Origin of the sequence: Aquamicrobium sp. (assembly GCF_023954335.1) — a bacterium.
Lineage (GTDB): Bacteria > Pseudomonadota > Alphaproteobacteria > Rhizobiales > Rhizobiaceae > Aerobium.
Genome location: NZ_JAMLIE010000002.1, coordinates 160,334 through 217,551, shown reverse-complemented (window position 1 = coordinate 217,551; position 57,218 = coordinate 160,334). Strand labels below are relative to the sequence as shown.

Below are 57,218 nucleotides of genomic sequence, written 5' to 3'. Positions count from 1 at the left end.
CTCCTCCAGCAGCGCCATCAGCGCGCCGGCCCCGGCCGGCTCCAGATTGTCGATGACGATCTGGTATTTCGACGAGCCGGGATAGGTGGTCAGCTTGCCGGAGGCGATCACCTCCATGCCTTCCTCCGGCCGGAACTTCAGCCGCGAGAACGTGCCCTTCCAGATCACCGCTTCGAGGCGCGCGCGCTCGTCCTTCAGCGCGAAATAGGCGTGGCCCGAGGAATGCGGCCCGCGATAGCCGGAGATCTCGCCGCGCACCCTGACATTGCCGAACGCGTCCTCGACCGTGCGCTTCAGCGCCCCGGACAGCTCGGAGACGGTGAATTCTGCCGCGTTGGTCACGGAAGGGGTGACGGCGCGCGAATCGGCATCGAAGAACGGATCGCTCATGGCGCGATTGATGCCCCCTCGCCCGACAAGGTCAAGTCATCAAGGTCAAGTCACCAGACGGCGGCGGGCTGCTTCTGCTTCTGCCGCTTGAGCCGCGCGAAGGGCAGCGCGTCGAAATCGAACTGGCCGATCTCCTCGCCCGACGGCACCGAGATGTTGTCGAGGCTCTCGGCGATGTGGCGCGCCAGCGCGTCGACGATCTCCGGCTGGCTGGAATGGCCGCGCATGATGCCGATGCGCACCTCGGGCAGCGCGCCGAAGCCGTCGGCCTCGCCGAGGATGCGCATGCCCGGGCGCAGCGCGCATTCGGGCAGCACGGAGACGGCCTGGCCGGACAGGACCGTGGCGATCAGCACCGTCGCCGACCAGCTCGAGAACAGGATGCGATAGTCGCGGCCCATCTGGTCGAGCACGTCGCAGGCGGCCCGGCGCCACAGGCAGGTGGTGCGCCCGACCGCGAGCGGAAGCACCTCCTCCTCGTGGATGGAATGGTTGGCGGACGTGACCCACAGCAGCGGCTCGCGCCGCACCACGTCGGAGAGGCTGCGCTCGTTCGAGTGGGTGACGATGGCGATGTCGAGCTGGCCGCGCTTCAGCTGGTCGACCAGATTGACCGTCGGCTCGCAGACGACGGAAAGCTCGACGCGCGGGTTGGAGCGGGCGAAGCGGGCCATGATCTCCGGCAGGAAGCGGTCGGCGTAGTCGTCCGGCGTGCCGATGCGGATCGAGCCTTCGAGCGTGGCGTCGTCGAAGGCGGCGAGCGTCTCGCGGTTCAGCCGCAGGAGCCGCCGCGCATAGGTCAGAAGCCGCTCGCCCTCCTCCGTCAGCCGGTTGGAGCGCCCGTCCTTCTCGAACAGCGGCTTGCCGATCCGCTCCTCGAGCCGCCGCATCTGCATGGAGACGGCCGACTGGGTGCGGTGCACCTCCTCGGCCGCGCGGGTGAAGCTGCCCATGTCGGCGATGGTGACGAAGGTGTGGAGCTGATCGAGATCGAGGGGAGCCGCCATGACAAACCCATAACATCAATTGATCCCAAACATTAAAAACATTCGTTGGATTAATCAATGCCGGCATGAGAAAGCTATGCTCGCACAGTTCAAGCGCATCCCGTCCGCCTGCCGGCCGCATCCTCCCATGCGGCGGCGCGAGGGTGTGCGCCCGAGCGCCAAGGAGATGAAGACATGAGCGCCCTCGACCGTCACTCGTCCGCAATTGTAGCCGAAAGGCCGGCCGCGATCAGCGAGGCGCTGCGCGGGCTGGCGCGCGCCTTCGCCAACCGCCGCCAGCTCGACCACCTGCGCGACCTCTCCGACCGCGGGCTGGCGGATATCGGGCTGATGCGGCTCGATCTCGATTTCGCCCGGCGCGCGCCCCTCGGCGTCGACCCGACCCGGCGTCTCGCCTCGGTGGCGCGCGAACGCGCCCATTCCTGACAAGGCTTCCCTACCCGCAGGCTCCCCATCGCCGGCCCACCGGCGGCCTGCCTCCTGCCCGGCTCTTGCGAAAGGGCCGGGCTTTTTTCATTTCACCTTCGGGATCAGCGGCCGCGGCCGCGCTTCTCCATGCCCTGGAGGAACTGGTCGAACACCGATTCCATGTTCTTCTGGTAGTCGTCGCGCGTCTTGGCGCCGGCCTCGAACATGTCGCCGAACAGATCGTCATAGGGCGTGCGCGGACGCCCGCTCGGATTCGTCTTCTGGCTGGCCTTGGGCTTCGCCCGAGGCTGCGATTGCGGCGCTGGCTCCGCCTGCCGCTGGCCGCCGCCCAGCATCTCCTCGAAGATGCGGCCGAGCGGGTTGTCGCCATAGGGGCTCTGCGGCGCCTGCCGCTGCCGGGGCTGCGATTGCGCCGCGCCGCCGCCGAACATGCCTTCGAGGATCTTGCCCAAGGGATTGTCGAACGGGTTGGGCTGCTGCGGCGCCTGGCGCTGCTGCGGGGCCGGCTGCGGCATGCCGAAGCCGCCGCCCTGCTTCATCATCTGCTCGATGATCTCCTGAAGCGGGTTGCCCTGTCCGCCGAAGCCGGCGGCGCTCATCTGCCCCGTCGACTGCTTGAACAGGCCGCCCATGATCATCGAGGCGAGTGCGGGCAGCATCTGCTGCAGGGTCTGCTGGGCGATGCCCGTCGCCTGCGCCGCCTGCGCCGCGACGGCGCGCGACAGCTCCTTGGAGCCGAACAGGTGGCCGAGGATGCCGTTGCCCTCCTGCATGCCCTGCGGCGTGAAGGCGGCGGCCGCGTCCTCGAAATATTTCGCGTGCTGGCCCGAGGCGAGCGCCGACAGGAAGCTGCCGAGATCGTAGGGGTTGGCGGTATTGCGCTTCAGCCCCTGGCTGAAGGCCGGCATCAGCGCCGCCATCGCCTCCTGCGCCTGTTGCTGGGAGAGGCCAAACTGCCGCGCCATCTGATCGATGGCGTTGCCGTTCTGGGCATTGGCGAGCATGTCGAACAGGGGCAGCATGAACGGTTTCCTTCCTTGATCCGTGCCGCCAGACTAACCCAGCCGCGGCGAAAGTGAAATTCGCCCCCTACAGCACTAGCCTTCCTGCTGCGCCGCCTGCTCGTCGCGCTGGCGCTGCACGTCGCGGCGCTTGTTGACGACGGCGGCGACGAGGACGCCGATGGTGACGACCGCGATGAGCAGGGTGCAGACGGCGTTGATCTCCGGCGTGACGCCGAGGCGCACCTGGCTGTAGATCTTCATCGGCAGCGTCGTCGCGCCGGGGCCGGAGGTGAAGGAGGCGATCACCAGATCGTCGAGCGATAGCGTGAAGGCCAGCATCCAGCCCGCCACCACCGCCGGCATGATCACCGGCAGCGTCACCTGGAAGAAGGTGCGCGTCGGCGTCGCGCCGAGATCCATCGCCGCCTCCTCCAGCGAGCGGTCGAACGAGATCAGCCGCGACTGCACGACGACGGCAACGAAGCACATGGTGAAGGTGATGTGGGCGAGCGTCACCGTCATGAAGCCACGGTCGAAGCCGACGGCGACGAACAGCAGCAGCAGCGACAGGCCGGTAATGACCTCGGGCATGACCAGCGGCGCGAACACCATGCCCGAGAACAGGAAGCGGCCGCGGAAGCGCGTGTAGCGTGTGAGCGCCAGCGCCGCCAACGTGCCGAGCACGGTCGCGACGGTCGCCGAGACGAAAGCGACGCGCGCCGTCACCCAGGCGGCATCGAGCAGGCCCTGATTGGAGAACAGCGCCACGTACCAGCGCGTCGAGAACCCGCCCCACACCGTCACCAGCCGCGAGGCGTTGAACGAATAGATGATGAGCAGCACGATCGGCAGATAGAGAAAGGCGAAGCCGAGGACGAGCGTGACGACGTTGAAGCGGGAAAGCCTGCCTTCCATCGCCCTACCTCCCCTTTTCCTGCGCCAGCGCCTGCGAGCGCTGGAAGAACATGATCGGCAGGACGAGGATCAGGAGCAGGATGATCGCAACCGCCGAGGCCACCGGCCAGTCGCGGTTGGCGAAGAACTCGTTCCACAGCGTCTTGCCGATCATCAGCGTCTGCGAGCCGCCGAGAAGGTCGGGAATGACGAACTCGCCGACCGCCGGGATGAACACCAGCAGGCACCCAGCGACGACGCCCGGCAGCGACAGCGGGAAGGTGATCTTCCAGAACGCCGCGGTCGGCGGGCAGCCGAGGTCCTGCGCCGCCTCGATCAGCGAGAAGTCCATCTTCTCCAGCGTCGCGTAAAGCGGCAGCACCATGAACGGCAGGTAGGAATAGACGATGCCGATGAAGATTGCCGTATGGGTGTTCATGATCAGCAGCGGCGTGTCGATGACACCGACCCACATCAGGAACTGGTTGAGCAGCCCCTCCGGCTTCAGGATGCCGATCCAGGCGTAGACGCGGATCAGGAACGAGGTCCAGAACGGCAGGATCACCAGCATCAGGAGGACCGGGCGCATCGAGCCCGGCGCGCGCGCCATGGCGTAGGCCAGCGGATAGCCGACCAGCAGCGTCAGGAAGGTCGAGACCGCGGCGATGACGACGCTCGACACATAGGCGTTGAAATAGAGCGCGTCGTCGAGCAGCCACAGATAGTTGTCGAAGGAAAGCTCGCGCAGCCCCTCGATCAGCGCCGAAAACCCCGCGCCGATGTCGAGCGTCGGCATGTAGGGCGGCATGGCGATCGCCGTCTGCGACAGCGATATCTTGAAGACGATGAGGAACGGGACGAGGAAGAAGAACAGCAGCCACAGATAGGGAACGAGGATGACGAAACGGCTTGTGATGGCGGCAAGCAGCCGCCCGCCGCCCCCTTCGCCGCGTGATGCCGTTGCCGCCTTGCCGTCCGCCGCCGAGGTCGCTCCGCTCATCGCCGCTTCCCCTTACCTAACGCGTCAGCACGACGCCGGCGTCCGGCGCGAAGGAAATCCAGGCCGTGTCGTCCCAGCTCAGCGGGTCCTCGACGGTGCGCGAGCTGTTGAGGGCGCTCGCCGTCACCACCTGCCCGTCGGCCAGCTTGACGTGGTAGACGGTCATGTCGCCGAGATAGGCGAGGTCCCAGATCGCGCCCTCCATGACGTTGGCCGCGCCCTCGGGGCGCTTGGAGGAGACCTTGATCTTCTCCGGGCGGATGGCGAAGGCGACGGTGCTGCCGGCTTGCGCCTCCCCCGCGTTCTCGACCCTGATCTGCGCGCCGCTGGCGCCGGTGATCGTGGCGATGGCGCCGCTGCGCTCGGAGACCGTGCCCTCGAGGATGTTCACATTGCCGACGAAGTCGGCGACGAAGCGCGAGGCCGGCGCCTCGTAGACCTCGGCCGGCGTCGCCACCTGCATCACCTTGCCCTTGTCCATGATGGCGATGCGGTCGGCCATGGTCATCGCCTCCTCCTGGTCGTGGGTGACGACGACGAAGGTCAGGCCGAGCTCCTGCTGCAAGTCCATCAGCTCGAACTGCGTCGCCTCGCGCAGCTTCTTGTCGAGCGCGCCGAGCGGCTCGTCGAGCAGCAGCACCTTCGGCCGCTTGGCGACCGAGCGGGCGAGCGCCACGCGCTGGCGCTGGCCGCCGGAAAGCTGGTGCGGCTTGCGTTTCGCGAATTGCTCCAGCCGCACGAGCTTCAGCATCTCCTTCACCCGCGCCTCGATCTGCGGCTTCGGCATGCCGTCCTGCTTCAAGCCGAAGGCGATGTTGGCCTCCACCGTCATGTGCGGGAACAGCGCGTAGGACTGGAACATCATGTTGACCGGCCGCCGGTAGGGCGGGATGCCGGCGAGGTCCTGCCCGTCGAGCAGGATCTGGCCGGAGGTCGGATGCTCGAAGCCCGCCAGCATGCGCAGGAGGGTCGACTTGCCGCAGCCCGACGCGCCGAGCAGGGCGAAGAACTCGCGCTCGTAGATGTCGAGCGACAGGTCGTTGACGGCGGTGAAATCGCCGAACTGCTTGGTGACGTTGCGGAAAGCGATGAAGGGCCGCGCCCCGGGATCGTTCCACGGCGCGAAGCTCCTGCGGATGCTGCCGAGCGATTTCATGCGAGGTTCCCCGGTTTCGAAGCCGCCGCCGTCTTCTCATGGACGGCATGAAGGCCTGTCGCTTTTATCCCTGAAGCCGGTTGCGCGCTGGCCTGCCTCTTTACGCCCGCGAAACCGCCTCGACGCCTGGTGACTGGAAAGAAAGGCGCCGGCGAGAAACCCGCCGGCGCCGGAACCTTGGGGCCTTACTGGCCGGTGACGATCTTCGTCCAGCTCCGCGTCAAGAGGCGCTGGGTGCGCTGGTCGTAAGGCTGGACGGTGAACAGGTTCTTCAGCGTCTCCTCGTCCGGGTAGATCGCCGGGTCCTCGACGATCTCGTCGTCGACGAATTCCTGCGACGCCTTGTTGCCGTTGGCGTAGTAGACATAGTTCGTCGCCTTGGCGATGACTTCCGGCTCCATCAGGTAGTTCAGGAATTCGTGCGCCTCATCGACGTTCTTGGCGTCGGCGGGGATGGCGAGCTGGTCGAACCACATCTGCGCGCCTTCCTTCGGCACGACATAGGCCACCTCGACGCCCTGGTCGGCCTCGGCCGCGCGGTCGGCCGCCTGGAACACGTCGCCCGACCAGCCGATGGCCGCGCAGATGTCGCCATTGGCGAGCGCGTTGATGAACTCCGAGGAGTGGAACTTGCGCACGTGGGGGCGCACGGCGAGCAGCACCTCCTCGGCCTTGGCGAGGTTCTCCGGCTCCTTGCCGTTGGGATCGAGCCCGAGATATTTCAGCACGGTCGGCACGACGTCGGTCGGCGAATCGAGGAAGTAGACGCCGCAGCTCGACAGCTTGGCGATCTGCTCGGGGTCGAACACGGTCGCCCAGGAATCGATCTCGTCGACGCCGAGCGCCTCCTGCACCTTCTGGACGTTGTAGCCGATGCCGACGGTGCCCCACATGTAGTTGATGGAGTATTCGTTGCCCGGGTCGTAGAGCGCGGTGCGCTCCGCGACCATGTCCCACATGTTCTTCAGGTTCGGCAGCTTGGACTTGTCGAGCTTCTGATAGACGCCCGCCTCGATCTGGCGCACCATGAACGGGCTCGCCGTCGGCACGACGACGTCGTAGCCCGACGCGCCGGCCAGGAGCTTGGTCTCGAGGATCTCGTTGGAATCGTAGACGTCGTAGACGACGCGGATGCCGGTCTTGGCGGTGAATTCCTGGATGATCGAGTCGTCGATATAGTCCGACCAGTTGTAGACGTTGACGACACGGTCCTGCGCGCTGGCCGCGCCGGCCAGCACGATGGCTGCGGCGGATGCGGCGGAAAGCAGGAATGCCTTGCGGATCATGGTATTCTCCTCTGTCGAACTCTTGGTTCCCGGCTCTGGCCCGGCCCCGGAAAGGCATGCCGGAACGCGGTCGATCGGTGGAAGCCTATTGGCGTTTTCGCATCCCCACAAGCGGGAAAAAGCGAAGGCGCTTCACAGATAGGTGGTGCGTTCGAGCGGCGTGATCTCACCCCAGAAAGCGAGGATTTCCGCCCGCTTCAGGTCCTTGTAGACCTTGGCCAGCAGCGGCCCCAGCGCCCGGTCGATGAAACGGCTCCTTTCCATGAGCTGGAGCGCGTCGTCCATGTCGTCCGGCAGGAACAGCCCCTCGTCCTCATAGGCGTTGCCCTGCACCTGCGGCGGCGGCACCGCCTTTTTCTCGATGCCCTCGACCATGCCCTGGATCAGCGCCGCCATCACCAGATAGGGGTTGGCGTCGGCCCCGGCGATGCGATGCTCGACGCGGCGGTTCTCCTCGTTGGAGACCGGGATGCGCAGGGCGACCGAGCGGTTGTTCTCGGCCCAGACAGCGCGCGTCGGCGCGTAGGAGCCGGGGGTGATACGGCGGAAGCCGTTCCAGGTGTTGATGAACAGCAGCAGCGATTCCGGCATGGTCTTCAGCAGGCCGGCGACGGCGGATTCGAGCCGCGGCCGCCCTTCCGCCCCGGCGAAGATGTTGTCGCCGTTCGCATCCAGCACCGAGGCGTGGACGTGCATGCCGTTGCCGGCATATTCGAGGAAGGGCTTGGCCATGAAGGTTGCGGTCAGCCCGTGGGCACGGGCGCAGCCCATGACGATGCGCCGGAGCAGGATGACGTCGTCGGCCGCCTTGAGCGGGTCGGCGCGATGCTTGAGGTTGACCTCGAACTGGCCGGGCGCGGCTTCCTTGATGATGGTGTCGATCGGCAGACTCTGCGCCGCGGCCGCGTCGCGGATCATGTCGAAGAGGTCGGCATGCTCGGCAAGGTCGTCGAGCCCGTACATGCGCAGCCGGTCCGGCCCGGCCATGGCGCCGACCGGCGCCGGCATGCCGTCGTCCCAGTCGGTCTCGGGGTCGAGCAGGTAGAATTCGAGCTCGAAGGCGACGACCGGGAAGAAGCCCTTCTCGTTGACCTCGGCGACCTTCTTCTTCAGCACCTGCCGCGGGTCGGCCATGAACGGCTCGCCCTCGGGCGTGAAGGTCTGGAGCAGCACCTGCGCGGTCTTGCGCTTGGCCCACGGCACGATGGCGAGCGTGCCGCGCGTCGCCCGGCAGAACCCGTCCTGGTCGCCCGTTTCGATATGCAGCCCGGTTTCAGAGACCTCGCGGCCCCACACGTCGAGGCCGTGCAGCGACATCGGGAAGTTGACACCTTCCTGGAAGGCCTTCTTCAGCGCGTCGGCCGGCGCCCACTTGCCGCGCATGACGCCGTTTGGGTCGACGATCAGGAATTCGACGGCCTCGAGATCGGGATGTTGTTCGACGAAGGCGCGATATTCGCGCTCGTGATCGGCAGAGACGAACCTTGCGGACTCTTCGGCGTCGGCGGACGACTTTTGCGCATCCGGTCCGGATTTGCGTTTTGTTTCTGGAATAGTCTTAACGTCGGACTCTGCTAGGTCCGATGGGTGAAATGGCAAGATAAACCTGTTTCGTTGTTTCGATCAGGTCAGCCTGCCCGCGCGCCCCAAGTCTGTCAATGGGGCGTCGGCATGCCCGTGAGGCCGGGCCGCTGCGGCCGTGACATCCGGCGCAGCTCGAGCCCGATATGCGCCAGAAGCGCCGCGAAGACGATCGCCCCGCCGATGAAGGTGCGCGTCGCCGGCACCTCGCCATGGACGAGCCAGACCCAGACCGGCCCGAGCAGAGTCTCGAAGGTAGCGAGCAGCGCCGTATAGGCCGGCGCGATCAGGCGCGCGCCGGTGGCGAACAGCGCGAGCCCCAGCCCCAGATTGATCGCGCCGAACGCGAACAGGAACCCCATGTCGGCGGCCGAGACGGCGAACGTGCCCGCCTGGGTCGACGCCAGCACCCCGGCGATGACGACGCCGAGACAGGTCGCCGGCGTCATCCGCACGTGGGAGAAACGGCGCATCAGCACCGTGGCGATCGAGAAGGCGAAGACGATCGCCAGCGCCAGCGCGTCGCCGACCAGCGAGCCGCCGCCGGCAACCGAGCCCGAGACCATGACGCCGACGCCGAGGATGACAGCGGCGATGGCCGCCCATGTCGCCGCGGAGACCTTGATCCCGAGCACGACGAAAGACAGCAGCGCCGCGATCAGCGGCCCGCCGGCCTGGAACAGCAGGATGTTAGCGACGGTCGTATGCGCCAGCGCCAGCACGAAGAACGAGGTGGAGACCGCCAGGCAGCAGGCGACGGCGAGGCCGGGCAGTCCCATGCCGCGAAAGAGCTGGAGCGTGCCGCGCGCGCCGTCGCGCCACAGCATGAAGCCGAGCAGGAACAGGGCCGCCCAGACCGAGCGCCAGAACACCACCGTCCACGGATCGGGCGCCTCGATGAAGCGGGCGCTGACGCCGCCGAGGCTCCAGCAGAGGGCCGAGAGGAAAACGAGCAGGTAGCCGGTCTGCTCCTCGCGCGCAGGAGAAGATATGCCGGTGGTGGAAGGACCGCTCATCGACGTCAGGCTCCGGCACTGGTGGAGGCGCTTTGGGAATGTGATGCCTGTTTCCGCTGCTAGAAGCAATCGCCCCGCTTTGCGTGATCCAGCGCCGCAATCCCGTTAGGGCACCTCGCGGTGGCGCGGGCGGCTACTGGAAATCGAAGGCCGACAGACCAGTCGCCATCTCGTCCAGCCCGAGCGGGCGCGTCACCGGCGGCTCGATGCGCGCGAGGCACCCGGTGCGCTCGCACAGCCGGCAGGCCGGGCCGATCGCGACGGCCTTCTCGTTCGCCGGCAGCGCCGCGGCATAGACGACCTCGTCCCTGAAGCCGATGTCGCAGCCGATCAGCACCGCCGTGCGGCGCGGCCGCTCGGCGAACGCGCCCTGCGGCCCCTCCAGCGTGCGCGCCATGGTCAGGAACGCCGCGCCGTCCGGCATCTCCACCGCCTCGACCAGGATCTGCCCCGGCTGGGCGAAGGCCGCATGCACCGCGAGCTTGGGGCAGCCGCCGCCGAAGCGGGCATGCGGGAACCCTCCCGCGCCGGCGCGGCGGAAGCGGTTGCCGGCATTGTCGGCCTCCAGCATGAAGAACGGCACACCCGCCGCGCCCGGCTTCTGCATCATCGTCAGCCGGTTCGCCGCCTGCTCGAAGGAGACGCCGAAGCGCGAGCGCAGCACGTCGATGTCGTAGCGCGCGCGCTGCGCCGCGGCGAGGAAGGCGCCATAGGGCATCATCAGCGCGTGGGCGGCGTAGCGGCCGAGCTCGAAGCGGGCGAGACGCCGCGCCTCGTCCGACGACAGCTTCAGCGCCTTGACCTCGGCCGCCACCGCCACCTGGCAGCGGATGAGGCACGCCTCCATCGCCACCTCGCGCAGCTGGTCGAAGGGCGACAGCCGCTCGGAGATGAACAGGCGCTGCGAGTGCCGGTCGTAGCGGCGGCGCCAGTTGGGCATGGTCGCGACCGGCAGCACCTTGACGACGATGCCGTGCTCGCGCTTCAGCCAGCCCTTGAGTGCACCGTAGAGGTCGTCGCCGGGCTGGAGAAGCTGGGCGAAGGCCTCCGTCTCCTCCTCCAGTGCCGGGAACCAGTTCGCCCGGCGCTCGAACGTCTCGCGCACCTCGTCGATGGGGAGGCGCGCCGAGGACAGCGTCGTCGCCCGCCCCTCGCGCGCCAGCAGCTCGGACAGATCGGAGAGGCGCTCCGCCTGCTCGCGATAGGCGCGGTAGAGCTTGATGACCGCGGCCGACGCGTTGGGCGCGGCGTCGGATATCTCGACCAGCTCCTGGTCGCCCGGCAATTCGCCCGCCAGCAGCGGGTCGGAGAACACCTCGCGCAGCGCCGCGATGGAGCCCGTCCCCTCGGCTTGCAGTTCCTCGGGCTCGACATGGTAGACGGAGGCGAGCTTGAGGATGAGCTGAACGGTCAGCGGCCGCTGGTTGCGCTCGATCAGGTTCAGATAGGACGGCGAGATGCCCAGCCCCTCGGCCATCGCCGTCTGGGTCAGCCCCTTGGCGTTGCGGATGCGGCGGATGCGCGGCCCGGCGAAGATCTTCTGTTCGGCCATGCGTTTCGGCTTTCACGCAGAAAAGAGGGCGAAAAACGCGGGATTGACCGGATTTTACAAAACGTACGTCGATCCCGCTTTTACAATCTCGACAATTTTACAAGCAGCCGATGTCAAACGCAACACAGGTTTTCCCGAATTTTCTGAACCAATTTGCCATTTTCCTCGTTCTTTTCGGCAGTGCAATGTAAACGAGGTCACATCGGGATCGCAGCTCCCATGCGATCCGCCGGCCAGAACCAGTTTGCAGGAGAGTCACTATGACCGATTTTTACAATCTCGTCCCGTCCGCCCCGGAAGGCCGCTATGAAGGCATCCAGCGCCCCTATTCGCCGGAGGACGTCAAGCGTCTGCGCGGCTCGGTCCAGATCCGGCACACGCTGGCCGAGAACGGTGCCAACCGCCTGTGGAAGCTGATCGACGAGGAGCCCTTCGTCAACGCGCTCGGCGCGCTCAGTGGCAACCAGGCGATGCAGATGGTGCGCGCCGGCCTGAAGGCGATCTACCTCTCCGGCTGGCAGGTCGCCGCCGACGCCAACACCGCCTCGGCCATGTATCCCGACCAGTCGCTCTACCCGGCCAACGCCGCGCCGGAGCTGGCCAGGCGCATCAACCGCACGCTCCAGCGCGCCGACCAGATCGAGGTTTCCGAAGGCAAGGGCCTGTCGGTCGACACCTGGTTCGCGCCGATCGTCGCCGACGCCGAAGCCGGCTTCGGCGGCCCGCTCAACGCCTTCGAGATCATGAAGGCCTTCATCGAGGCCGGCGCCGCGGGCGTCCATTTCGAGGACCAGCTCGCTTCGGAGAAGAAGTGCGGCCATCTCGGCGGCAAGGTGCTGATCCCGACGCAGGCGCACATCCGCAACCTGACCGCCGCGCGCCTCGCCGCCGACGTGATGGGCGTGCCGACGCTGATCATCGCCCGCACCGACGCCGAGGCCGCCAAGCTCCTGACCTCCGACATCGACGAGCGCGACCAGCCCTTCGTCGACCATGACGCCGGCCGCACGGTCGAGGGCTTCTATCAGGTCAAGAACGGCATCGAGCCGTGTATCGCGCGCGCCATCGCCTATGCCCCCTATTGCGACCTGATCTGGATGGAGACCGGCAAGCCGGACCTCGAACAGGCGCGGAAGTTCGCCGAGGCCGTGCAGAAGGCGCATCCGGGCAAGAAGCTGGCCTACAACTGCTCGCCCTCCTTCAACTGGAAGAAGAACCTCGACGACGCGACGATCGCGAAGTTCCAGAAGGAGCTGGGCGCGATGGGCTACAAGTTCCAGTTCATCACCCTGGCCGGGTTCCACCAGCTGAACTACGGCATGTTCGAGCTGGCCCGCGGCTACAAGGATCGCCAGATGGCGGCATATTCGGAGCTTCAGGAAGCCGAGTTCGCGGCGGAGGCCGTCGGCTACACCGCGACCAAGCACCAGCGCGAGGTCGGCACCGGCTATTTCGACGCCGTGTCGCTGGCCATCACCGGCGGCCAGTCGTCGACCACCGCAATGAAGGAATCGACCGAGACCGAACAGTTCCGCCCGGCGGCGGAATAAGGTCCGGCCAGCAAGGCTCAAGGCCAGAAGGCAAAGGAGAAAACCCATGTCGCCCAAGACCCGCGTCAAGGAACGTGCGGAGGAGCAGTCCTCGGCCATGAACAGCGATCAGCAGGCCGTCATCCGCATGGTGGCGAACGACCTGCACCGGCTGAACCAGTCGGTGATGAAAGCGGTCGAGGCCGGCGTGTCGGTGGAACTGGTGCGCTCGGCGCGCCACCACGGCGGCGACGGAAACTGGGGCGACCTCCTCATTCCGGTCGTCGTCGCCAACGCGGCCGGCATGGGCGGCGGCGACGAAGCCTGAAGGCCCGATCATCCGACGAAGAAAAGGCGGCGCTCCGGCGCCGCCTTTTTCGTTCTTGCCGCCCGACGCATGTCTTCCGAAAGCGGGAAACGGCTTCGGGACAAAGACATGCGTCAGCAAGGAACGAAAGCGCAGGAAGCGAACCGGAAGTTTGCGACACGCTTTAGACTTGACAGAAGCAGTCATATCAAGAACAAGCACTCGCCCCTTCGAATTCTCGTTCCCATGGTCTTTCCAATCGGAAGAATCGATGCAGAATTCAACGAACGACAATGCAGACGGTTCGGCGCTCGATTTCGGGCTGGTGCTGGTCGTGGGGTCCTCTCCCGTCAACCGGGTCGTCGTGTCCCGCATCGGCGAGCGCGCAGGCTTCCGGGTCGTCTCGACGACGCCGGATCAGGCCGGGACCGCGCTTTCCGACCCGCTGCCGATCCTCGTCGTCCTCGACGGCGGCGCGGACAACGGCGAATGCGACCCGTTTATCGACGCGCTCGACCGCCTGCGCCGCCCGGTCTCGGGCCGCCGCGCGCCGCTGGTGATCCTCCTGTCCAACCACCGCACCCCCGATCCGGACAGGGAAAGCGCCGTCGACGCCATCATCGCCAAGCCGATCATGCCCGACACGCTGCAACCGGTCATGCAGGACATGATCCGCGATCTGCAGCAACTGCATTCCGGCTGATCCGGCCCCGGCCTCACGCGCTCAGGCGTTGCGGCTCCGCATAGTCCTGCCCCGCATCGTCCGCCGACCTCAGCCTGAATCTCGCCAGAACCTGCGTCAGCGAGGCGCTTTCCTGCGCCAGCCCCTCGCCGGCCGCGCTCAGCTGCTCGACCATCGCCGCGTTCTGCTGCGTCGCCTGATCCATGTGGTTGACGGCGGTGTTGACCTCGTAAAGCCCGGTCGACTGCTCGCGCGCGGCGGTGGCGATCTCCTCCATCTGCGCGTTCACCTCCATCACCAGATCGACGATCTGCGCAAGGCCACGCCCGGTGTCGGAAACCAGCCGCACGCCCTCGGTCACGGCGACCTCGGCGTTCTCGATCAGCGACTTGATCTCGCGCGCGGCCGTCGCCGAGCGCAGCGCGAGCTCGCGCACCTCCTGCGCCACCACGGCGAAGCCCCTGCCCGCCTCGCCGGCGCGCGCCGCCTCGACCCCGGCATTGAGCGCGAGCAGATTGGTCTGGAAGGCGATCTCGTCGATGACGCCGATGATCCGGGTGATCTGGCGCGACGCGCCCTCGATCCGCTCCATGGCCGCCACCGCGTCGCGCACGACGTCGCCGGAATGCTCGGCCTTGCCGTGCGCCGCGCGCGTCACCTCGCGCGCCTCGGCCGAGCGCTGCGACGTCGCCGTCACATTGGCGGTGATCTGTTCCAGCGCCGCGGCCGTCTGCTCCAGCGACGCGGCCTGCTGCTCGGTGCGCCGCGACAATTCGTCCGACGCCGAGGAGATCTCGCCCGCGCCGCCATTGACGGTGCCGACCGCCTGCTCGACGCCGAGCAGAGTGTCGCGCAGCTGGCCGACCGAAGCGTTGAAATCGTGCCGCAGCGCCTCGAACTGCGGCGCGAACGTCTCGCCGATCTCGCACAGCAGGTCGCCGGCCGCGAGCCGGCGCAGGCTTGCCGCCAGCGTCCCCGTCGCTTCGCTCAGCCGCGCTTCCGCCTCGGCCGCCGCCCGGCGCTGGGTTTCCAGCCGCTCCGCCTCGGCCTGCCGGCGCGCCGCCTCGGCTTCCTCCTCCAGCTCGGCGTTGCGGATCGCGGCGAGGCGGAACACCTCGACGGCGCGCGCCATGTCGCCGATCTCGTCCTTGCGGCCGCCGCCGATCTCCCGTTCTTCGAGCGCCCCGGCCGCGAGCGCGCGCATCGCCTCGACCAGCCGGTCCAGCGGCCTGACGATGGTCATCGTCATGAGGCTGGAAAGCGCGATCATCATCAGGCCGCCGACGATGCACAGCGCGGCGATGACCTTGAGATCGGAGAGCGCGTCGGCCGCATCGGCCGCCGCAAGCGTCGCGATCTGTTCGAGGGTCCGGTTCTCGATCTCCTTCATGGCGTCGATGCGCTCGCTCGTCGCCGCGAACCACCGGCCGCCGTCGAGCCCGGGCAGCGTCGCGCCGGCGCCGCCGACGATGATCTCGTTGCGCGTCGCCTCGATCTCCTCCAGCACGGGCACGGCGAGGCCGGCCTCCATGGCGGGGCGGTTCTCCGGCTCATGCAGCGAAACGAAATTGTCGAGCAGCGCCGCCTGCGCGCCGCCCATCTGGGCGAAGTCGACGAGGCGGGCGGGGTCGACCCGCTCCGAGCCGATGAAGCCGGCGCCGGTCGCCCGCTCCTGCCCGGCGATCTCCTTGGCCTGCATCAGCTGGTTGTAGGCGACGATCCGCGAGGCGATCTTCGATTCCACGCCCTTCATCGACAGGTCGCGCGCGAGCCCGACCATGCTGCCGATCGTGTCGGTGTAGGCGGTGAAGGACTGCGCCGTGGTGAAGGCTCGCCTGTCGATGGCGCTGCGCGCCTCGGCAAGCAGCGCGAGCTTCGCCTCGAGGCTGCGGACCTGCCGCGCAAGCGCGTCGTCGCCGAGAACCGCTTCCGACCGCGAAACGCCGCCGACCTTTTCCAGCGCAGCGTCCGCGTTGGCGCGCGCCCGCTCGAGGTCCGCCCGCGCGGCCGCGCCGGACGCGCCGAGATATCCCGCGCTCAGCCCCCGCTCCACCTGAAGCAGGTGGACCGCGTCGCCGACCAGCCCGACGCTCTCGCTGACCACGACGATCTGCTGCATGTGCCGGTACGAGGTCCACATGCCGCCGATCTGGGTGGCGGCGAGGTATCCCATCGCGGCAAGCGGCAGCAGCACGGCGGTCCACAGGCGCCGATTGATGGAAATGTCGGTGATACGCATGGAAACCTCCGGGAATGCCGGGCGTCATGCCTTGGGAAGCGGCGCATCATGCGTCGGGGCCATGTCCCCGTCTCGCGATGAAGGAACGATTAATGACCGCCGCCCGGCCGGGCGCTTCGCCGGAGCCGGAGGGGTATTTCCGATCCGGGTTTGCGATTTCGCAAACAGGAAGGCGGAAGGGCCGAGCCTCAGTCCCAGGTCCGCGACGCGTTTCCACCGATCTCGACCGTCATGCCGACCGTGCCCGAGGGGAACTGCCTGCGCCCGAGATCCGTCCGGAACGCGTCCGCGACCGTCTCGAAATCCCATTCGCCTTCAAGCGTCGGCAATGCGATGCCGGGATGGACGGCGAGCGAAAGGACGCGGCCCTCGATCCGCACCACCTGCCCGGTGACGCCGCTCGCGGCATCCGACAGCAGATAGCAGGCGACCGGGGCGTTGAACTCGGCCGGAACGCTGGACACGGGCGCGCCGAGATAGCGCTCGGCTTCGTCCATCATCCGCGTCGCCGCCATCGGCGACAGCGCGTTCACCCGGATGCCGGCCTCGCGCAGCTCCGTCGCCCAGGCATAGGTGGCGGAGGCCATCGCGCCCTTCGACGCGCCATAGGCGCTCATGGCCGGCAGGCCCATCTGCGCGCCCGACGAGACGTTGAGGATCGCCCCGCCCTTGCCCTGGGCGAGCATCTGCCGCGCCGCATGGACGGCGCAGGCGAAGGAGCCGAGGACGTTCACCTCGAGATGGGCGCGCACCGACGCCTCGTCGAGCTCCTCGATCCGCGCCATGCGGAACAGGCCGGCATTGTTGAACAGGCCGTCCAGCCGGCCCCACTCGGCCACCGCCCGCATCACCAGCTCGCGCGCAGCCGCCCAGTCGGTGATGTCGCCGGGATGGGAGACGGCGGTCCCGCCGGCCTCGCCTATCGCCCTTGCGACCGCTTCGGCCTCGGCGGCGTCGCGGTCGTTGACCACGACGTGCGCGCCGTACGACGCGGCGAGACGCGCGGTGGCGGCGCCGATACCACGTCCCGCCCCGGTCATGACGATCGTCTTTCCCTCAAGCCAGGTCATGCGATCCCGTTCTCCGGTTCAATATCAACGGACAGCCCTATTGCTCGCGGCCAGCGCCCAGCCGTTCCTTCAGCTCGGACGCCGCGCAGGCGAGCTTCACCTCGCCCCGGTCGAGGACCACCGCGCGGTCTGCATAGGGCAGCGCGATGTCGATGTGCTGCTCGACGATGACCACGGCGGCGCCCGATGCGGCCCAGCTGCGCAGGAATTCCATGATCGGCGGCAGGAGCGCCTGCGCCAGCCCGAGCGACGGCTCGTCGCACAGGAGCACCTTCGGCTGCGCCATGAACGCCTGGCCGAGCGCCAGCATCTGCTGCTGGCCGCCCGACAGGTCACGCGCCATGTGCCGGCGCCGCTCCCCGAGGATCGGGAACACCTCGAAGACGCGGGCGACCTGCGCATCGAACCCCGCCCGGTCGGCCCTGATCGCCGCGCCGAGGCGCAGATTGTCCCAGACGCTGATCTCGGGAAACACCCGGTGCCCGTCGAGGACGAGGCGCAGCCCCGCCGCCGCGATCCGTTCCGGCTTCATGCCGGCGATGTCGCGGCCCGAAAGCACCACCCTGCCGGCCGTCGGCCGGATGAAGCCGCCGATGGTCCGCAGCAGGGTCGACTTGCCGGCGCCGTTCTCGCCGGCGACCAGCAGGATCTCGCCCGGCGAGACGGCGAGCCCGACGTCCCGCAGGACCGGGACGCGGTTGTAGCCGGAATGCAGGCCGACGACCTCAAGCATGGGACACGCTCACGAACAGCTTGCTGACTTGCGGGTTGCGGGCGACCTCCGCCGGCGCACCGCTGGCGATGACGCGCCCGCTCTCCATCACCACCACCTCGTCGGCCACGCGCCAGACAAGGTTGAGGTCGTGCTCGACGATGACGATGGTGCGCCCCGCCTCGTCCCTGAGCCGCAGCAGCAGGGTCTGGAGCCCTTCGCGCTCCGCATGCGACAGGCCCGCCGCCGGCTCGTCCAGCAGGATGATCTCGGCCCCGGTCTGCAACACGCGCAGCACCTCGATCGACCGCCGCTGGCCGTGCGGGATGATGTCGATGTCGGCGCCGGCCAGCTGCGCGCGCAGCTGCTCCAGCGAGGCGTCGCCGCCGGTGCCGATGCCGCGGGCCTCCGCGCCGACCGAGACGTTCTCGTAGGCGGACAGCGTGTCGAAGATGCGCGGGGTCTGGAACGTCCTGCCGATCCCCATCCGGGCGATCATCGACGGACTCTTGCCGGCGATCGGCCGGCCGAAGACCGAGATCGTGCCCTTGTCCAGCCGGCTGAAGCCGGTGATGGCGTTGATGAGCGAGGTCTTGCCGGAGCCGTTGGCGCCGACCAGCCCGACGATGCGCCCGGCCGGAACCTCGACGCTGACATTCTCGATCGCCCGCACCGCGCCGAACGACTTGCTGGCGTCTCGGATGGAGATCGCGACCTCGCCGGCGCGCGGGGAGCCGGCGGGAAGCGGCAGCGTCGCCAGGCCGAAATCGAGCTCCTGCGCCCCTGCCCTGCGGCGCAGCCCGCGGTCGAAGGAGCCGACGATGCCGTCCGGCAGGACGAGCATGACCAGCAGCGCCAGGGTGCCGTAGGCGAGCAGGCGGTAGTCGATCAGGTCGACCAGCAGCACGTTGGGCAAAAGGTAGAGCAGATAGATGCCGGCCAGCGGTCCGAACACCTGCCCGCGCCCGCCGACGATGACCGAAAGGAAGATCAGGACCGACAGCTCGAGATGAAACGCCGCCGGGCTGACGAAGCCGACGATCGGCGGGTAGAGCGCCCCCGCCGCGCCCGTCGCCGCGCAGGTGCCGCAGAAGACGATGCTGCGGATCAGGCCCGGCCTCAGGCCCAGCGTCTGCGCCGATTCCGGGCTCGCGCCGGCGACGCGCACGAGGCGGCCGGCCGGGGAACGGCGCAGCAGGAGATGGCCGGCGACGGCAGCGCAGGCCGCGAGCGCGCAGGCCAGCGACAGCGGCGTCAGCCCGGCGAAGAGCGGCTGCTTCCATGCGCCGGCCGGCGTCGAGATGCCGTTGATGCCGTTGGTGTAGCTGTCGAAGGTGAACAGGAGCTCGGGAAACACCATCCCCGCGCTCAACGTGACGAAGCCGAGATAGTAGCCCTGAACCCGCAGCGCCGGCAGCGCGTAGATCAGCCCCGCCAGCGCGCCCGCGGCCGTGGCGCAGAGGAAGGCGACGATCCACGGCAGCCCGTAGAGCGACAGCGCCATGGCCGCCGCATAGGCGCCGGCGCCGAAGATCGCGCCCTGTCCGAAGGAAACCTGGTTGGCGTCCTGCAACAGGAAGTTCTGCGCGACGGCGACGGCGATGAGGATGTTGACGAACTGGAAGCTGTAGCTCCAGTAGCCGCTGCCCAGCATGTCCGGCAGCAGACCCGTGGCAAGGATGCACGCGATCGCGGCGACAAGCTGGATGGTCTCCGATTTTCGTGTCGAGCGCATCGCCGGTCCAGAACTCGGGTTGATCAGAAACGCCGCGCCATATGCGCGCCGAACAGGCCGCTCGGCCGCACGAGGAGCATCAGCGTAAGGATGATCAGGGAGACGTATCCCTGGTATTGCCCGCCGAACTGGTAGGTCGCCACCATGGAGATGATGCCGATGATCGGCCCGGCGACGATGGCGCCGGTCATGTTGCCCATGCCGCCGACGACCGCGACGACGAAGCCCGAGATGACGTAGCGCAGCCCCGCCTCCGGCGTGATCGAGATGATCGGGGCGGCGGCATAGCCCGCACTGCCGACGACGAGCCCGCTGATGGCGAAGGAGAGGATCTGCAACCGGCGCACCTTCAGGCCGGCGGCGGCCGCCGCCTCGAGGTCCTGCGACAGGGCGCTGAGGGCCAGCCCTCCGAGAAAGCGGCTGAAATAGATGCGCAGCGCCACGAACCACGCCACCGCGAGGCACGGCATGACGAGATAGGGAAGCTGCGTGTACATCCCAAGGAACTGGAACGACGGCACCGGGCCGCCATACTCGGCCGACCACGGGCCGAGCGTCAGGAGAAGCAGCGCGCCGATGATGATGGAGACGGAGAGCGTCGTGATCAGCCACGATTGCTGCTCGGTCGAATGACGCAGGGGATAGAGCGTGATCGCGCCCTGCACCGCCATGACCACGGCGAGCGCCAGCGCCGCAACCACTAGCCCGACCAGCCACCACGCCCCGAAATATCCGGCCTGCGAGAACTGTACGCCGACGAGCCCGCCCAGCACGAGCATCCCGCCCTGCGCGAAGTTGAGGACGTGCGTCGCGCGGTAGATCACGTTGAGGCTGATGGCGATCAGCGCGAATATCGCGCCGAGGCCAAGCCCCCGCATGGCGATGAAAGCAAGCTCGTCGATCACAGCTTTCCCCTGTCGGAAGGCCGGCAGGCCGGCTGCCGCGCCTTCCTGTCGTCGGCCGGGTGCTGGAGCCGCGGGCGTTCTGGCGAACGCTGTTCCGCTGCTCCAGCCTGGTTTCCCAAGCCGCATTCGTGCGACGCCGGACGATTCCGTCCGGCTACAGAATGCTCTAGCAGCCCGCGCGCTTCATCAAGCCGTCGGCGCGAATATCGTTCGGCCGATGGACGATCGCAAGCTCGTTCGGGCCGAAGAGGAAATGGCTCTCGCTGCTCGGCGAGATCGCGCCGTGGATCAGCGGCACCTTGGAGCCGTCGCTTTCCACCCACTTCGCCAGCGCCTCGCCGCCGGTCTCGCCCGTGGCCTCGACGCCGGCCATCAGCAGCTTGACGGAATCGTAGTACTCGCTGGCGAGGCTGACCGAGATCTTCTCGTAGACGTCCGGCGCGAAGGCCTTCAGCTTGTTGGAGAAATCGGCATAGGCGCTGGTGCCCTCGGCGTCCGACGAGCAATAGGTCAGCCCCTTGTAGGCCACGCTGTAGACGTTCTCGAAGGCTTCGGCGGGAACCGAGCGCGCGATGGCCGGGGCATAGACCGAGACCGCGGCCGCGCCGACGATCTTGGGCTGCCAGCCCACCTGCGCCGTCGTTCCGAGGAACTTGACGCCGTCGTCCACCGTGCTGGTGAAGAAGATCACCACCTCGGGATCGGCGCGCCGCAGCGATAGCACCTGCGGCGAGAGGTCGTCGGCGCGGAAGCGGTATTCCTGCTCGACCGCGAGCTGGATGCCTCGCGCCTCGAGGTTCTTCTTCACCTCGGCGACCGCCGAGCGCGACTGGCCGCCATCGTCGGCCAGGAGGCCGATCGATTCCACCTTCAGCTCGTCGACGATGTAGTCGACGATGACCTTGGCCGCGGTCGCGGCGCTGGTCCCGAAGGAGAAGTGGTAGGGGCCGACCTCGGGCGTCAGCGCCGTGGTGCCGGCATTGGTGATCTGCACGACCTTGCCGGCCGTCGCCACCTCGACCGCGGGCACCGCCTCCTGGCTGATCAGCGGGCCGATGAGGATCTCGATCCCCTCGCGCTCGATCAGCCGGCGCGCCTCGCTGGCGGCGGTGGTCGGGTTCGACTGCGTGTCGCCGCGCACGATCTCGATCTTGCGGCCGAGGACGCCGCCGGCATCGTTGATCTCGGAGACCGCGAGCTCGACGCCGGCGGTCAGCGCCGCGCCGATGGACGCGCCCGGCCCCGTCGCGGACGGGAGGGCGCCGAGGCGTAGCTGCTCCTGCGCGAACGCCGCAGGAACGCTGGCGCCGCCGATGATGGCAAGCGCAAGGGCGGCGCCCATCGCAAAATTGCGGGAAGCGCCGTCAAGATGGGTTTTCCTAGACATCGTGTATTCCTCCCAATGCCAGCCTTGGCGCCGTCACCCGACGCGCGGAAGCTGAACGCCACGTCAGGGGTGGCTGCCATTTTTATAACAATCGTTAGAATTATGTGTCAACCGCCCGATTGGACAAGATCGCATATAAATAAGGGAGCTTTTAATCACCGGGCGGGCGTTGCATCCTATTTTCGAACTGGTATTAGAAGAATTTCCACCGGGAGGATTTTACGATGAGCACGGGCAGGACCGCAGTCGTCGTCGGCGGCAGCCGCGGCATCGGGCGGGCGATCAGCGGCCTTCTCGCCGAAACCCATTCGACGGTCGCCATCGTCTACCGCTCCGACGAGGCCGCGGCGGCCGAGACGGCCCGCCTCGTCGAGGCGCGCGGCGCGCGGGCGCTGCCGGTCCGGGCCGACATGCGCGACGCCCCCGCCATCGCGGCAGCGCTGGAGGAGCTCGCGCAGCGAACGGGCTCGCTCGACACCTTCGTCCACACCGCGGGCGCGCTCACCGACTGGAAGTTCCTGCGCGACATGACCCCGCAGGGCTGGCGCGACCATATCGACAGCGACCTCAACGGCTTCTTCAACGCGGTGTCGCCCGCGTTGCGCATCATGCATGCTCAGGGGTCGGGAAACATCGTCGCCATCACCTCGATCTCGCCGCGCGCGGCCGCGCCGCATTCGGCCCAGAGCGCGGCCTCCAAGGCCGGCGTCGAGGCGATGATCCGCGTCATCGCCCGCGAGGAGGGGCGCCACGGCATCCGCGCCAACGCGGTGGCCCCCGGCCTCACGGAAACCGACCAGGGCCGGCAGGCGATGGAGCATTGGGGACCGGAAGGGACGAAGCGGGTCCTTGCCCAATCGGCGATCCCACGCATGGGCACGGCCGAGGAGGTCGCCCAGGTCGTTGCCTTCCTTGTGTCGCCGGCGGCAAGCTACGTCACCGGCCGCGTCGTCATCGCCGATGGCGGCCAGTTCTTGAGCGCATGACAAACGGGCAGGAGAACCATGACATCGGGATTTGACGAGTTTCGGCTGGGGCAGCAGTTCGGCCTGACCGGGGACCAGGTTCAGCTGTGCAGCCATGCCAGCGACTATTTCGAGGCGACGCTCCACCCGCTCCAGCAGCGCATGGACGACGAGGACTGGTGGCCGGCGGAGACCTTCCGCGAGGTCGCGGCGATGGGCTATCTCGGGACGACCGTCCCCGCCGAATATGGCGGGCAGGGCCTCGACTACCTTTCCGCCGGGCTGATCTGCGAGGTCATGGCCTACTGGAACCCGTCCTTCGCCTTCAGCTGGCTCAACGCCGACAACCTCGTCATCGACAACCTTTACCGCAACGGCAACGAAGAGCAGCGGCGGCGCTTCCTGCCGCGGCTCTGCACCGGCGAGATCATCGGCGCGCTCGGCATGACCGAGCCGGGCGCCGGCTCGGACGCGCTCGGATCGATGAAGACGAGCGCCCGGCGCGACGGCAACCACTACGTCGTCAACGGGTCGAAGATCTTCATCACCAACGGCCCGATCGCCGACATCGTCCTGACCTATGTGCGGACCGATGCCACGCAGGGCCGGTCGAAGGGCATCTCGGCGCTTCTCGTCGAGAAAGAGTTCGAGGGCTTCAGGGTCGCCCAGAAGCTGGACAAGATGGGCTTCCGCGGCAGCCCCCTCGGCGAGCTCGTCTTCGACGGGTGCCGGGTGCCCGAGGGCAACCGGCTGGGCGAGGAGAACCGCGGCCACGTCATCATGCATAGCGGACTCGACCTCGAGCGCGTCATGTCGGCGATGCTGTGCATCGGGCCGGCCCGCCGCGCCCTCGACCTCGCCATCGAGCACGCGAAGCTGCGCGTCCAGTTCGACCAGCCTATCGCCTCGTTCCAGATGATCCAGGCCAAGCTCGCGGAGATGTACATCGCGCTCGAAGCCGCGCGCACGCTCGTCTATCGCGTGCTCGACGCCTGCAACAGCACGCAGAAGAGCGAGCTCGGCCGCGGCCATATCCACCGCCTCGCCGCCGCCGCGCTGTACCAGGCGGCGCAGACCGGCACCTTCGTCATGAACGAGGCCGTGCAGATCCATGGCGGCTCGGGCTACATGCGCGATACAGAGGTGAACCGGCTCTACCGCACCACCAAGGTGATGGAGATCGCGGCGGGGTCGCAGGAAATCCGGCGGCTGATCATTGCCGGCAACTTGTTGCGGGACTGAAATTGGTCCATCAAGATAAAGGGTTGTGACGGACCGGCTTGCACCCGGTCCGGCCAGTCCGGCAACAGCAGGAACGGGAACAGCAGCAGACTTGACCGCAGGAACCCAAACACCCCGCCGCCGGCGCGGACGAACGGAGCCGAAGCCGTCCAAGGCCGAGATTTCCCGTGAGCGGGTGCTGGTCGCGGCCGCGAGGATCTTCAGCGAGCGCGGCTATGCCGGCACGACGATGCGGGACATCGCCAAGGCGGTGAACCTCCAGGCCGGCAGCCTCTACTACTATTATCCGTCGAAGGACCTCCTGATCGAGGCGGTGCTGGACCTCGGCCTCAACGGCGTCTCCAGCGCTGTCTATGCCACCATCGCCGAGCTGCCGCCGACGACGAGCTACACCGACCGGATCAAGGCGGCGATCAGCGCGCACCTGCGCAGCATCATCACCTTCGGCGACTATGCGCTGGCCTCGCGCCGCGTGCTCGGCCAGGTCCCGCCCGAGGTGCGGCACAAGCACGTCCTGCGGCGCGATGCCTATGGCGAACTGTGGGTCAGGCTCCTGGAAGCCGCCCACGCCGCCGGCGAGATCCGCTCCGACATCGACCTCAAGCTGGCGCGTACCTTCATCCTCAGCGCCCTCAACTCCTCGCTCGAATGGTATCGCCCCAACGGCATGTCGCTCGACCAGCTCGCGGCCCAGTTCACCGCGCTGATTAGCGACGGGCTGTTCTCCAGCGCCCCCGCCGGGACCCGCGACACCCCGCGATAAAGCACCTCGACGCTCCGCCCTCGGCATGCCGCCGCTTGCAGTCGGTCGGCAAATATTCTAACATAAGTTAGATATTTTTTCACCAGAATCGCGACGGGCGGGAAAAGGCGTTCCATGGTCGACTTTGCCGTATCTGAGGAGGTAGAGGCCATATCAGAAGCGATATGCCGCTTTATCGAGCAGGTCGTCGTTCCGCTGGAAGAGCGGAACGCGGCGCTTCTTTCGAACGAACGTACGATATTTGACCATACCGGGCGCTACGTCCCGGAGGTTCTCGCCCTCCGGCGGCAGGTCAGGGAAAGATCGGCCGGAGAGGGCTTCTACACGATGTTCGGCGCGGCCGAGCTCGGCGGCGGCGGGCTGGGCGCGGAGGCGGCCGTCGCCGTCCAGATGCTGCTCGCGCGGCGCTATGGGCCGGGCCGCCACCTGATCCACCACGTCGTCATCCCCTCCCCCTTCACCAACGGGCTGTCGCCGGTGCTGCGCTTCCTCGATCCGCGCGTCAGGGAGCGGGTGCTGCCCGCCATCGCCTCGGGCGCGCGGACTCTCTGCTTCGCCCTCAGCGAGCCCGACGCCGGCTCCGACGCCCAGGCGATCCGCACGGTGGCCGTCAGGAGCGGCGACGGCTGGGCGCTCACGGGCACGAAGCAGTGGATCACCAACAGCCCCTATGCGGACTACGCCGTGATCTTCGCGCAGGTGGAGGACGCCGGCCCGGACGAACGATCCGGCATCACCGCCTTCTTCGCCGAGACCGCGTCGCCGGGCTTCGACGTCACCGGCGTCATCCCGCTGATGGGCCATGCGGGCGGCGACACCGGGATCGTCGTCCTCGACGGGCTGAAGGTGCCCGACGCCAACCGCATGGGCGGGATCGGCGACGGCCTTTCCGTCGCCATGAGCGGCATCAATGCCGGCCGGCTCGGCATGGCGGCCACCTGCATCGGCTATGCCGAATGGGCCCTCGCCAGGGCCTGCGACTACGCCCGCACCCGCAGGTCGTTCGGCCGGCCGATCGGCGAGCATCAGGCGATCCAGACGCATCTGGCCGACACGGCCATGGACATCTATGCGGCGAAGACCATGCTCGCCAACTGCGCGTGGCAGGTGGACCGGGGCAGCGCCGCGCGCGGCGAGGTCGCCATGGTGAAGTGCTTCGCCACCGAGATGCTTTCGCGCAGCATGGACCGGTGCATCCAGGTGCACGGCGCGATGGGCCTGACCAACGAGTTGCGGCTCGAGGCCGGCTATCGCTTCGCCCGGATCATGCGGATTCCCGACGGCACCGGGGAGATGCAGCGGCGGACGGTGGCGCAGGAGCTGCTCAGGGACAATCTGGTCCTCTAGCCCTGCCTCCCGAAGCCGGGACGTGCGAAAACAGGACCTGAAGCGCAGGGAGCGGAAAATGTCCTTCTCGAAAACCGAAACCCATCGCGAGATCGAGGACGCGGTCGGCAGGATCTGCCAGCGCTTCGACGATGCCTACTGGCTGGAGCGCGACACGAGGGCCGAGTTCCCGCACGATTTCCACCGCGCGGTCGCCAAGGCGGGCTGGCTCGGCATCGCCATGCCGGCCGACTATGGCGGCGCGGCGCTCGGCATCACCGAGGCGGCGGTGATGATGCGCACCGTCTCGGAATCCGGCGCCGGCATGTCCGGCGCATCGGCGATCCACATGAACATATTCGGCCTGCAGCCCGTCGTCGTCTTCGGCACGCACGCGCAGAAGCAACGCATGCTGCCGCCGCTGATCCGGGGCGAGGACAAGGCCTGCTTCGCCGTCACCGAGCCCGATGTCGGCCTCAACACCACCCGCATCAAGACCAGCGCAGTGCGCAAGGGCGACCGCTATGTCGTGCGCGGCCAGAAGATCTGGATCTCGACGGCGCAGGTGGCGAGCAAGATGCTGCTGCTGGCCCGGACCGGCACCCCGGAAGCCGGGCATCGCGGCCTCAGCCTGTTCTACACCGACATCGACCGAAGCAAGGTCGAGATCAGGGCGATCCACAAGCACGGCCGCCACGCGGTGGATTCCAACATACTGTTCTTCGACGGGCTGGAGATACCCGAGGACGACCTGATCGGCACCGAGGGAAGCGGCTTCAAGCAGTTGATGCACGGCTTCAACCCCGAGCGCATCCTGCTGGCCTCCGAGGCGATCGGCCTCGGCCACGCGGCGTTGCGGCGCGCCTGCCAGTATGCGCGCGAGCGCGTGGTGTTCGACAGGCCCATCGGCCAGAACCAGGGCATCCAGCACCCCCTCGCCCAGAGCTGGATGAACCTCGAGGCCGCGTGGCTGATGACGCTGGAGGCCGCGCGGCTCTACGACGCCGGCGAGGAATGCGGCGCTGAGGCCAACGCCGCCAAGTACCTCGCCGCCGAGGCGGCCTATGCGAGCTGCCAGGCCGCGGTGATGACGCATGGCGGCATGGGTTATTCGGCGGAATACCATGTCGAGCGCTATCTGCGCGAATGCCTGATACCGCGCATCGCCCCGGTCAGCCCGCAGATGATCATGAACTTCATCGGCGAGAAGGTTCTCGGCCTGCCGAAATCCTATTGAGGGAACGCGCCCCGCGCCGGGCAGCGCCTACGGGCGTGGCGAGCCGGCGGCCTTGGCCATGCCGCGCCTTTCCGGCGCGCCCACCAGATGGCGGGCGACGAGCACGGCGATCTCCTGCGCCGACAGGCCGAGCGATTCGAGGATCGCCGCCGAATGCTCGCCCACCATCGGCGCCGCGCTCCTGATGCCGGTGGCGCTGTCGCCGAACCGCACCAGCAGCTCGGCGAGCGGCAGGGGAGCCGGCGCGCCCGCCACCTCGGTCGGATGCAGAACGCCGCTGGCGGCGATATCCGGCGCGGTCAACGACTCGCGCGGCGAATAGACCGGGCCGGCCGGAATGCCCGCCCGGGCCAGAAGGGCCAGCGCCTCGTCCTTGGACTTGCCCTCGCACCATACGCGCATGAACACGGACAGCTGCTCGCCGTTGAGGCCGCGCATCGAATCCGAGGCGAAGCGGGGATCGCCCGCGAGCTCCGGCCGGCCGATGAGCCGCGCCCAGCGCTGGAACATGACGTTGCCGACGACCTGAACGGCGATGAAGCCGTCCAGCGTGGCGAAGAAATCCGAAGGCCCCGAGAAGGGGCTGCGGTTGCCCCAGGGCTGGCGGTCCGCCCCCTTCGCCGCCGCCTCGATATGGGCGGCGTTGATGAAGGTCATCGCCGTCGCCAGCAGCGAGGCCTGGACGTCCTGCCCCTTCCCCGACTTCATCCGCTCGATCAGCGCCGCCAGCGTGCCCATCGCGCCGGCGAGCCCGGTTCCGTAGTCGACATAGGAGCTGGCGGCGCGCGACGGCGCATCCTCGCTGCCGCCGAGATAGGCCGCGCCGCTGATCGCCTGCGCCACGGCGTCGAAGCCGGTCTTGGCGCGCAGCGCCTCCGATTGCCCGAAGGCCGAGAGATTGGTGGTGATGATGTCCGGCCGCACCGCGACCAGCCGCTCGCGGTCGAGGCCCTGACGTTTCAGCGCGTCGACCGGCATGTTGGTGACCACGACGTCGGCGGTGGCGATCAGCCGCGAAAGGATCGGCTCGACCTCCTTCGACGCCATGTCGATGGCGAGCGAGCGCTTGTTGCGGTTCATCTGCAGGAAGAGCGCGCCCTGCCCTTCCTCGGTCACGGGAACCAGCAGCCTGTCCTCGCCGCCGGCGACCGGCTCGATCCGGATCACGTCGGCGCCGAGGTCCGCGAGGATGGACGCGCAATAGGGGCCGGCGATGTACCGGCTGAAATCGAGCACCCTGATGCCGCTGAGGACGGACATCAGGACGGGGCTCCCTCTGCCCGCGCCACGGTGGCGTGGAAATCGGCCGGCCGCTTCTCAAGCAGCGCGGCGACGCCCTCGGCGACATCCGCCGAGCCGAAGCAGAGCGACTGGTTGAGCGCCTCGGCCTCCAGCGCCGCCGCCAGCGTCGCCGGCTCGGCCCGCAGCAGGGTCCGCATCTGCAAAAGCGCCGGCGCCGGCGCGTCGGCCAGCAGGGCCGCCTTCTCCTCGGCGGCCGCGTCGAGCCCTTCGTCCTCGACGCAATGATCGACCAGCCCGATGGCGAGCGCATCCTCCGCCGTATAGGACAGCCCCTCGAGCAGGGTCCGCCGCGCGGCCGGGCCGCCGATCCGGCGCGGAAGCGAATAGGTGACGCCGAAATCGGCCACGAGCCCGAGCTTCAGGAACGGGAACCCGAGCCGGGCCGAGCGGCCGCAGACGATGGTGTCGCACAACAGGGCAAGGCCCGCCCCCGCGCCGACGCAATGGCCGCGCACCGCCGCGATCAGGGGCTTCGGGCTCTCATGCAGCAAGAGGGCGAGGTCCCCGACCGAGCGCATCATCGCCAGCGCCGCCTGCCCGGCCCGATGCTGCGTGATCTGGCCGATGTCGCCGCCGGTGGAGAAATTGCGGCAGCTCGTCCCGATGACGATGGCGCGCACCTCCGGGGCCGCGAAGGCCGCGCGCAGCGCCGCCGTAAGCGCCTGCCGGGCCTCCGCGTCGAGGGCGTTGCGGCCGGCCGGGTCGTCGAGCGTGAGGCGGCGCACGCCCGTCGCACCATCTGTCGCGGTTATTGCCAAGGCGCTGCCTCCCTTCGATCTCATGTGACATTTTTTCTAACGAATGTTCGTAAATTTTCAAGTGCCTGCCGCAAAATCGGCAGCTCGCCGTCAAATCACGCAAAAAATCCAATCTCCATATGGAGTTTTACGTTCTTCCGCATCTCCGGAAACAGCCCGTGTTGACACATTGATTCGAACGTCTGTAATAAAATGGAAACAGCGACGCGCCTGCACCGCTGTTCAGGAGGAGCCATGATGACCGACGCGCCCCGTACCGTGCCCCAGGTGCTGCTTGACGCCGCCGCGGCCCATGGCGACATGCTGGCCATCGTCTCCGAGGAATCGACGCTCACCTATGCCGAGCTGCGCGATCGCGCCGTCAGGGCCGCGGCGCTGTTGCGCGCGCGGGGCGTCGGCCGCGGCGACCGCGTGGCGATCTGGCTGCCCAACTCGGCCGCCTGGGTCGAGGCCGCGCTCGGCGCCTTCATCCTCGGCGCCACCGTCGTGCCGATAAGCACCCGGCTCCGGGCGCAGGAAGCCGCCTTCATGCTGCGCAAATCCGCCGCGCGCGCGCTCGTCGCCGCCGGCGATTTCCTCGGCGTCGACTATGGCGCGATGATCGAGGGCATCGACCTGCCCGACCTGAAAACCCGCATCCGCACCTTCCCGCGCGACGGCGAGCCGGACGAATGGGCGCAGGGGCTCGACGAGGTGATGCCCGAGGACTGCGTCGCCGCCCTGCGCGCGGCCGCCGGGGTGACGCCGGACGACGTCGCCGAGATCATGTTCACCTCCGGCACGACGGGCTTTCCCAAGGGTGCGATGCTGCGGCACGGTCAGATCGTCCGCACCTATTCCATCTATTCCGAAAGGGCGGGGATCAGGGCGGGCGACCGCTACCTGATCATCGCGCCGATGTTCCACTCCTTCGGCTTCAAGGCCGGCGTGCTCGCCGCCATCATCCGCGGCGCCACCATGTACCCGGTCAAGGTCTTCGACGCGGCCGAGACGCTGCGGCGGATCGAGGCCGAGCGCATCTCCATCATGGGCGGCCCGCCCACCATCTTCTCGACCCTGATCGAGCTGAACCGCAGCGAGGGCAAGGACCTGTCCAGCCTGCGCAGCATCGTCACCGGCGCCAGCATGGTCTCGCCGGGCCTGATCCGTGCCCTGCAGGGCGAGGTCGGCGTCGAGATCGTCGTCAACGCCTACGGGCTGACCGAGGTCTGCGCCCTCGTCACCATGACCAGGCCCGACGACGAGGTGGAGACGATCGCCACCACCGCCGGCCGCGTCATCGATGGCGTCGAGATGCGGCTGGTCGACACGGACGGCAACGAGGTGCCGGTCGGCGCGGCGGGCGAGATCGAGGTCCGCGGCTTCAACGTCATGGCCGGCTATCTCGACGACCCGGCGGAGACGGAAAAGACCATCCGCCCCGACGGATGGCTGCGCACCGGCGATGTCGGCGTGCTGAACGAGGACGGCTGCCTGCGCGTCACCGACCGCATCAAGGACATGTTCATCGTCGGCGGGTTCAACTGCTATCCGGCCGAGATCGAGAAGATGATGCTCGACTATCCCGGCATCCGCGAGGTCGCGGTCATCGGCGTGCCGGACGAGCGGATGGGCGAGGTGGCGAAGGCCCTCGTCGTCGCCGCGCCGGACCGGCCGTTCGATACCGACGCCTTCATAACCTGGTGCCGCGCCAACATGGCCAATTACAAGGTGCCCCGCCACGTCGAGCTGCTCGACGCCCTGCCGCGCAATGCGATGGGGAAGATACAGAAGTTCCTGCTTCGCGAAGCAGACGCTTGACCGCCCGAAAGGACACGGACATGACCGACCCGCAGTCGAGATTCGACACCTACCAGCACATCGCGGTCGAGCGCCGGGAGCGCATCCTGCGCCTCACGCTCAACCGCCCCGACAGGCTGAACGCGATCGGCGGCGACATGCACCGGGAGCTTTCACGCCTGTTCCACGACGTGGCGGCGGACGAAGGCTCCGACGTCGTCGTGCTGACCGGAGCCGGCCGCGCCTTCAGCGCCGGCGGCGATCTCGACTATCTCGAGGCCTGCCGCGCCGATCCGGCACGGTTCGAGCAGTCGCTGCACGAGGCACGGGGCATCGTCTACGGCCTGCTCGACTGCGACAAGCCGATCGTCTGCCGTCTGAACGGCGACGCGGTCGGCCTCGGCGCGACCATCGCCCTGTTCTGCGACATCGTCGTCGCCGCCGATCATGCGCGCATCGGCGACCCGCATGTGCGGGTCGGGCTCGCGGCCGGCGACGGCGGGGCGCTCATCTGGCCCCAGCTCATCGGCTATGCCCGCGCCAAGCAATATCTCCTGACCGGCGACCTTATCGCCGCGCCCGAGGCCGCGTCCATCGGGCTGATCAACTTCGCGGTCCCCGAGGGCGAACTGGACGCCACCGTCGACAAATGGGCCTCGCGGCTGGCCCGCGGCGCGACCCGGGCGACGCGGCTGACCAAGGCGACCATCAATGCCGGGCTGCGGCAGCTGGCGGCGTCGATCCTCGACATCGGCCTCGGCTACGAGGGCCTGTCCGCCCGCACCGAAGACCACGCGGAAGCGATCGCGGCCATGCGCGAGAAGCGCCCCGCCCGTTTCGGGCGCAACTAGCGCATCTTCGCAAATCCACGGCAACGGGCTCCGGCCCCTCCCCGATCATCGACAGGCAGGGAAAATCACAATGCAGCGCGCAGTCATCGTGTCCGTCGCCCGTACGCCGATCGCCAAGGCCGGGCGTGGCGCCTATGCGCGCCTGCATCTGGTTTCGCTGGCCGGCCACGCGATCCGCCATGCGGTCTCCCGCGCCGGGCTGGAGCCGGACGAAATCCAGGAGGTGTTCAACGGGTCCGCCGTCTCGGTCGGGCCGGCGCTGGGCAATGTCGGCCGTCATGCCGCGCTGCGGGCCGGGCTGCCGGCGTCCGTGCCCGCCGCCAACGTCACCCGCGCCTGCGCCTCGGGCCTGCAGGCGATCGTCTCCGCCGCCCACCGCATCATGCTCGGCGACATCGACGTCGCCGTCGCGTCGGGCGTCGAATCGATCTCCCTCCAGCTCGATCCCGACTTCCCGAACCTCGCCAGGGAGCCGTGGCTGGCCGCGAACCTGCCCGACATCTACATGCCGATGATCGATACGGCGGAGATCGTCGCAAGCCGCTACGGCATCGGCCGCGAGGCGCAGGACGCCTATTCGCTCGAAAGCCAGCGGCGAACCGCAGCGGCCCAGCAGGCGGGGCGTTTCGACGCCGAGATCGTGGCCTTCGCCGGCGAGGCGGCCCCGGAGGAGGCGATCCGCCTCGTGAAGGACGAGGGCAACCGCGCCGATACGACCATCGAAGGGCTCTCCACCCTCAAGCCGGTGCGCGGCGACGGCTTCACCGTCACCGCCGGCAATGCGAGCCAGCTTTCAGACGGCGCCGCGGCGGTCGTCCTGATGTCGGAGGCCGAGGCAGCCCGGCGCGGCCTCGAGCCGCTCGGTGTCTTCACCGCCTTCGCGACGGTCGGCTGCGCGCCGGACGAGATGGGCATCGGCCCAGCCCTCGCCGTGCCGAAGCTGCTGGGCCGCGCCGGCCTCACCGTCTCCGATATCGACCTGTGGGAGCTCAACGAGGCGTTCGCCAGCCAGGTCATCTATTGCGTTCGCCAACTCGACCTGCCGGCGGACCGGCTGAATGTCGACGGCGGCGCGATCTCGATCGGCCATCCCTACGGCATGTCCGGCGTGCGCCTCGCCGGCCACCTCCTCCTCGAAGGCAAAAGACGGCGCGCGCGGCGCGGCGTGGTGACGATGTGCGTCGGCGGCGGCATGGGCGCCGCGGCCCTCTTCGAAATGTGAGCAGGCAGGCATCCGCCTCCACCACGGGCGGCAGGCCGGCAGGTGCGCGCGCGCCGCCATCACCGCGAAATGATGGAAACCGTCATCTCGCGTGTTTTGACGATCATGTCGCGGGCTTCTTCGACTGACATGTCGGCAAATATCTTGTCGAGATTGCTGGTGCTGACGATCAAACGGGAATCGTCGCCAAATGGACCCCAAATCCAGCACTGGGTTACGCTGGACATCAGGCAAATGGAACCCTCGGTCAGATCACCCTGCTTGTCATACTTCGCGGACCCTGAGTTCCAGTAATCTCTCGGAAATCCCAGATGCGAGGTCGGCGCTATCAGGACCCTGCCTATGTGCCGATACGGATCGGGAGAATAGGACCCGCACCACGCCGGCGGTGCGCTGCCGCTGCAAGCCGTCGTCATCGCAGCGTGGGTCGATGCCGGCCAGAGCCAGATCGTATCGACCTCGATGGCGCGCGCCCCATTCCGGCTTTCGCGACAAAGCCGGGCATAGTCGGATTTACGATCCATCGCACCGAAGGTGCTGACGCTCTCGCCGGCTTCTAGGCGCGCTCGCATCTCGGGCGGGATGAACAGGTCGACCCCGGCGATGCGGACCGGGAGAGGTGACCCGAAGCAGGCGTTCGGGACATACTGGTGCCACAGCACGAAAATGGCGGCGACCGCAGCAATGGCCCCCAGAGCCCAGTGAGCAACGGCGAATCGGCGCAGGAGACTGCCGACAACGATCCCGATCACCATCGCGGCCGAGGACGCACCGATCACGAGAATATACTTGAGTCCGGCATATTGACCAGTCGGAGGATCTGGCCAAAGCAGCGCAACCGGCGGGCAAATTGCAACGAACAGCAGAAGAACACGCCAGTTCCAGCTGAAACACATCGCCAGAGCGGAAGATAGAAATATCCCGATCAGCAAAAGAATATGCAATGTTGGCTCATCGATCGGAAACATCTATATGCCCATCCCCGTCATTGTCGCGACTTTCGCCACCCGGCCTCGCGGGCATCAGCCTCGCTACAGAACCATCGTTCGCCGTGCCGGAGCGATATGCGGGTTTGCCGATAGTATTTCTGGCCCGGCAGGTGATAGATGCGCTCGCCCGTGTCAATCGAGATATTGCCCTTGATGTCGCATCCCGAGCCGGGCAGCATCGCCTTCAGGCCGCCGGTCGACAGGCCGTCCGAAGTGTAACCAACACCGAAGGCGCTCACCAACATCAGGCCGGCCAGGGCACTGGGAATGGTCAGGCGTCGTTTCCCGCGCCGCATATAGCGAGGCGACCGACCGCCGATGTCTTCGGCGAGCACCTTCAGCCTGTATTGCGGGCCGCCCCATTTGAGCCGGCGGAACCGATAGAGCTTCCTTCCCATGCCGCCATCATGGCATTGGCAGGCTAATGGCCGGTGGAGCGAGCGACTTGCATTTGAATGGTCGGGCAGGAAAATCGCAACCAGGCGGCCAAACCGGCGTCGAAATCTGCCGCCATGTTCGATTTATAATGATTTCAACGCCTTGGAGAAATCCGTTGGTGGAGCCGAGGGGGATCGAACCCCTGACCTCGTCATTGCGAACGACGCGCTCTCCCAGCTGAGCTACGGCCCCGTCCAGCGGATGGGCGCATTTAAGAGGCGCATCCTGCGGTGTCAAGCGGCTGATCGGGGCTTGGCGAAACTTCTCCGGCAAATTCCCCGATCAGTTGCCCATGACCGCTAATCCGCGGCGTAAACCACGAGCAGGTCCTTGGCGTCGATCTGGTCGCCGGTCTTGACCAGCAGCTCGGCGATCGTGCCGTCGCGCTCGGCATGGAGCGCGGTTTCCATCTTCATCGCCTCGATGGAGACGAGCACGTCGCCCGCCGTCACCGCCTGCCCGGCCGCCACCGCGACGGTCGAGACCACGCCCGGCATCGGCGCGCCGACATGGGCCGGGTTACCGACCTCCGCCTTGCGCCGGGCCTGGGTGCCGGCGGCGCCGTGCGCCCGGTCCGGCACCTTGACGCGGCGCGGCTGGCCGTTGAGCTCGAAGAACACCGTCACCATGCCCTTGTCGTCGGTATCGCCGACGGCGAGGCAGCGGATGACCAGCGTCTTGCCGCGCTCGATGTCGACGAGGATCTCCTCCTCCGGCTGCATGCCGTAGAAATAGGACGGGGTCGGCAAGACGCTGACCGGGCCGTATTCGCCGATCGCCGCGGCGAAGTCGGAAAACACCTTGGGATACATCAGCCACGAGGCGAACTCGGCGTCGGAAAGCGAGCGCCCGAGCTTTTCCTCGATGTCCTTGCGGTCGGCGTCGAGGTCGGCGGCGGCGAGGAGCGAGCCGGGCCGGACCGTGATCGGCTCCGCCCCTTTCAGCGCCTTCCTCTGCAACCCCGCGGGCCAGCCGCCGGGCGACTGCCCGAGATCGCCGCGCAGCATCGAGACCACCGAATCCGGGAAGGCAATGTCGCGCGCCGGGTTCTCGACATCGGCGACCGTCAGGTCCTGGCTGACCATCATCAGCGCCATGTCGCCGACCACCTTGGACGAGGGCGTGACCTTGACGATGTCGCCGAACATCATATTGGCGTCGTGATAGGCGCGCGCCACCTCGTGCCAGCGCGTCTCCAGCCCGAGCGAGCGGGCCTGCTCCTTCAAGTTGGTGAACTGGCCGCCCGGCATCTCGTGCAGCCACACTTCCGAGGCCGGCCCCTTCAGGTCGCTCTCGAAGGCGGCGTACTGGTTGCGCACGGCCTCCCAGTAGAACGAGATGCGCCGGATCCATTCGGGGTCGAGGCCGGGATCGCGCGCGTCGCCGCGCAGGGCCTCGACCAGCGAGCCGAGGCAGGGCTGCGCGGTGTTGCCGGACAGCGCATCCATCGCCGCGTCGACCGCGTCGACGCCCGCCTCGACGGCGGCGAGCACGGTCGCAGCCGAGATGCCGGAGGTGTCGTGGGTGTGGAAATGCAGCGGCAGGCCGGTCGCCTCGCGCAGCGCCTTGAACAGCACCTTCGCCGCGGCCGGCTTCAACAGGCCGGCCATGTCCTTGACGGCGATGATATGCGCGCCCGCCGCTTCCAGCTCCCTGGCCAGCGCGACGTAGTACTTCAGATCGTACTTGGCGCGGGCGGGGTCGAGGATGTCGCCGGTATAGCAGATCGCCGCCTCGCAGAGCTTTCCCTCCTCCCGCACGGCGTCCATGGCGACGCGCATGTTCTCGACCCAGTTCAGGCAGTCGAAGACGCGGAAGAGATCGACGCCGTTCTGCGCGGCCTGGCGCACGAAATAGCGCACCACATTGTCTGGATAGTTGGTGTAGCCGACGCCGTTCGCGCCGCGCAGCAGCATCTGGAGGAGGATGTTGGGCGCGGCCTCGCGCACCTTGTGGAGCCGCTCCCACGGGTCCTCGGTCAGGAAGCGCATGGAAACGTCGAAGGTCGCCCCGCCCCAGCATTCGAGCGAGAACAGGTCCGGCAGCGCGCGGGCGTAGACGCCGGCGATTTGCGCAATGTCGAAGGTGCGCATGCGCGTCGCCAGCAGCGACTGGTGCGCGTCGCGCATGGTCGTGTCGGTGAACAGCACCCGGGTTTCGGCCCGCATCCATGCGGCAAACTTCTCCGGCCCCAGCGCGTCGAGCCTCTGCTTTGTGCCGTCGGGGACCGCCGCCTCGATATAGGGCACGCGCGGCGCGGCGGCCTGCGCGTTGGGCATGGCACGGCCGCGCGTCTCGGGATGGCCGTTGACGGTGACGTCGGCGAGATAGGTCAGGAGCTTGGTGGCGCGGTCCTGCCGCTTGACGCTGGCGAACAGCTCCGGCGTCGTGTCGATGAAGCGCGTCGTATAGGAATTGTCGAGGAACTTCGGGTGGCCGATGATGGCTTCCAGAAAGGTCAGGTTCGTCGCGACGCCGCGGATGCGGAACTCGCGCAGCGCCCGGTCCATGCGGCTGATCGCCTCTCCCGGCGTCGCGCCGGAAGCCGTGACCTTGACCAGCAGCGGGTCGTAGTAGCGGGTGATGATCGCGCCCGAATAGGCGGTGCCGCCGTCGAGGCGGATGCCGAAGCCGGCGGCCGAGCGATAGGCGGTGATGCGGCCGTAATCCGGCACGAAGTTCTGCTCGGGGTCTTCCGTGGTGATGCGGCACTGGAGCGCGTGGCCGTGGAGGCGGATGTCTTCCTGAGCGGGCACGCCGGATTCGGGCGTGCCGATCGCCTCGCCCTCGAGGACGTGGATCTGCGCCTTGACGATGTCGATCCCCGTCACCTCCTCGGTCACGGTGTGCTCGACCTGGATGCGCGGATTGACCTCGATGAAGTAGAATTTGCCGGTGTCGGCGTCCATCAGGAACTCGACCGTGCCGGCCCCCACATAGGACGTCGCCTGCGCGATCTTCAGCGCATAACCGCAAAGCTCCTCGCGCCGCGCGGCGTCGAGATAGGGCGCCGGCGCGCGCTCGACCACCTTCTGGTTGCGGCGCTGGATCGAGCAGTCGCGCTCGAAGAGGTGAACGGCGTTGCCGTGGGTGTCGCCCAGAACCTGCACCTCGACATGCCGGGCGCGCTCGACCAGCTTCTCCAGATAGACCTCGTCCTTGCCGAAGGCGGCCTTGGCCTCGCGCCGCGCCTCGGTCACCTCGCGGGCAAGGTCGGCTTCCTCGCGGATGGCGCGCATGCCGCGCCCGCCGCCGCCCCACGACGCCTTCAGCATCAGCGGATAGCCGATCTCGGCGGCGAGCGTCTTCACCGCCTCGATGTCGTCGGGCAGCGGGTCGGTGGCGGGAACCACCGGAACGCCGATCTCGATAGCGAGGTTGCGCGCGGCGACCTTGTTGCCGAGCCGGCGCATGGTCTCCGGCCGCGGGCCGATGAAGGTGATGCCCGCCTCGGCGCAGGCGTCGGCGAATTCGGGGCTTTCTGAAAGCAGGCCGTAGCCGGGATGGATCGCGTCCGCGCCCGACAGCTTCGCCACCCGGATCACTTCCTCGATGGAGAGATAGCTCTCGATCGGGCCCATCTCCTTGGCGAGGTGCGGGCCGCGCCCGACCTGATAGCTCTCATCGGCCTTGAAGCGGTGCAGCGCATATTTGTCTTCCTCGGCCCAGATCGCCACGGTGCGGATGCCGAGCTCGTTGGCGGCGCGGAAGATACGGATCGCGATCTCGGAACGGTTCGCGACGAGAAGCTTCTTGATCTTGGGCACGGAGGATACAGCTCGCATTCTGGAAAACGGGTCGGTGAAGTGCATCGAAACCGTCCGCCGATGCAAGGCGTGTTTTCCTGAAGGACGGGAAATTCCGCAAGGGAAGGAAAGATTTTCCCGCACCGACGCGCCAGCATGCGACGGCCCGTCGCAAAAAGGCCGGCCGCGGTCAGCCCTGCCGCGCGACGGCGAGAACCTCGAAGGTGACGCAGACCGGATTTTCCCCGCGCGCGAGCCTGCCTTCATGAACCGCGCCGTCCATGTCGGCCAGCGCGACGTCGAGCTGGCATTCCGCCGTGCGCATTTGCCCGCCGTCGATCATCACCTCGGTCGCATGGGACGGCACATGGCGGTCGTCGGTGAAATCGACACCGGCGAGGCTGCCGATGCCGTGAATGTCGGCCTCGGCCAGCCCGTTGTCGCGGCATGCCGTTTCGAGGATGAGCGAGATGTCGCCGTTCGGCCGCACCGTGCAGGCGAGCGCGGGCAGCCCGCCCTCCCCCTCGCCCCCGCTCACCGGCTCGGCCGCGAACAGCTTGAAATTCGTCTCCGCGTCGTCGCGGGCGATGAACGCCGCGCCGGCGATACCCCATGCCGTCACGCGCGCATCGCGCGCCACGAACGACTCGTGTGGCAGGAGGTGGCCGGCGCGGCGCGCGCCGTCCCGCCCGCGCCACACGCCATGGCAGTGGATGAACGGCGCATCGTCGCGGATGCCGGCGATAACGCCTGCCTTCTCGATGCTCACGACCCCCTCGGGCGCATGCGTCGCGCTGTACCAGGCGACGTGGCTGTCATCCGGCGCCGCGGCCGGGATGACGTAGCGCATCGGCTCCACCGCAACGCCGTCGAGCCGCGCGAAGCCCGAGGCGAAGCCGGCCCGCGCCAGCGCGCCGGTCACGGCGGCGTTGACGCTCTCGCCCGCCTTCAGGTCGAGAACCAGCGGATGGGCGCGGCAGGGAACGACGTTCTGCCTCAGCGCGGCGGGCGGGCCGGGGTGGCGAAGAAAGCGCATCTCACGCCTCCCTGATCGTCAGCCCGGCGGTGAGGAAGCCGCCGTCGACGGCGAGGATATGGCCGTTGACGTAGCTCGCCTCGTCGGAGAGCAGGAACGCCACCGCCTTGGCGATCTCGCGCGGCTCGCCGTAGCGGCGCAGCGAGACGCGCGCGTTCCACTGGCCGCGCACGTCCTCGGTGTGGATCGCCTTGGTCAGCGGCGTGTCGATCGGCCCCGGCGCGACGGCGTTGACGCGGATGCCGTGCGGGCCGAGCTCGTTGGCCATGACGAGCGTCAGGAGGTTCTGCCCGCCCTTGGACGCGCCATAGGCGCTGCGGCCCTTGTTGCCGGTCATGCCGGAGACGGAGGTGATGTTGACGATGGCGCCGCCCGCCCCGCGCGCCAGCCACAGCCGCGCCGCCGCGCGCGAGACGATGAAGGTGCCGGTCAAATTGACGTCGACGATGCGGCGGAAATCCTCGACGCTCGTCTCCAGCATCGGCCGATCGACGGCGATTCCGGCGCAGTTGACGATTCCGACGAGCGTCCCGCCTTCGGCCACCCGCGCCACCATCACCTCCACCGCCGCCTCGTCGGTGACGCTTAGCGCATGGGCGTGCCCAGCCGGCAGGCCTAGCGCGGCGCAGGCCGCGTCCAGCGCCTCGCGCTTCAAATCGGCGATGTGCGGGGCAAAGCCGCGCTCTTTCAGGAGCCGCGCCGTCTCCAGCCCGATGCCGGACGCGCCGCCGGTGACGATGACTGCCCCGTTCATGCCGTTTCCTCCAGCTCGCCGCGCCGCGCCAGCTCCTCGCGGATCAGCTTCTTGGCGATCTTGCCGTAGGCCGATTTCGGCATCTCGTCCCAGAACACGAACCGCCTCGGCATCTTGTAGCGGGCGATCTTCTCGCCGAGCCAGCCGGCGAGGTCGATGTCGCGCGCGGCAAAGCCCTCGCGCGCGACACAGACAGCGACGCCGACCTCGCCCCAGACCGGGTCCGGCACACCCAGCACCGCGACTTCCGAGACGCCGGGATGCTGGAGGATTTTCTCCTCGATCTCGCGCGGATAGATGTTCGAGCCGCCCGAGATGTACATGTCGGAGGCGCGGCCGGTGATGTAAACGAAGCCCTCCGCATCCATGTGGCCGAGGTCGCCGGTGCGGAACCAGCCGTTGCGGAACGCCTTGTCGTTGGCCTCGGGGTTGTCGTAGTAGCCGGCGAACACGGCCGGGCCGATGACGCAGATCTCGCCGGTCTCGCCGGGTGCGACGGCTTCGCCGGCGTCGTTCTGGATCTCGACCTGCATGCCGGTTCGCTCGAATCCGCAGGTGCCGATGCGGGCATGCGGCCCGTCCTCAGGCGCGTGGAAGGCCGGCGGCAGCACGGTGATGTTGCCCGTCACCTCGCCAAGCCCGAAATACTGCACCAGCACCGGCCCCAGCTTTTCCAGCGCATGGACCTGATCGGTCCGGTACATCGGCGCGCCGGCATAGATGACGTAGCGCAGCGAGGAATGATCGAAGCGGTCGACGGCCGGGTCCTCCACCAGCATCTTCAGGATGGTCGGCACGGTGAACATGTTGCTCACCCGCCACGTCTCGACCAGCGCCCACACCTGTCCGGCGTCGAAGCGGGCCGAGGCCGGCAGGATGGTCTTCACCCCGTGCGCCACCTGCACGAGCTGGTGCACGCCCGCGCCGTGCGACAGCGGCGCGACGACGAGCGAGGCGTCGCCCCGCCCCATCGTTCCCGGCATCAGGTCGCACAGATGGTTGGTGACGACGAAGGCCATCTGGCCATGGGTCAGCACCGCCGCCTTCGGCCGGCCGGTGGTGCCGGAGGTGAAGAAGAACCAGCAGGGATCGTCGCGATCGACGGCGACGCTCGCCGCCTTCTCGCCGAGATGGCGGGCGACGATGGCGTCGTAATCCTCGCCAAAGCCGACCTCGCCGATGGCAATCGTGAAGCGCAGCGCCGGCGAGGCCGCCCGGCAGGCGGCGGCGTGGCCGGGAAACTCGGCGCCGCAGATCATGCCGACCGCGCCGCTGGCCGTCGCGAGATAAGCCACCTCGTCCGGCGTCTGGCGGAAATTGGTCGGCACCCAAACCGCGCCGATGCGAAAGCACGCGAACATCGATTCGAACATCTGGTTGCAGTTCGCCGACTGCACGAGCACCCGGTCGCCCTTGGCGACGCCGAACGCGCCGCGCAGCGCCGCGGCCATGGCCTCGACCCGCGCCTCCATCTCGCGCCATGTCCAGCTCCGCTCCCCCCAGACGAAGCCGGGCGCGTCCGGGTCGCGCCGCGCCGCCTGCGTCAGGAAATGTGCGAGGTTCATCACCCGGGTGCTGGCCGGGCGCGGGGTCCCTGCTGCCGTCATGCCGGGCGCTCCACCGGACGGATTGCGCTCATCGTGCCGTTCTCCTTTCAGGATTCCTCGTGCCCCTGCCCCGGGCGGAAAACATCTGGCCGAGCTTGGCCTCGACGAGGCGCGCCTCCTCGATCAGGCCCTGCGCCAGCTCGGCCTGCCGCGCCTCGTGCATCCGGCTGTCGATGGCGGCGATGCTGAGCGCGCCGGCAAGCCCGCCCTGCGGCGTGCGCAGCGCGACGCCGAGGCCCCACGAATTGGCGAAGATGCGGCCGGGATTGAGCGCGAAGCCGTGCTGGCGCGTCAGCGCCACGTCGAGGCGGATGCGCTCGGGCGTCAGCATCGGGAATTTTTCCGCCAGCACCCCGGCATTGGCCTCGAGCACCGCCTCGACCTCGTCGTCGGGCAGCGACGACAGCATGGCGAGCGAGCCGGCGCCGACGCCCAGCGGGTGCTCGAAGCCGGCCTGAAGCGCGTGGGTGCGCACCGGATAGGTGCCTTCCTCGCGATAGAGGCAGATGGAGAAGCGGTCGCGCCGCACCGACAGGAAGGTCGAATCCTCGGTCTTGCGCGACAGCCGTTGCAGGCTTTCCATCGAAAGCTGAAGCAGGCCGAAGCGGCGCGAGGCGAGGCTGCCGAGGACATAGGCCTCCTGCCCGAGATAGTAGCGGCGCGTCTCCTCGTCCTGCTCGACCGTGCCGGCGCGGATCAGCGCCAGCAGCAGCCGCCGGCAGGTCGGCTTGTTCAGCCCGCTTTCCTCCACCGCCTCGGTCAGGGTGATGCCGCGCTCGGCATGGCGCCCGACCGTCGACAACAGCGCCAGCGCCCGGTCGACGCTCTGCGCGCCGGTGGCGTCGTTGCGGCGGGGAGCGGGGCGGGACGGCATGGCCTCAGGCCACCGCGGAAACGGCGCAGCTCTGCCCACCGTCGACCGGCAGGCACACGCCGGTGATGAAGCGCGCCTCGTCGGAGGCGAGGAAGACGGCCGCCGCCGCCACGTCCCACGCCGTGCCCATGCGCCCCATCGGCACCATGGCGTCACGCGCCGCGACCATCTCCTCGACCGAGGCGTACTGGCTGGAAATCTGCTTGTAGATCAGCGGCGTGTCGATCAGGCCCGGCATGATGCAGTTGGCGCGGATGCCCTGCCTCGCATATTGCATCGCCAGCGCCACCGTCGCCTGGTTCACCGCCGCCTTGGTGGCATAATAGGCGAAATAGGGGTAGCCGACATAGCGGATGGCGGCGAGCGAGGAGATGTTGACGATGGCCCCCCCCGCCCGCCTCGATCATGTGCGGCAATACCGCCTTCGCCGTGCGGTAGACCGGGCCGATGTTCAGATCGAGCGCGGCCTGGAACGTCTCCTCGTCGAGCTCGACGGGGCCGCCCATATGGGTGACGCCGACATTGTTGTGCAGGATGGAGATACCGCCGAAGGCCGCCGCAGCCGGCGCGGCCGCATCCCGAATGGAAGTGAGATCGGTGACGTCGGCGGCGAGCGCCAGCGCCGCGCCGCCCTCCTCGCGGATGATCGCCGCGGTCTCTTCGGCCGCGGCGGCGAGGAGATCGACGCAGGCGACGAGTGCCCCCTCGCGCGCATAGGCGACGGCCGCCGCCTTGCCGTTGCCCCAGCCGGGGCCGGACGAGCCGGCGCCGAAGACGATGGCCGATTTGCCGTGAAGGCGACCGCTCATGCCTGCCACTCCTGCCCTGCCACCCGGCCCTGCCACCCCGGAAGCAGGCGGGCCGTCGCCGGCCCGCCCCGTTCGCGCACAGGACGGATCAGCCGAGCGAGCTGCCAACCGCCTTTTCCAGGATCGCCCAAGCGTCGTCGCCGTAGTTCTTCTTCCACTCGGCATAGAAGCCGGCATCGGCCAGCTTCTGGCGGAAGGTGGAGGTGTCCGGCTCGTTGACGATCATGCCATGGCCCTCGAGCTCGCCGCGCACCGTGGCGTTGAGCGCGGCCACATCCTCGCGCTCCTTCACCGCCGCCTCGTTGATGTTCTTCGCGACGATCTCGCGCACGTCCTCCGGCATGCGCTCCCAGGCGCGCTTGTTGGCGAGGAACCAGAAACCGTCCCACATGTGGTTGGTGAAGGACAGGTACTTCTGCACCTCGTAGAGCTTGGCCGTCGAGATGATGGCGAGCGGGTTCTCCTGCCCGTCGACGATGCCGGTCTGGAGCGCCGAATAGACCTCGGCGAAGTTGATCGAGGCCGGCGCGGATTCGAAGGCCGAGAACATCGAGGTCCACAGCGGGCTGACCGGCACGCGGATCTTGAAGCCCTTGAGGTCGTCGGCCGTGTTGATCGGCCCGACCGACGAGGTGATCTGGCGGAAGCCGTTGTCCCAGATATTCTCCATGACGACGAGGTTGGACTTCTCGATCTCGCCGCGCACATAGGCGCCGAGCTCGCCGTCCATCGCCGGCCACACCTGGTCGTAGCCCGGGAAGGCGAAGCCGATGCCGCTGATCGAGGCGTTGGCGACGAGGGTCGACAGGATGAGCGGCGACAGGGTGAAGAACTCGACGCCACCCGAGCGCACCTGGCTCAGCATGTCGGTGTCGGCGCCTAGCTGGTTCGACGGGAAGATCTGGATGGCGACGCGCCCGCCGGTCTCCTCGCGGATATTGTCGACCGCCTCCTGCGCGCGCACGTTCATCGGGTGGGTGAGCGGCAGGTTGTTGGCGTATTTGTAGTTGAACTCGGCCGCTTGCGCCCCGGCATGGCGGATGGTGCTGACCAGCGGCAGGGCGGCGGCGCCCAGCATCAGCGTTCTGCGGTTCATTCTCATGGCAGTTTCCTCCTTGGCTGCTTGATGGTGTTTCTAGAGATAGGCGATGGACAGCGCCGGCACGGCGGCGATGAGCAGGAGCCCGACGATGAGCGCCCCGAGATAGGGCCAGATCGCGCCCATGGCCTCGTCGGGCGAGACGTTGCCGATCTTGCAGGCGATGTAGAAGCCGATGCCGATGGGCGGGGCCATCAGGCCGATATTCATCGCCGTGACCACGACCATGGCGTAGTGGACGTCGTGGATGCCCATCTGCTTGGCGATGGGGAACATCAGCGGCGCCATCAGCACGATGGCCGGCAGGCCCTCGAGCACGCAGCCGAGCACGACGAAGACGGCGATGGTGACGAGCATATAGGTGAACCAGCCGCCCGGCAGCTCGCGCATGTAGCCGGCGAGCTGGTGGGCGAAGCCGGTCTGCGTCAGCGCCCAGGCCATGGCCGAGGCCGTGCCGAGGATGAGCAGGATCGCGCCCGACAGCGCCGCCGTCTCGACCAGCATGGCGTAGATCTTCGGCGGCCTGATGCCGCCATAGAGGACGATGCCGATGACGAAGGCGTAGAGCACGGCGATGGTCGACACCTCCGTCGCCGTGGCGATGCCGCCACCGACCGCGCCGCGGATGATGAAGGGCAGGAGCAGCGCCGGCGCGGCGATCAGCAGCGTCGCGCGCACCACCTTGAACGGCGCCCGCGCCACCCCTTCCATGCTCTCGCCGCGCGCCTTCCAGCGGGCGAGCACCGCCAGCGACAAGAGCAACACGAAGGCGATGACGACGCCGGAGGTGAACAAAGCGGCGATGGAAACGCCCGCCACCGAGCCGAGCACGATCAGCACGATGGAGGGCGGCACGGTGTCGGCCATGGCCGCGCCGGTGGCGAGCAGCGCGATCATCTCCTTCGGCTTGTGGCCGCGCCGCTTCATCTCGGGAAACAGCGCCGGCGCGACCGTCGCCATGTCGGACACCTTGGAGCCGGAAATGCCGGAGACGAGGAACAGCGAGCCGAGCAGCACATAGGACATGCCCGCCTTCACATGGCCGAGCAGCGAGGCCATGAAATCGACGATGGCCTTGCCCATGCCGGTGGCGTCGAGGATGCAGCCGAGCAGCACGAAGATCGGCACCGAAAGCAGGATCAGGCTCGACATGCCCTCGTCCATGCGCCCGATCATCACGATCATCGGAACGTGCGTGGTGAAGGCGAGGAAGCCGATGGTGCCGACGGCGAAGCAGAAGGCGATGGGAACGCCGAGAACGAGGCAGAAGGCCGCGACCCCGACGAGGAAGATCAGGATGTTGAAGTAGCCCAGCCCCATCAACACCGGCGACATCAGGAAGCCGAGCCCGACAAGGGCGGCGATGATGACCACAGAGACGACGATCTCCTGCCGCGCCGCCGTGCGCCAGACATGGGCGAGCGCGACGACGAGCATCAGCACGATGCCGACGACGATGGCCGAGACGCGGTAGCTGACCGGAATCTTCAGCGCGGCCGACGTGACCCACGATTCCTCGCGCACATAGTCGACCGCCGGCATCAGCAGCGCGGCGAGCGCGGTGATGGCGAGCAGCGTCGCCAGCGTCTCGATCAGCCCGCGCCAGCGCGCGGGGAACATGTTGATGAACACCGTCAGGCGCAGGTGCTCGTTGCGGTCGATGGCAATGGCCGACCCCAGCATGGCGAACCACAGGAACGAGATCGACGCCGCCTCGTCGATCCAAACCACTGGCATGTGCAGCACGTAGCGCGTGAACACCCCGGCCAGCAGCAGGCCGACGATGAGGACCAGCAGAATCGCCGCGACCACCTCGACCGGGCGCATGAGCAGAGAACCCGCCCGCGCGCCGACCACTTCCGATTGCGTCTCGATTGCGAATTCGTCGCCGGCAGTCGCCATGCACGTCCTCCTCCCGGCTCTCGGGTCCGCCCCGATCCCGTCACGACGCCCATCAGGTGCACCGCGGGCAAAGCCGGCCATTCTCCCCGGAAATGCCGGCGAACGGTTTCCTCCCGCGCCGGCAATTCCACCATTGGTCTATATTGTGGACCAATTTCTCATCTTTGCCTATTTGCTCGCACAGATCATGCGCGCATACAAGAATTTCTTGCCCGATCGTTCCATATTATGGATCACGCGCAAATCATCCGCGGCGTCACTTGTGTGCCGTCCGCCAACGCGGCCCCCAGCGCAGCATCCGCGGGCGAAAATTCATATATTTCTTTGAGCTAACGCAAAGCAACTGTTCCGGTTTGCTACACAGTGGCGGGAACTTACGCATTCGACCGCCCGACGCACTGATTGCCGCCCCACCCTCCCCCACTCCTGCCCTTGGGGGACATCCCGACATCACTGGTTCGCGAGGCCATAGGTGACAGCCGAAGACACGACGCAGCGACCGTCACCCAACGGCGCAACGCAGGCGGGAGCGCGCGCCGTCGCCACCTCGGTGGACGAGGTTCCGTTCCGGATCGAGGAGCTCTTCTTCTCGCGCACCGACGCGCGCGGGCGGATCCTGTCCGGCAACGACGTCTTCCAGCGCGTCAGCCTCTATGGCTGGGACGAGATGATCGAGCGCCCCCACAACATCATCCGCCATCCCGACATGCCCCGGGCGGTGTTCTATGTGCTGTGGGAGCGGATCAGGGCCGGGCAGCCGGTCGGCGCCTATGTCAAGAACCGCGCCAAGGACGGCCGCTACTACTGGGTCTACGCCGTCGTCACCCCGCTCGACGACGGCTATCTTTCGGTCCGGCTCAAGCCGGGCAGCGCGCTGTTCGCGGCAGCAAGCGGGCTCTACGGCGCGATACGCCGGCAGGAGCTCGAAACCGACTGCAAGCCGGCGGAAAGCGCCGGGGCCCTTCTCGGCCTCCTGTCGCAGGCCGGCTTCGGCGACTACCCCTCCTTCATGGCCCGCGCGCTGGGCGGCGAGATCAGGAACCGCGACGCGGCGCTCGGTCGCCCGACATGGCAGGCACTCAGCCATTTCGAGGATCTTCTCGAGTCCGCCGCCATCCTGCTGACGGCCGCGGCGCGGATGCTCGATCTCGCCTCGGCCTTCCGCTACACGCCGAGCAATCTGCGCATTCAGGCGGCGCGGATCGGCGACGAAGGCCGCGCCATCGGCGAGATATCGACCAATTACGGGCAGATCTCGGAATCCATCGTCGAGAACCTGCGCCAGCTCCACCTCGCCGCGCAGGACGTGTTCGCCTCCGTCAATGACGGGCTGTTTCTCGCCTGCACCGCGCGGCTTCAGGAGGAGACGGCTGTCTTCTTCAACCGTGAGGCTGCGGGAAAGGACGCGGCTTTCGGCGACGAAGCCGAGCGGCTGATGCGCCAGACGCGGGACTACAGCGCCCTCGCCGCCGAGAAATTCGATCACATCAAGGTGCATGTCGCCCGCTTCTTCGACCTGACCGCCGACATGAAGCGCCTGTCCTCGGCGCTGGCGGCCGTGCGGGTCATGGGCAAGGTCGAGAGCGTCACCCTCTATCGCGGCATGTTCGCCGAGCTGATCGGCGACCTCGAGAAGGGGCAGGAGGCGCTGTCGGCCGGCCTTTCCGAAATCTGGGGCATAAACAACCGGATACGCGACAACATCCGCCATATCGACGGCCAGAACTGATCGCCCTCCGTCCCGTCCGCGCATGAACGGGACGCAATCGCCCACCACCCCGATATCGTGAACCGCAGCCTGCCGCCGGAAGATCACTGCGCAGGCGACGGGCGCCGTGCTGCCACGCGCGCAGTATCGCCCGCCTTGCTTTCCAATATAATTAGATGAAACTGAACAATATATGTCCGGTAACGTACATAACACGGTTAATTTGCAATTAACTCCTGTCGATTACGACTGTATATAAGACGCCCCTTCATCCGGCACGCGACATGAAAGAGCTTTCCTCACCGCCCGCGGGCAACAGGATACTTGCATGCCTGCCCGACGAAGCGCGCGGCTATATCGAGGAAAGGGCGGAGACGCGGTCGATCAGGGCCGGCGACATCCTGTTCGAGGAAGGCGCGGCGATCACGCACGCCATCTTCCCGCATGACGGCCTCGTCTCGCTCATCGCGCGGATGGAGAACGGCCGCACCGTCGAGAAGTCGCTGATCGGTCCGGAAGGCTTCCTCGGCTTCGCCATCGTCATGGGCGGGGACACGGTGTTCGGCAGGGCCGTGGTGCAGGTCGCCGGCCATGCCTCGTGGCTTGCCGTGGCCGACGCGCGCAGCGCGCTCCGGCGCTTCGAGCCCCTGCGCGAGGCCATGCTGCGCTTCACCAAGGGCCATATGGCGCAGCTGATGGAATCGCTCGCCTGCGCCAGCCTGCACACGGCCCAGCAGCGCGTGTCGCGCTGGCTGCTTCAGGCGCACGACCGGGTCGCGGGCGACGAGTTCCACATCACGCAGGAGACCGTGGCGACGCTGCTCGCGCTGCGCCGCGCGACCGTCAACGAGATCTGCGCCGGCCTCGCCAGCGCCGGCGCGATCTCCTACCATCGCGGCGTCCTCAGCATCATCGACCGCGGCCGGCTTCTCGACAGCGCCTGCGAGTGCTACGGCCGCATCCGCGCGGCGACCTCGGCCTGACGCGCGGAGGCCGGGCTCACTCCTCCGGCTGGTCCTCGGCGATGTGGACGGCCATGTCGGTGAGCATGTCGCTGACGTGGCAATCGGCGACGGCGTAGAACACCTGCCGCGAGCGCCGCTCGCCCCTGACCAGCCGCGCCCCGCGCAGCAGGCGCAGATGATGGCTGACCAGCGACGGCGACAGGCCGAGCGCCTCGGCGATGTCGCCGACCGATTGCGGCCGCGCGATGCAGAAGAACAGGATGCGCAGCCGCGTCGGGTCGCCGAGCAGGCGGAAGGTCTCCGCCAGGATCGTCGTGTCGTGCGAAGACAGCGCCGACCCCTGCAAGGCGGCGCCCTCGCCCGTCTCCTTCCCCATCATGCCCGGCCTCCCGTATCTGCGCCATGCTCGTGGCCATGCGGCTCTTGCGACTCCCCGCGCGACAGGGCGCAGCCGCCCGCCTCGTCGCCGCTCCAGTCGATGGCGATGGTGGCATGGCCGATGGCGAAGCGTTCGGCAAGCGCGTGCTCGACGGCCTCGACCACCGCCCGCGGCTCCGCGCCCGGCGCGGGGCGCACATGCAGCGTGGCGAGCGCGCGGCCCGAGCTGATGAGCCAGACATGGACGTGGGACACGGTAGCAACGCCGGGCACGGCCTCCATCAGATGCCGCTCGATCTCCTGCGGCGCGGCGTTGTCGGGCGCGCCTTCGAGGAGGATATGGCCCGACTTCGCCAGCAGCTTCCAGGCGCTGCGCAGGATCAGCACCGAGACGAGGACCGACAGGATCGGGTCGATCGGCATCCAGCCGGTGAAGCGGATGACGAGCGCGGCGACGATGGCGCCGACCGAGCCGAGCAGGTCGCCCATGACGTGCAGCGCCGCGCCCTTGATGTTGACGTGCTCGGTGTCGCCGCGCGTCAGCAGCCACAGCACGAAGACGTTGACCAAAAGGCCCGCCACCGCCACCGCCAGCATCGGGCCGGACAGGATCTCCACCGGGTGGCGGAACCGCTGCACCGCCTCGTAGACGATCCAGACCACGATGCCGAACAGGGTGATGGCGTTGATGAAGCCGGCGATGACCTCGAAGCGGGCATAGCCGAAGGTGCGCCGCGCGTCGGCGGCGCGTCGGCCGAAGCGGAAGGCGGCGTAGGCGAGCGCCAGCGCCACCGCGTCGGTCAGCATGTGGCCGGCATCGGCCAGCAGCGCCAGCGAGCCGGAGAGATAGCCGCCCACCGCCTCGACGATCATGAACGAGAAGATGATGAAGAAGGCGACCAGCACCTTGCGCTCGTTATCGCCAGTCACGGCCGGCGCGTGCGAGTGGTCATGATCGTGGTCGTGGTCGTGGTCGTGGGAATGGTGGTCGTGCGGCATGACGGGCTCTTGGAGAAGCGGATGCTGACATATGAATATATGTTCATATATATGGAGTCAAGCCGCTGGGATGTCGGCAGGCAAAGACGGAATGCCGCGCCGCCCTTCATCGCCGCCACGCCCCGCGAGGGCCATTGCGACGGCCCCGCATTCCTATTATCATATATTTTCAATATATCTTTTATTGACCTGAAAGGCGAACCGATCATGACCGGAGAGACCCTGACCCGCGACACGGAAGCCGCCCTAATCCCGCCGACTTCGACCTTGAATCAAGATGAAAGCGAATGGGATGAAGTCGCTGAATCGTCTTGGGAATCGTTCCCGGCCAGCGACCCGCCCGCATGGGCGGGCCGTGGTTCTCCGCCCCTGCCGCGCGATATCCCTTCCCGAAAATAGATATATCTAACATATTTCTATTCGACAGCAGCCTCCGGCGCATATCGGTTGCGCCCGGGCATCCGCCGCACCTATGATGCCAGCCGGCCGACGCAAGCGAGGAATTTCCGCCATGCCGTTCAACGAACGCTCGAAACACATCACGCAGGGCGTCGCCCGCTCGCCCAACCGGGCCATGTATTACGCGCTCGGCTACAAGAAGGCCGATTTCGACAAGCCGATGATCGGCATCGCCAACGGCCATTCGACCATCACCCCCTGCAATGCCGGCCTCCAGCCGCTGGCCGACGCCGCCGTCGCCGCGATCCGGGCGGCCGGCGCCAACCCGCAGACCTTCGGCACGCCAACCATCTCCGACGGCATGTCGATGGGCACCGAGGGCATGAAATACTCGCTCGTCTCGCGCGAGGTCATCGCCGATTGCGTCGAGACCTCGGTGCAGGGCCAGTGGATGGACGGCGTCCTGGTGCTGGGCGGCTGCGACAAGAACATGCCCGGCGGCATGATCGGCATCATCCGCGCCGACGCCCCGGCGATCTACGTCTATGGCGGCACCATCCGCCCCGGCCGCTGGAAGGGGCAGGACCTGTCCATCGTCTCCGCCTTCGAGGCGGTCGGCTCGTTCATGGCCGGCGAGATGAGCGAGGAGGATTTCGAGGGCATCGAGCGCAACGCCTGCCCGACGACCGGCTCGTGCGGCGGCATGTACACGGCCAACACCATGAGCTCTTCCTTCGAGGCGCTCGGCATGTCGCTGCTCTATTCCTCGACCATGGCGAGCCCGGACCAGGAAAAGCTCGACAGCGCCGCCGAGTCAGGCCGCGTGCTGGTCGAGGCGGTGAAGAACGACATCACCCCGCGCCGGATCGTCACCCGCGAATCGATCGAGAACGCGGTAGCGCTGATCATGGCGCTGGGCGGCTCGACCAACGCGGTGCTACACTATCTCGCCATCGCCAACGCCGCCGAGATCGACTGGACGCTCGACGATTTCGAGCGCGTGCGCCGCAGGGTGCCGGTGCTGTGCGACCTGAAGCCTTCGGGCAAGTACATGGCCGTGGACCTGCACGAGGCCGGCGGCGTGCCGCAGGTGTTGAAGATATTGCTCAATGCCGGCCTGATCCACGGCGACTGCCTGACGATCACCGGCCGCACGCTCGCCGAGGAACTGGCCCACGTGCCGGACACGCCGCGCGCGGATCAGGACGTCATCATGCCGATAGAGAAGGCGCTCTACCGCGAAGGCCATCTCGCCATCCTGAAGGGCAACCTCGCCGAGGACGGCGCGGTCGCCAAGATCACCGGCCTGAAGAGCCCGAAGATTTCCGGCCCCGCCCGCGTCTTCGACGACGAGCAGTCGGCGATGGACGCGATCCTCAACGACCGCATCCGGCCGGGCGACGTCGTCGTCCTGCGCTATCTCGGCCCCAAGGGCGGGCCGGGCATGCCGGAAATGCTGGCGCCCACCTCGGCCATCATCGGCCGTGGCCTCGGCGAGAGCGTCGGCCTGATCACGGACGGGCGCTTTTCCGGCGGCACATGGGGCCTCGTCGTCGGCCATGTCGCGCCCGAAGCCTATGTCGGCGGCTTGATCGCGCTGGTCGAGGAAGGCGACACCATCACCATCGATGCCCACGAGCTGCTGCTCCAGCTCGATGTGGACGAGGCCGAGATCGCGCGCCGCCGCCTGGGCTGGAAGCAGCCCGAGCCGCGCTACAAACGCGGCGTGCTGGCCAAGTTCTCCGCCCTCGCCCGCCCGGCCAACGAGGGCGCGCTGACCGGGTGAGGAACCGGCGCGCGACATATCGCCGTTGGCATGGGCCCGGCGGCGATGCTAGGTCTTGCCGCACATCGAATCCGCAACCGGCCTGGATGCGGCCCCGGATCTGGCATTGCGCAGCGGCGAAAAAAGAAGGAAAGGAATAATTTCATCGCCACGGCGCCTTCAGGGAACAGAATTTGCACAAACCAGGCTGATTTCGACGATCCGAAACCGCCGGAAATCTCCGTCCCGACGATAGACTCTCCCGGTTTCACGAGTGGAGGCCGACATGACCCCGACCCGCAGATCGCTTATCCTGACCGCCGCATTCGCAGCTTCGCTCAGCCTCGCGGCAGCTTTTCCATCCTTCGCCCAGCAGGCGATCATCAACGTGTCCTACGACCCGACGCGCGAGCTCTATCGCGAGTTCAACGCCGCCTTCGCCAGCCACTGGCAGGAGACCAAGGGCGAGAGCGTTCGCATCCAGAATACCCATTCCGGCTCCGGCCAGCAGGCGCGCGCCGTCATCGACGGGCTGGAGGCGGACGTGGTGACGCTGGCGCTTCAGGCCGACATCGACGCCATCGTCAAGGCCACCGGCAAGATCCGCGAGGACTGGCGCGGCACGCTGGCCAACAACAACGCGCCCTACACCTCGACCATCGTCTTCCTCGTCCGCAAGGGCAACCCGAAGGGGCTGAACGACTGGGGCGACCTCGTCAAGGAGGGCGTCGAGGTCATCACGCCCAACCCGAAATCCTCGGGCGGCGCGCGGTGGAACTTCCTCGCCGCATGGGCCTGGGCGCTGAAGGAGCACGGCAACGACGAGGCGAAGGCGCGTGAATACGTGACCGAGCTTTTCCGCCACGTCCCGGTGCTCGACCCGGCCGCGCGCGGCTCCACCACCACCTTCGTCCAGCGCGGCATAGGCGACGTGCTGCTCGCCTGGGAGAACGAGGCGTTCCTCGCCATCAACGAGCTGGGGCCGGACGCCTTCGACATCGTCGTGCCGTCGCTGTCGGTCCTCGCCGAGCCGCCCGTCGCCGTTGTCGACGCCAATGTCGACGCCAAGGGCACGCGCGAGGTCGCGACCGCCTATCTGGAATATCTCTATTCCCCGGTCGGGCAGAACATCGCCGCCAAGCACTATTACCGCCCGTTCAGCCGCGAGGGCGTCGATCCGGCCGAGCTGGAGCGCTTCCCCGATCTCGAACTCGTCACCATCGACGACCTCGGCGGCTGGGAGAAGGTGCAGCCCGAATTCTTCGGCGACGGCGGCATCTTCGACCAGATATTCCAGCCGGGCAGGTAGCGCATGGGTGAAGCGAAAGTCCTGCCGGCTCCCGTCCGCGCTCCCGCCGGGAGACGATGGCGATGGAGGGAGCCGAGCGTCATCCCCGGCTTCGGCCTGACCTTCGGCTTCGCCATCTTCTACCTGAGCGCCATCGTCCTGATCCCGCTGGCCGGGCTCGGCTGGCGCTCGGCCTCGCTCGGCTGGGAGGAGTTCTGGCGACTCGCCTCCGACCCGCGCCTGATCGGCGCGCTGAAGACCAGCTTCTGGACCGCCGGCGCGGCCGCGGCCATCAACGCCGTCTTCGGCGTGCTGGTCGCCTGGGTGCTGGTGCGCTACCGCTTCCCCGGCCGGCGCATCGTCGACGCCGCCGTCGACCTGCCCTTCGCGCTGCCGACCGCCGTCGCCGGCATCGCGCTGACCGCGATCTACGCCCCGACCGGCTGGATCGGCCAGTATTTCCAACCCTACGGCGTGCGCATCGCCTATACGCCGGCCGGCATCGTCATCGCGCTCGTCTTCGTCAGCCTGCCCTTCATGGTGCGCACGGTGCAGCCGGTGATGGAGGAGCTGAACCGCGAGGTCGAGGAAGCGGCAGCGACGCTGGGCGCCAGCCGCCTGCAGACCGTCCTGCGCGTCATCCTGCCCGGTCTCGTCCCGGCCATCCTGACGGGCCTCGCCCTCTCCTTCGGCCGCGCCGTCGGCGAGTACGGCTCCGTCATCTTCATCGCCGGCAACATCCCCTACCGCTCCGAGATCGCGCCGCTGCTGATCTATATCCGGCTGGAGGAGTTCAACTACCCGGCCGCTACCGCCATCGGCGCGATCATGCTCGTCCTCGCATTCGTCGTCCTGCTCGCCATCAACCTGATCCAGGCATGGAGCAGAAGGAGGCTGGGCCATGACGGATAGCGCCGCCGCCGGCCTCGCCCGGCCCGTCCGCCCATCCCGCCCGCGCCGCTTCCGCGACCCGACCGCGGAAAGCGCCGCGGTCAAATGGACGCTGGTGGCGCTCGCGCTCGCCTTTCTCCTGCTGGTGCTGTTCCTGCCGCTCGCCGCCGTCTTCGGCGAGGCGCTGCGCCGCGGCTGGCAGGTGGCGCTCGAATCCGTCAGCGACCCCGACGCGCTGTCGGCGATCCGCCTCACCCTCCTCGTCGCGGCCATCGCCGTGCCGCTCAACTGCGTCTTCGGCGTCGCCGCCGCCTGGGCCATCGCCAAGTTCGAGTTCAAGGGCAAGTCGTTCCTGATCACGCTGATCGACCTGCCCTTCTCGGTCTCGCCGGTCATCGCCGGGCTGGTCTACATCCTGCTGTTCGGCGCGGGCTCCTTCCTCGGGCCGCTCCTCACCTCGTGGGGCATGCAGGTCCTGTTCGCCGTGCCGGGCGTGGTGCTGGCGACGATCTTCGTCACCTTCCCCTTCGTCGCCCGCGAGCTGATCCCGCTGATGCAGGAGCAGGGAACCGGCGACGAGGAAGCCGCGCTGTCGCTCGGCGCGTCCGGCTGGCAGACCTTCCGCCATGTCACGCTGCCCAACATCCGCTGGGGGCTGCTCTACGGCGTCCTCCTGTGCAACGCCCGCGCCATGGGCGAGTTCGGCGCGGTCTCGGTGGTGTCGGGCCGCCTGCGCGGTGAGACCGTGACCATGCCGCTGCATGTCGAGATCCTCTACAACGAATACAATTTCGTCGCCGCCTTCGCCGTGGCCTCGCTGCTGGCGCTGCTGGCGCTGGCGACGCTGGTGCTGAAGGCGCTTCTGGAGCGCGTCTACGAGCGCGACCGCAGCGCCGGCCCCGGCCATTGACGAGAAGGAACGATCCATGGACCTCAGCCTGATCGACGTGCGCAAGGAATTCGACCGCTTCGCTGCGCTCCACGGCGTATCGCTCGACATCCGCTCGGGCGAGCTGATCGCGCTGCTCGGGCCGTCCGGCTCGGGCAAGACCACGCTTCTGCGGCTGATCGCCGGCCTCGACTTCCCGACCGAGGGCACCATCCGCTTCGGCGAGGAGGACGCCTCGCGCAAGACCGTGCAGGAGCGCAATGTCGGCTTCGTCTTCCAGCACTACGCCCTGTTCCGTCACATGACGGTGGCGCAGAACATCGGCTTCGGCCTGAAGGTGCGGCCGCGCGCCAGCCGCCCGCGCCGGGCCGAAATCCGCCGCCGCGCATCGGAGCTGCTCGACCTCGTCCAGCTTTCGGGACTTGAAGGGCGCTATCCCGGCCAGCTTTCCGGCGGCCAGCGCCAGCGCGTCGCGCTCGCCCGCGCCCTCGCCATCGAGCCGCGCGTGCTCCTGCTCGACGAGCCGTTCGGCGCGCTCGACGCGCAGGTGCGGCGCGAGCTGCGCCGCTGGCTGCGCGAGATCCACGACCGCACCGGCCACACCACCGTCTTCGTCACCCACGACCAGGAAGAGGCGCTGGAGCTGGCCGACCGCGTCGTCGTCATGAGCCAGGGCCGCATCGAGCAGGTCGGCACCGCCGACGAGGTCTATGACGACCCCAACTCGCCCTTCGTCTACGGCTTCATCGGCGATTCGAGCGGCCTGCCCGTGCGAGTCGAGAAGGGCGAGATCTGGCTCGACGACCGCACCGTCGGCCTCAGCGACCCGAGCCTGCCGGACGGCCCGGCCACGCTCTATTTCCGGCCGCACGACGTCGAGCTTCTCGACGGCTGCGGCGGCTGCATCGCCGGTACGCTCGCGGCCAGCCGGCGCGTCGCCGGCACGCGGCGCGTCGAGCTGGAGCTCGGCGGCGCCGGACACCTCGTCGAGATCGAGCTGCCCGTCGACCACCCGGCAGCCGGCAAGAGCCGTATCGCCTTCAGGCCGCGCCGCTGGAAGGCTTTTCCCGCCTGATCCTGCCTCCGGCAGGGCGAAAACCAGCAGTTCCAGAAATTTTTTTTGCCGGCGCGCTCCGGCACGATCCGTTCAAGGCGGCGCGGATCGCCGAAACAATCGGCAATCGCGCATGGCCGTCCGGGCAACGATGCGAAAGGCGCCGGCTTCAACGCCGCGCCGGCGCCGCCGCCGGCCCTTGCCCCCCTGTGGACAAGCGCCATGTCTTGGACTTAGCTGGGGGAAAATCTGGTCCGGGAGGAGACGACGATGGGCGACGCGGGACGGCTTTCGCTGCATGT

50 protein-coding genes, 1 tRNA gene and 1 pseudogene (2 of these 52 running past the window's edge) are annotated in these 57,218 nt (G+C 67.8%); 21 read left to right on the top strand and 31 right to left on the bottom strand.

The features are described from left to right. Positions 1-390 carry the 5' end (the start) of an exodeoxyribonuclease VII large subunit gene (gene xseA, locus M9945_RS13595; RefSeq protein WP_367945039.1) on the bottom strand. The gene continues 1,131 nt to the left of window position 1, outside the view, so the window shows 390 of its 1,521 coding nt (coding positions 1-390); the start codon lies at positions 388-390; its stop codon lies beyond the left edge, outside the window. Between the two features lie 50 nt (positions 391-440). After that, on the bottom strand, positions 441-1,397 hold the full coding sequence (locus M9945_RS13590; protein WP_367930061.1) for a LysR substrate-binding domain-containing protein: 957 nt from the start codon (positions 1,395-1,397) through the stop codon (positions 441-443). A gap of 174 nt (positions 1,398-1,571) precedes the next feature. Between M9945_RS13590 and M9945_RS13585 the strand changes: the two genes are divergently transcribed. Further along, entirely contained in the window at positions 1,572-1,823 is a 252-nt protein-coding gene (locus tag M9945_RS13585) for a DUF1127 domain-containing protein (protein WP_367945038.1), read from the top strand. A gap of 104 nt (positions 1,824-1,927) precedes the next feature. Here M9945_RS13585 and M9945_RS13580 read toward each other — a convergent pair whose 3' ends face one another. From M9945_RS13580 to M9945_RS13545, 8 genes are all read right to left on the bottom strand, one after another. Further along, positions 1,928-2,848: a DUF937 domain-containing protein gene (locus M9945_RS13580; RefSeq protein ID WP_367945037.1), complete on the bottom strand. Its 921-nt coding sequence runs from the start codon at positions 2,846-2,848 to the stop codon at positions 1,928-1,930. Between the two features lie 75 nt (positions 2,849-2,923). Beyond that, complete coding sequence (locus M9945_RS13575; protein WP_367945036.1) at positions 2,924-3,745, bottom strand: ABC transporter permease; 822 nt, start codon at positions 3,743-3,745, stop codon at positions 2,924-2,926. A gap of 4 nt (positions 3,746-3,749) precedes the next feature. After that, on the bottom strand, positions 3,750-4,724 hold the full coding sequence (locus M9945_RS13570) for an ABC transporter permease subunit (RefSeq protein WP_367945035.1): 975 nt from the start codon (positions 4,722-4,724) through the stop codon (positions 3,750-3,752). Positions 4,725-4,740: 16 nt separating this feature from the next. After that, the gene (locus M9945_RS13565; protein ID WP_367930056.1) at positions 4,741-5,880 is read right to left on the bottom strand and encodes an ABC transporter ATP-binding protein; all 1,140 of its coding nucleotides are present in this window, start codon (positions 5,878-5,880) and stop codon (positions 4,741-4,743) included. 185 nt (positions 5,881-6,065) lie between these two features. Beyond that, positions 6,066-7,166 carry a polyamine ABC transporter substrate-binding protein gene (locus M9945_RS13560; protein WP_367945034.1) on the bottom strand — a complete coding sequence of 367 codons (1,101 nt, stop codon included), beginning with the start codon at positions 7,164-7,166 and terminating at the stop codon, positions 6,066-6,068. A gap of 132 nt (positions 7,167-7,298) precedes the next feature. After that, positions 7,299-8,549 carry a glutamine synthetase family protein gene (locus M9945_RS13555; protein WP_367945033.1) on the bottom strand — a complete coding sequence of 417 codons (1,251 nt, stop codon included), beginning with the start codon at positions 8,547-8,549 and terminating at the stop codon, positions 7,299-7,301. A gap of 272 nt (positions 8,550-8,821) precedes the next feature. Next, positions 8,822-9,763, bottom strand: a complete 942-nt coding sequence (locus tag M9945_RS13550) for a DMT family transporter (RefSeq protein WP_367945032.1) — start codon at positions 9,761-9,763, stop codon at positions 8,822-8,824. 133 nt (positions 9,764-9,896) lie between these two features. Continuing rightward, complete coding sequence (locus tag M9945_RS13545; RefSeq protein ID WP_367930052.1) at positions 9,897-11,315, bottom strand: short-chain fatty acyl-CoA regulator family protein; 1,419 nt, start codon at positions 11,313-11,315, stop codon at positions 9,897-9,899. Between the two features lie 260 nt (positions 11,316-11,575). Between M9945_RS13545 and aceA the strand changes: the two genes are divergently transcribed. The 3 genes from aceA (at position 11,576) to M9945_RS13530 (ending at position 13,854) form a co-directional block, all read left to right on the top strand. Further along, complete coding sequence (aceA, locus tag M9945_RS13540) at positions 11,576-12,865, top strand: isocitrate lyase (protein ID WP_367930051.1); 1,290 nt, start codon at positions 11,576-11,578, stop codon at positions 12,863-12,865. Between the two features lie 46 nt (positions 12,866-12,911). Next, positions 12,912-13,172 carry a hypothetical protein gene (locus tag M9945_RS13535; protein ID WP_367930050.1) on the top strand — a complete coding sequence of 87 codons (261 nt, stop codon included), beginning with the start codon at positions 12,912-12,914 and terminating at the stop codon, positions 13,170-13,172. Between the two features lie 250 nt (positions 13,173-13,422). Beyond that, positions 13,423-13,854 carry a response regulator gene (locus M9945_RS13530; protein WP_367945031.1) on the top strand — a complete coding sequence of 144 codons (432 nt, stop codon included), beginning with the start codon at positions 13,423-13,425 and terminating at the stop codon, positions 13,852-13,854. A gap of 13 nt (positions 13,855-13,867) precedes the next feature. Here the strand turns inward: M9945_RS13530 and M9945_RS13525 are convergent, their stop codons facing one another. From M9945_RS13525 to M9945_RS13500, 6 genes are all read right to left on the bottom strand, one after another. After that, complete coding sequence (locus M9945_RS13525) at positions 13,868-16,072, bottom strand: methyl-accepting chemotaxis protein (RefSeq protein WP_367945030.1); 2,205 nt, start codon at positions 16,070-16,072, stop codon at positions 13,868-13,870. A gap of 188 nt (positions 16,073-16,260) precedes the next feature. Further along, entirely contained in the window at positions 16,261-17,142 is an 882-nt protein-coding gene (locus tag M9945_RS13520) for an SDR family NAD(P)-dependent oxidoreductase (RefSeq protein ID WP_367945029.1), read from the bottom strand. Positions 17,143-17,179: 37 nt separating this feature from the next. Continuing rightward, complete coding sequence (locus M9945_RS13515; RefSeq protein ID WP_367930046.1) at positions 17,180-17,875, bottom strand: ABC transporter ATP-binding protein; 696 nt, start codon at positions 17,873-17,875, stop codon at positions 17,180-17,182. Further along, positions 17,868-19,589: a branched-chain amino acid ABC transporter ATP-binding protein/permease gene (locus M9945_RS13510; RefSeq protein ID WP_367945028.1), complete on the bottom strand. Its 1,722-nt coding sequence runs from the start codon at positions 19,587-19,589 to the stop codon at positions 17,868-17,870. Before M9945_RS13510 ends, M9945_RS13515 begins: the two co-directional genes overlap by 8 nt. 23 nt (positions 19,590-19,612) lie before the next feature. Then, positions 19,613-20,494 carry a branched-chain amino acid ABC transporter permease gene (locus M9945_RS13505; RefSeq protein ID WP_367930044.1) on the bottom strand — a complete coding sequence of 294 codons (882 nt, stop codon included), beginning with the start codon at positions 20,492-20,494 and terminating at the stop codon, positions 19,613-19,615. A 166-nt stretch (positions 20,495-20,660) separates the two neighbouring features. Further along, the gene (locus M9945_RS13500) at positions 20,661-21,881 is read right to left on the bottom strand and encodes an ABC transporter substrate-binding protein (RefSeq protein WP_367945027.1); all 1,221 of its coding nucleotides are present in this window, start codon (positions 21,879-21,881) and stop codon (positions 20,661-20,663) included. Between the two features lie 224 nt (positions 21,882-22,105). Between M9945_RS13500 and M9945_RS13495 the strand changes: the two genes are divergently transcribed. The 5 genes from M9945_RS13495 to M9945_RS13475 all read left to right on the top strand — a co-directional run bounded on the left by M9945_RS13495 (position 22,106) and on the right by M9945_RS13475 (position 27,414). After that, a complete protein-coding gene (locus tag M9945_RS13495; RefSeq protein WP_367945026.1) occupies positions 22,106-22,867 on the top strand; it encodes an SDR family NAD(P)-dependent oxidoreductase in 762 nt (253 codons plus the stop codon). Positions 22,868-22,885: 18 nt separating this feature from the next. Continuing rightward, positions 22,886-24,088 (top strand): acyl-CoA dehydrogenase family protein, encoded by a 1,203-nt coding sequence (locus M9945_RS13490; RefSeq protein WP_367945025.1) that lies wholly within the window; start codon positions 22,886-22,888, stop codon positions 24,086-24,088. 91 nt (positions 24,089-24,179) lie between these two features. Continuing rightward, on the top strand, positions 24,180-24,851 hold the full coding sequence (locus M9945_RS13485; RefSeq protein ID WP_367945024.1) for a TetR/AcrR family transcriptional regulator: 672 nt from the start codon (positions 24,180-24,182) through the stop codon (positions 24,849-24,851). Between the two features lie 114 nt (positions 24,852-24,965). After that, on the top strand, positions 24,966-26,198 hold the full coding sequence (locus M9945_RS13480) for an acyl-CoA dehydrogenase family protein (RefSeq protein WP_367945023.1): 1,233 nt from the start codon (positions 24,966-24,968) through the stop codon (positions 26,196-26,198). Between the two features lie 58 nt (positions 26,199-26,256). Next, on the top strand, positions 26,257-27,414 hold the full coding sequence (locus M9945_RS13475; RefSeq protein WP_367945022.1) for an acyl-CoA dehydrogenase family protein: 1,158 nt from the start codon (positions 26,257-26,259) through the stop codon (positions 27,412-27,414). Positions 27,415-27,441: 27 nt separating this feature from the next. On the opposite strand, the gene M9945_RS13470 is transcribed toward M9945_RS13475, so the two are convergent. Next, on the bottom strand, positions 27,442-28,674 hold the full coding sequence (locus M9945_RS13470) for a CaiB/BaiF CoA transferase family protein (RefSeq protein WP_367945021.1): 1,233 nt from the start codon (positions 28,672-28,674) through the stop codon (positions 27,442-27,444). Next, positions 28,674-29,498 (bottom strand): enoyl-CoA hydratase/isomerase family protein, encoded by an 825-nt coding sequence (locus M9945_RS13465; protein WP_367945020.1) that lies wholly within the window; start codon positions 29,496-29,498, stop codon positions 28,674-28,676. The genes M9945_RS13470 and M9945_RS13465 overlap by 1 nt, the downstream gene beginning before the upstream one ends. Before the next feature lie 210 nt (positions 29,499-29,708). On the opposite strand from M9945_RS13465, the gene M9945_RS13460 reads away from it, so the two are divergent. The 3 genes from M9945_RS13460 (at position 29,709) to M9945_RS13450 (ending at position 33,326) form a co-directional block, all read left to right on the top strand. Further along, positions 29,709-31,274, top strand: coding sequence for an AMP-binding protein (locus tag M9945_RS13460; RefSeq protein WP_367945019.1), 1,566 nt, complete (start codon positions 29,709-29,711; stop codon positions 31,272-31,274). Positions 31,275-31,294: 20 nt separating this feature from the next. Further along, positions 31,295-32,104, top strand: coding sequence for an enoyl-CoA hydratase-related protein (locus M9945_RS13455; protein ID WP_367945018.1), 810 nt, complete (start codon positions 31,295-31,297; stop codon positions 32,102-32,104). Between the two features lie 70 nt (positions 32,105-32,174). Beyond that, positions 32,175-33,326 carry an acetyl-CoA C-acyltransferase gene (locus tag M9945_RS13450; protein ID WP_367945017.1) on the top strand — a complete coding sequence of 384 codons (1,152 nt, stop codon included), beginning with the start codon at positions 32,175-32,177 and terminating at the stop codon, positions 33,324-33,326. A gap of 59 nt (positions 33,327-33,385) precedes the next feature. Here M9945_RS13450 and M9945_RS13445 read toward each other — a convergent pair whose 3' ends face one another. The 11 genes and pseudogenes from M9945_RS13445 to M9945_RS13395 all read right to left on the bottom strand — a co-directional run bounded on the left by M9945_RS13445 (position 33,386) and on the right by M9945_RS13395 (position 46,580). Further along, a complete protein-coding gene (locus tag M9945_RS13445; RefSeq protein ID WP_367945016.1) occupies positions 33,386-34,294 on the bottom strand; it encodes a hypothetical protein in 909 nt (302 codons plus the stop codon). Positions 34,295-34,311: 17 nt separating this feature from the next. Beyond that, positions 34,312-34,713 carry a hypothetical protein gene (locus M9945_RS13440; protein ID WP_367945015.1) on the bottom strand — a complete coding sequence of 134 codons (402 nt, stop codon included), beginning with the start codon at positions 34,711-34,713 and terminating at the stop codon, positions 34,312-34,314. 156 nt (positions 34,714-34,869) lie between these two features. Further along, positions 34,870-34,945: transfer RNA gene (locus M9945_RS13435), tRNA-Ala, on the bottom strand. 107 nt (positions 34,946-35,052) lie between these two features. Next, on the bottom strand, positions 35,053-38,520 hold the full coding sequence (gene pyc, locus M9945_RS13430) for a pyruvate carboxylase (protein WP_367945014.1): 3,468 nt from the start codon (positions 38,518-38,520) through the stop codon (positions 35,053-35,055). Between the two features lie 169 nt (positions 38,521-38,689). Next, positions 38,690-39,535, bottom strand: coding sequence for a DUF296 domain-containing protein (locus tag M9945_RS13425; RefSeq protein WP_367945013.1), 846 nt, complete (start codon positions 39,533-39,535; stop codon positions 38,690-38,692). A 1-nt stretch (position 39,536) separates the two neighbouring features. Further along, positions 39,537-40,289, bottom strand: coding sequence for an SDR family NAD(P)-dependent oxidoreductase (locus M9945_RS13420; RefSeq protein ID WP_367945012.1), 753 nt, complete (start codon positions 40,287-40,289; stop codon positions 39,537-39,539). Continuing rightward, positions 40,286-41,896 carry an acyl-CoA synthetase gene (locus M9945_RS13415; protein ID WP_367945011.1) on the bottom strand — a complete coding sequence of 537 codons (1,611 nt, stop codon included), beginning with the start codon at positions 41,894-41,896 and terminating at the stop codon, positions 40,286-40,288. Before M9945_RS13415 ends, M9945_RS13420 begins: the two co-directional genes overlap by 4 nt. A gap of 28 nt (positions 41,897-41,924) precedes the next feature. Further along, positions 41,925-42,770: an IclR family transcriptional regulator gene (locus M9945_RS13410; RefSeq protein WP_367945010.1), complete on the bottom strand. Its 846-nt coding sequence runs from the start codon at positions 42,768-42,770 to the stop codon at positions 41,925-41,927. Positions 42,771-42,774: 4 nt separating this feature from the next. Further along, positions 42,775-43,579, bottom strand: a pseudogene (locus tag M9945_RS13405) (SDR family NAD(P)-dependent oxidoreductase). Between the two features lie 88 nt (positions 43,580-43,667). Then, positions 43,668-44,681, bottom strand: a complete 1,014-nt coding sequence (locus tag M9945_RS13400; protein ID WP_367945009.1) for a TRAP transporter substrate-binding protein — start codon at positions 44,679-44,681, stop codon at positions 43,668-43,670. A gap of 33 nt (positions 44,682-44,714) precedes the next feature. Continuing rightward, positions 44,715-46,580 (bottom strand): TRAP transporter large permease subunit, encoded by a 1,866-nt coding sequence (locus M9945_RS13395; RefSeq protein WP_367945008.1) that lies wholly within the window; start codon positions 46,578-46,580, stop codon positions 44,715-44,717. Between the two features lie 472 nt (positions 46,581-47,052). Between M9945_RS13395 and M9945_RS13390 the strand changes: the two genes are divergently transcribed. Beyond that, on the top strand, positions 47,053-48,309 hold the full coding sequence (locus M9945_RS13390) for a PAS domain-containing protein (RefSeq protein ID WP_367945007.1): 1,257 nt from the start codon (positions 47,053-47,055) through the stop codon (positions 48,307-48,309). Between the two features lie 263 nt (positions 48,310-48,572). Continuing rightward, positions 48,573-49,271 carry a Crp/Fnr family transcriptional regulator gene (locus tag M9945_RS13385; protein WP_367945006.1) on the top strand — a complete coding sequence of 233 codons (699 nt, stop codon included), beginning with the start codon at positions 48,573-48,575 and terminating at the stop codon, positions 49,269-49,271. A 16-nt stretch (positions 49,272-49,287) separates the two neighbouring features. On the opposite strand, the gene M9945_RS13380 is transcribed toward M9945_RS13385, so the two are convergent. Both M9945_RS13380 and M9945_RS13375 read right to left on the bottom strand, forming a co-directional pair. Then, the gene (locus M9945_RS13380; protein WP_367945005.1) at positions 49,288-49,632 is read right to left on the bottom strand and encodes an ArsR/SmtB family transcription factor; all 345 of its coding nucleotides are present in this window, start codon (positions 49,630-49,632) and stop codon (positions 49,288-49,290) included. Beyond that, positions 49,629-50,630, bottom strand: coding sequence for a cation diffusion facilitator family transporter (locus M9945_RS13375; protein ID WP_367945004.1), 1,002 nt, complete (start codon positions 50,628-50,630; stop codon positions 49,629-49,631). Before M9945_RS13375 ends, M9945_RS13380 begins: the two co-directional genes overlap by 4 nt. A 21-nt stretch (positions 50,631-50,651) precedes the next feature. Here M9945_RS13375 and M9945_RS13370 point away from each other — a divergent pair, with 21 nt between their 5' ends. From M9945_RS13370 to M9945_RS13340, 7 genes are all read left to right on the top strand, one after another. Beyond that, positions 50,652-51,029 (top strand): hypothetical protein, encoded by a 378-nt coding sequence (locus M9945_RS13370; protein WP_367945003.1) that lies wholly within the window; start codon positions 50,652-50,654, stop codon positions 51,027-51,029. A gap of 112 nt (positions 51,030-51,141) precedes the next feature. After that, positions 51,142-52,815, top strand: coding sequence for a dihydroxy-acid dehydratase (gene ilvD / locus M9945_RS13365; protein ID WP_367945002.1), 1,674 nt, complete (start codon positions 51,142-51,144; stop codon positions 52,813-52,815). Between the two features lie 265 nt (positions 52,816-53,080). Beyond that, the gene (locus M9945_RS13360; protein WP_367930335.1) at positions 53,081-54,103 is read left to right on the top strand and encodes a sulfate ABC transporter substrate-binding protein; all 1,023 of its coding nucleotides are present in this window, start codon (positions 53,081-53,083) and stop codon (positions 54,101-54,103) included. A gap of 3 nt (positions 54,104-54,106) precedes the next feature. Continuing rightward, the gene (gene cysT, locus M9945_RS13355; RefSeq protein WP_367945001.1) at positions 54,107-54,994 is read left to right on the top strand and encodes a sulfate ABC transporter permease subunit CysT; all 888 of its coding nucleotides are present in this window, start codon (positions 54,107-54,109) and stop codon (positions 54,992-54,994) included. Continuing rightward, positions 54,984-55,883, top strand: coding sequence for a sulfate ABC transporter permease subunit CysW (gene cysW / locus M9945_RS13350; RefSeq protein WP_367945000.1), 900 nt, complete (start codon positions 54,984-54,986; stop codon positions 55,881-55,883). Before cysT ends, cysW begins: the two co-directional genes overlap by 11 nt. A gap of 16 nt (positions 55,884-55,899) precedes the next feature. Further along, positions 55,900-56,937 carry a sulfate/molybdate ABC transporter ATP-binding protein gene (locus tag M9945_RS13345; protein ID WP_367944999.1) on the top strand — a complete coding sequence of 346 codons (1,038 nt, stop codon included), beginning with the start codon at positions 55,900-55,902 and terminating at the stop codon, positions 56,935-56,937. A 249-nt stretch (positions 56,938-57,186) separates the two neighbouring features. Further along, positions 57,187-57,218 carry the beginning of a 3-methyl-2-oxobutanoate dehydrogenase (2-methylpropanoyl-transferring) subunit alpha gene (locus M9945_RS13340; protein ID WP_367944998.1) on the top strand. 1,201 nt of this gene lie beyond the right edge of the window, so only the first 32 of its 1,233 coding nucleotides appear in the window; the start codon lies at positions 57,187-57,189; its stop codon lies off the right edge, out of view.

Coding starts and splice junctions, on each gene's coding strand:
- M9945_RS13445 (WP_367945016.1), bottom strand. CDS start 34,294: ATGTTTCCGATCGATGAGCCAACATTGCATATTCTTTTGCTGATCGGG.
- M9945_RS13370 (WP_367945003.1), top strand. CDS start 50,652: ATGCTGACATATGAATATATGTTCATATATATGGAGTCAAGCCGCTGG.
- M9945_RS13380 (WP_367945005.1), bottom strand. CDS start 49,632: ATGATGGGGAAGGAGACGGGCGAGGGCGCCGCCTTGCAGGGGTCGGCG.
- M9945_RS13515 (WP_367930046.1), bottom strand. CDS start 17,875: ATGCTTGAGGTCGTCGGCCTGCATTCCGGCTACAACCGCGTCCCGGTC.
- cysT (WP_367945001.1), top strand. CDS start 54,107: ATGGGTGAAGCGAAAGTCCTGCCGGCTCCCGTCCGCGCTCCCGCCGGG.
- ilvD (WP_367945002.1), top strand. CDS start 51,142: ATGCCGTTCAACGAACGCTCGAAACACATCACGCAGGGCGTCGCCCGC.
- M9945_RS13385 (WP_367945006.1), top strand. CDS start 48,573: ATGAAAGAGCTTTCCTCACCGCCCGCGGGCAACAGGATACTTGCATGC.
- M9945_RS13520 (WP_367945029.1), bottom strand. CDS start 17,142: ATGACCTGGCTTGAGGGAAAGACGATCGTCATGACCGGGGCGGGACGT.
- M9945_RS13525 (WP_367945030.1), bottom strand. CDS start 16,072: ATGCGTATCACCGACATTTCCATCAATCGGCGCCTGTGGACCGCCGTG.
- M9945_RS13360 (WP_367930335.1), top strand. CDS start 53,081: ATGACCCCGACCCGCAGATCGCTTATCCTGACCGCCGCATTCGCAGCT.
- M9945_RS13420 (WP_367945012.1), bottom strand. CDS start 40,289: ATGAACGGGGCAGTCATCGTCACCGGCGGCGCGTCCGGCATCGGGCTG.
- M9945_RS13480 (WP_367945023.1), top strand. CDS start 24,966: ATGGTCGACTTTGCCGTATCTGAGGAGGTAGAGGCCATATCAGAAGCG.
- M9945_RS13415 (WP_367945011.1), bottom strand. CDS start 41,896: ATGACGGCAGCAGGGACCCCGCGCCCGGCCAGCACCCGGGTGATGAAC.
- M9945_RS13545 (WP_367930052.1), bottom strand. CDS start 11,315: ATGGCCGAACAGAAGATCTTCGCCGGGCCGCGCATCCGCCGCATCCGC.
- M9945_RS13585 (WP_367945038.1), top strand. CDS start 1,572: ATGAGCGCCCTCGACCGTCACTCGTCCGCAATTGTAGCCGAAAGGCCG.
- M9945_RS13470 (WP_367945021.1), bottom strand. CDS start 28,674: ATGTCCGTCCTCAGCGGCATCAGGGTGCTCGATTTCAGCCGGTACATC.
- M9945_RS13395 (WP_367945008.1), bottom strand. CDS start 46,580: ATGGCGACTGCCGGCGACGAATTCGCAATCGAGACGCAATCGGAAGTG.
- M9945_RS13410 (WP_367945010.1), bottom strand. CDS start 42,770: ATGCCGTCCCGCCCCGCTCCCCGCCGCAACGACGCCACCGGCGCGCAG.
- M9945_RS13590 (WP_367930061.1), bottom strand. CDS start 1,397: ATGGCGGCTCCCCTCGATCTCGATCAGCTCCACACCTTCGTCACCATC.
- M9945_RS13560 (WP_367945034.1), bottom strand. CDS start 7,166: ATGATCCGCAAGGCATTCCTGCTTTCCGCCGCATCCGCCGCAGCCATC.
- M9945_RS13440 (WP_367945015.1), bottom strand. CDS start 34,713: ATGGGAAGGAAGCTCTATCGGTTCCGCCGGCTCAAATGGGGCGGCCCG.
- M9945_RS13495 (WP_367945026.1), top strand. CDS start 22,106: ATGAGCACGGGCAGGACCGCAGTCGTCGTCGGCGGCAGCCGCGGCATC.
- M9945_RS13400 (WP_367945009.1), bottom strand. CDS start 44,681: ATGAGAATGAACCGCAGAACGCTGATGCTGGGCGCCGCCGCCCTGCCG.
- M9945_RS13465 (WP_367945020.1), bottom strand. CDS start 29,498: ATGAGATCGAAGGGAGGCAGCGCCTTGGCAATAACCGCGACAGATGGT.
- M9945_RS13510 (WP_367945028.1), bottom strand. CDS start 19,589: ATGCGCTCGACACGAAAATCGGAGACCATCCAGCTTGTCGCCGCGATC.
- M9945_RS13475 (WP_367945022.1), top strand. CDS start 26,257: ATGTCCTTCTCGAAAACCGAAACCCATCGCGAGATCGAGGACGCGGTC.
- M9945_RS13425 (WP_367945013.1), bottom strand. CDS start 39,535: ATGCGCTTTCTTCGCCACCCCGGCCCGCCCGCCGCGCTGAGGCAGAAC.
- M9945_RS13530 (WP_367945031.1), top strand. CDS start 13,423: ATGCAGAATTCAACGAACGACAATGCAGACGGTTCGGCGCTCGATTTC.
- M9945_RS13375 (WP_367945004.1), bottom strand. CDS start 50,630: ATGCCGCACGACCACCATTCCCACGACCACGACCACGACCACGATCAT.
- M9945_RS13535 (WP_367930050.1), top strand. CDS start 12,912: ATGTCGCCCAAGACCCGCGTCAAGGAACGTGCGGAGGAGCAGTCCTCG.
- aceA (WP_367930051.1), top strand. CDS start 11,576: ATGACCGATTTTTACAATCTCGTCCCGTCCGCCCCGGAAGGCCGCTAT.
- M9945_RS13565 (WP_367930056.1), bottom strand. CDS start 5,880: ATGAAATCGCTCGGCAGCATCCGCAGGAGCTTCGCGCCGTGGAACGAT.
- M9945_RS13455 (WP_367945018.1), top strand. CDS start 31,295: ATGACCGACCCGCAGTCGAGATTCGACACCTACCAGCACATCGCGGTC.
- M9945_RS13460 (WP_367945019.1), top strand. CDS start 29,709: ATGATGACCGACGCGCCCCGTACCGTGCCCCAGGTGCTGCTTGACGCC.
- M9945_RS13570 (WP_367945035.1), bottom strand. CDS start 4,724: ATGAGCGGAGCGACCTCGGCGGCGGACGGCAAGGCGGCAACGGCATCA.
- M9945_RS13550 (WP_367945032.1), bottom strand. CDS start 9,763: ATGAGCGGTCCTTCCACCACCGGCATATCTTCTCCTGCGCGCGAGGAG.
- cysW (WP_367945000.1), top strand. CDS start 54,984: ATGACGGATAGCGCCGCCGCCGGCCTCGCCCGGCCCGTCCGCCCATCC.
- M9945_RS13555 (WP_367945033.1), bottom strand. CDS start 8,549: ATGCGCGGCAAGTGGGCGCCGGCCGACGCGCTGAAGAAGGCCTTCCAG.
- M9945_RS13500 (WP_367945027.1), bottom strand. CDS start 21,881: ATGTCTAGGAAAACCCATCTTGACGGCGCTTCCCGCAATTTTGCGATG.
- M9945_RS13575 (WP_367945036.1), bottom strand. CDS start 3,745: ATGGAAGGCAGGCTTTCCCGCTTCAACGTCGTCACGCTCGTCCTCGGC.
- M9945_RS13490 (WP_367945025.1), top strand. CDS start 22,886: ATGACATCGGGATTTGACGAGTTTCGGCTGGGGCAGCAGTTCGGCCTG.
- M9945_RS13345 (WP_367944999.1), top strand. CDS start 55,900: ATGGACCTCAGCCTGATCGACGTGCGCAAGGAATTCGACCGCTTCGCT.
- M9945_RS13580 (WP_367945037.1), bottom strand. CDS start 2,848: ATGCTGCCCCTGTTCGACATGCTCGCCAATGCCCAGAACGGCAACGCC.
- M9945_RS13450 (WP_367945017.1), top strand. CDS start 32,175: ATGCAGCGCGCAGTCATCGTGTCCGTCGCCCGTACGCCGATCGCCAAG.